At 74.7% G+C, this 56153-nt stretch carries 48 protein-coding genes (2 of these 48 cut by a window edge); 21 read left to right on the top strand and 27 right to left on the bottom strand.

What is annotated here, in order from left to right:
• Positions 1–564, bottom strand: the 5' portion of a protein-coding gene (locus M0638_RS10315; protein ID WP_248666897.1) for a DUF6875 domain-containing protein. 165 nt of this gene lie to the left of the window's left edge; the window shows 564 of its 729 coding nt (coding positions 1–564); the start codon lies at positions 562–564; the stop codon falls past the left edge of the window.
• 818 nt (positions 565–1382) lie between these two features.
• Here M0638_RS10315 and M0638_RS10310 point away from each other — a divergent pair.
• The 10 genes from M0638_RS10310 to M0638_RS10265 all read left to right on the top strand — a co-directional run bounded on the left by M0638_RS10310 (position 1383) and on the right by M0638_RS10265 (position 10852).
• Positions 1383–2075, top strand: coding sequence for an urease accessory protein UreH domain-containing protein (locus tag M0638_RS10310; protein WP_248666896.1), 693 nt, complete (start codon positions 1383–1385; stop codon positions 2073–2075).
• 450 nt (positions 2076–2525) lie between these two features.
• Positions 2526–4013, top strand: coding sequence for a cytochrome-c oxidase, cbb3-type subunit I (ccoN, locus tag M0638_RS10305; protein ID WP_248666895.1), 1488 nt, complete (start codon positions 2526–2528; stop codon positions 4011–4013).
• 11 nt (positions 4014–4024) lie between these two features.
• On the top strand, positions 4025–4756 hold the full coding sequence (gene ccoO, locus M0638_RS10300; RefSeq protein ID WP_248666894.1) for a cytochrome-c oxidase, cbb3-type subunit II: 732 nt from the start codon (positions 4025–4027) through the stop codon (positions 4754–4756).
• Positions 4757–4768: 12 nt separating this feature from the next.
• Positions 4769–4936, top strand: coding sequence for a cbb3-type cytochrome oxidase subunit 3 (locus M0638_RS10295; protein ID WP_248666893.1), 168 nt, complete (start codon positions 4769–4771; stop codon positions 4934–4936).
• 13 nt (positions 4937–4949) lie between these two features.
• Positions 4950–5819 carry a cytochrome-c oxidase, cbb3-type subunit III gene (ccoP, locus tag M0638_RS10290; RefSeq protein WP_248666892.1) on the top strand — a complete coding sequence of 290 codons (870 nt, stop codon included), beginning with the start codon at positions 4950–4952 and terminating at the stop codon, positions 5817–5819.
• Positions 5820–5847: 28 nt separating this feature from the next.
• Positions 5848–7362, top strand: a complete 1515-nt coding sequence (gene ccoG / locus M0638_RS10285) for a cytochrome c oxidase accessory protein CcoG (RefSeq protein ID WP_248666891.1) — start codon at positions 5848–5850, stop codon at positions 7360–7362.
• 4 nt (positions 7363–7366) lie between these two features.
• A complete protein-coding gene (locus M0638_RS10280; RefSeq protein ID WP_248666890.1) occupies positions 7367–7906 on the top strand; it encodes a FixH family protein in 540 nt (179 codons plus the stop codon).
• Between the two features lie 329 nt (positions 7907–8235).
• Complete coding sequence (locus M0638_RS10275; RefSeq protein ID WP_248666889.1) at positions 8236–10497, top strand: heavy metal translocating P-type ATPase; 2262 nt, start codon at positions 8236–8238, stop codon at positions 10495–10497.
• Complete coding sequence (gene ccoS, locus M0638_RS10270; RefSeq protein ID WP_248666888.1) at positions 10494–10646, top strand: cbb3-type cytochrome oxidase assembly protein CcoS; 153 nt, start codon at positions 10494–10496, stop codon at positions 10644–10646. Before M0638_RS10275 ends, ccoS begins: the two co-directional genes overlap by 4 nt.
• Positions 10643–10852 (top strand): hypothetical protein, encoded by a 210-nt coding sequence (locus tag M0638_RS10265; RefSeq protein ID WP_248666887.1) that lies wholly within the window; start codon positions 10643–10645, stop codon positions 10850–10852. Before ccoS ends, M0638_RS10265 begins: the two co-directional genes overlap by 4 nt.
• A 123-nt stretch (positions 10853–10975) precedes the next feature.
• On the opposite strand, the gene M0638_RS10260 is transcribed toward M0638_RS10265, so the two are convergent.
• From M0638_RS10260 to M0638_RS10230, 7 genes are all read right to left on the bottom strand, one after another.
• Positions 10976–11959 carry a tripartite tricarboxylate transporter substrate binding protein gene (locus tag M0638_RS10260; RefSeq protein WP_248666886.1) on the bottom strand — a complete coding sequence of 328 codons (984 nt, stop codon included), beginning with the start codon at positions 11957–11959 and terminating at the stop codon, positions 10976–10978.
• 18 nt (positions 11960–11977) lie between these two features.
• Positions 11978–12967: a tripartite tricarboxylate transporter substrate binding protein gene (locus M0638_RS10255; RefSeq protein WP_248666885.1), complete on the bottom strand. Its 990-nt coding sequence runs from the start codon at positions 12965–12967 to the stop codon at positions 11978–11980.
• Positions 12968–13071: 104 nt separating this feature from the next.
• On the bottom strand, positions 13072–13905 hold the full coding sequence (locus M0638_RS10250; protein WP_248666884.1) for an SDR family NAD(P)-dependent oxidoreductase: 834 nt from the start codon (positions 13903–13905) through the stop codon (positions 13072–13074).
• Between the two features lie 25 nt (positions 13906–13930).
• Complete coding sequence (locus tag M0638_RS10245) at positions 13931–15472, bottom strand: acyl-CoA synthetase (RefSeq protein WP_248666883.1); 1542 nt, start codon at positions 15470–15472, stop codon at positions 13931–13933.
• A 7-nt stretch (positions 15473–15479) separates the two neighbouring features.
• Positions 15480–16457 carry a Bug family tripartite tricarboxylate transporter substrate binding protein gene (locus M0638_RS10240; protein ID WP_248666882.1) on the bottom strand — a complete coding sequence of 326 codons (978 nt, stop codon included), beginning with the start codon at positions 16455–16457 and terminating at the stop codon, positions 15480–15482.
• Positions 16458–16727: 270 nt separating this feature from the next.
• Complete coding sequence (locus M0638_RS10235) at positions 16728–17909, bottom strand: acyl-CoA dehydrogenase family protein (RefSeq protein ID WP_248666881.1); 1182 nt, start codon at positions 17907–17909, stop codon at positions 16728–16730.
• A gap of 20 nt (positions 17910–17929) precedes the next feature.
• On the bottom strand, positions 17930–18880 hold the full coding sequence (locus tag M0638_RS10230; RefSeq protein WP_248666880.1) for an NAD(P)H-dependent flavin oxidoreductase: 951 nt from the start codon (positions 18878–18880) through the stop codon (positions 17930–17932).
• A gap of 195 nt (positions 18881–19075) precedes the next feature.
• On the opposite strand from M0638_RS10230, the gene M0638_RS10225 reads away from it, so the two are divergent.
• From M0638_RS10225 to M0638_RS10215, 3 genes are all read left to right on the top strand, one after another.
• Positions 19076–19978 carry an IclR family transcriptional regulator gene (locus M0638_RS10225; RefSeq protein WP_248666879.1) on the top strand — a complete coding sequence of 301 codons (903 nt, stop codon included), beginning with the start codon at positions 19076–19078 and terminating at the stop codon, positions 19976–19978.
• 136 nt (positions 19979–20114) lie between these two features.
• Positions 20115–21650 carry an acetyl-CoA acetyltransferase gene (locus tag M0638_RS10220; protein WP_248666878.1) on the top strand — a complete coding sequence of 512 codons (1536 nt, stop codon included), beginning with the start codon at positions 20115–20117 and terminating at the stop codon, positions 21648–21650.
• A gap of 89 nt (positions 21651–21739) precedes the next feature.
• The gene (locus tag M0638_RS10215) at positions 21740–22543 is read left to right on the top strand and encodes an enoyl-CoA hydratase-related protein (protein ID WP_248666877.1); all 804 of its coding nucleotides are present in this window, start codon (positions 21740–21742) and stop codon (positions 22541–22543) included.
• A gap of 214 nt (positions 22544–22757) precedes the next feature.
• Here M0638_RS10215 and rsmI read toward each other — a convergent pair whose 3' ends face one another.
• Complete coding sequence (rsmI, locus tag M0638_RS10210; protein WP_282571943.1) at positions 22758–23684, bottom strand: 16S rRNA (cytidine(1402)-2'-O)-methyltransferase; 927 nt, start codon at positions 23682–23684, stop codon at positions 22758–22760.
• 149 nt (positions 23685–23833) lie between these two features.
• Here rsmI and M0638_RS10205 point away from each other — a divergent pair, with 149 nt between their 5' ends.
• Both M0638_RS10205 and M0638_RS10200 read left to right on the top strand, forming a co-directional pair.
• Positions 23834–24991, top strand: coding sequence for a penicillin-binding protein activator (locus M0638_RS10205; protein ID WP_408903306.1), 1158 nt, complete (start codon positions 23834–23836; stop codon positions 24989–24991).
• 383 nt (positions 24992–25374) lie between these two features.
• On the top strand, positions 25375–26892 hold the full coding sequence (locus M0638_RS10200; RefSeq protein ID WP_248666875.1) for an ATP-binding protein: 1518 nt from the start codon (positions 25375–25377) through the stop codon (positions 26890–26892).
• A 562-nt stretch (positions 26893–27454) separates the two neighbouring features.
• Here the strand turns inward: M0638_RS10200 and M0638_RS10195 are convergent.
• From M0638_RS10195 to M0638_RS10185, 3 genes are all read right to left on the bottom strand, one after another.
• A complete protein-coding gene (locus M0638_RS10195; RefSeq protein WP_248666874.1) occupies positions 27455–27769 on the bottom strand; it encodes a YdhR family protein in 315 nt (104 codons plus the stop codon).
• A 26-nt stretch (positions 27770–27795) separates the two neighbouring features.
• Complete coding sequence (locus M0638_RS10190) at positions 27796–28965, bottom strand: Rieske 2Fe-2S domain-containing protein (RefSeq protein WP_248666873.1); 1170 nt, start codon at positions 28963–28965, stop codon at positions 27796–27798.
• Positions 28966–29104: 139 nt separating this feature from the next.
• Positions 29105–30043, bottom strand: a complete 939-nt coding sequence (locus M0638_RS10185) for a LysR family transcriptional regulator (protein ID WP_248666872.1) — start codon at positions 30041–30043, stop codon at positions 29105–29107.
• 256 nt (positions 30044–30299) lie between these two features.
• On the opposite strand from M0638_RS10185, the gene M0638_RS10180 reads away from it, so the two are divergent.
• Entirely contained in the window at positions 30300–31664 is a 1365-nt protein-coding gene (locus tag M0638_RS10180; protein ID WP_248666871.1) for an MFS transporter, read from the top strand.
• A 623-nt stretch (positions 31665–32287) separates the two neighbouring features.
• Here M0638_RS10180 and M0638_RS10175 read toward each other — a convergent pair.
• Together M0638_RS10175 and M0638_RS10170 are read right to left on the bottom strand one after the other, a co-directional pair.
• A complete protein-coding gene (locus M0638_RS10175) occupies positions 32288–33751 on the bottom strand; it encodes an outer membrane protein assembly factor BamB family protein (RefSeq protein ID WP_248666870.1) in 1464 nt (487 codons plus the stop codon).
• Positions 33751–34404 (bottom strand): tetratricopeptide repeat protein, encoded by a 654-nt coding sequence (locus M0638_RS10170; RefSeq protein WP_248666869.1) that lies wholly within the window; start codon positions 34402–34404, stop codon positions 33751–33753. Before M0638_RS10170 ends, M0638_RS10175 begins: the two co-directional genes overlap by 1 nt.
• A gap of 80 nt (positions 34405–34484) precedes the next feature.
• On the opposite strand from M0638_RS10170, the gene M0638_RS10165 reads away from it, so the two are divergent.
• Positions 34485–35054 (top strand): hypothetical protein, encoded by a 570-nt coding sequence (locus M0638_RS10165; RefSeq protein WP_248666868.1) that lies wholly within the window; start codon positions 34485–34487, stop codon positions 35052–35054.
• Between the two features lie 70 nt (positions 35055–35124).
• Here the strand turns inward: M0638_RS10165 and M0638_RS10160 are convergent, their stop codons facing one another.
• Positions 35125–35394, bottom strand: coding sequence for an HU family DNA-binding protein (locus M0638_RS10160; RefSeq protein ID WP_248666867.1), 270 nt, complete (start codon positions 35392–35394; stop codon positions 35125–35127).
• 171 nt (positions 35395–35565) lie between these two features.
• Here M0638_RS10160 and pncA point away from each other — a divergent pair, with 171 nt between their 5' ends.
• Entirely contained in the window at positions 35566–36228 is a 663-nt protein-coding gene (gene pncA, locus M0638_RS10155) for a bifunctional nicotinamidase/pyrazinamidase (protein ID WP_248666866.1), read from the top strand.
• Positions 36229–36300: 72 nt separating this feature from the next.
• On the opposite strand, the gene M0638_RS10150 is transcribed toward pncA, so the two are convergent.
• From M0638_RS10150 to M0638_RS10125, 6 genes are all read right to left on the bottom strand, one after another.
• Positions 36301–38808: a hybrid sensor histidine kinase/response regulator gene (locus M0638_RS10150; protein WP_248666865.1), complete on the bottom strand. Its 2508-nt coding sequence runs from the start codon at positions 38806–38808 to the stop codon at positions 36301–36303.
• Positions 38809–39063: 255 nt separating this feature from the next.
• Positions 39064–41040, bottom strand: coding sequence for an excinuclease ABC subunit UvrC (gene uvrC, locus M0638_RS10145; protein WP_345893017.1), 1977 nt, complete (start codon positions 41038–41040; stop codon positions 39064–39066).
• Between the two features lie 616 nt (positions 41041–41656).
• Positions 41657–42049 carry a dihydroneopterin aldolase gene (gene folB / locus M0638_RS10140; protein ID WP_248666864.1) on the bottom strand — a complete coding sequence of 131 codons (393 nt, stop codon included), beginning with the start codon at positions 42047–42049 and terminating at the stop codon, positions 41657–41659.
• 73 nt (positions 42050–42122) lie between these two features.
• Positions 42123–42938 carry an SDR family oxidoreductase gene (locus M0638_RS10135; RefSeq protein WP_248666863.1) on the bottom strand — a complete coding sequence of 272 codons (816 nt, stop codon included), beginning with the start codon at positions 42936–42938 and terminating at the stop codon, positions 42123–42125.
• A gap of 142 nt (positions 42939–43080) precedes the next feature.
• Entirely contained in the window at positions 43081–43902 is an 822-nt protein-coding gene (locus tag M0638_RS10130) for a hypothetical protein (protein WP_248666862.1), read from the bottom strand.
• A gap of 279 nt (positions 43903–44181) precedes the next feature.
• Positions 44182–45603 carry an amidase family protein gene (locus M0638_RS10125; RefSeq protein ID WP_248666861.1) on the bottom strand — a complete coding sequence of 474 codons (1422 nt, stop codon included), beginning with the start codon at positions 45601–45603 and terminating at the stop codon, positions 44182–44184.
• 306 nt (positions 45604–45909) lie between these two features.
• Between M0638_RS10125 and M0638_RS10120 the strand changes: the two genes are divergently transcribed.
• Positions 45910–47091 carry a CaiB/BaiF CoA transferase family protein gene (locus M0638_RS10120; protein ID WP_248666860.1) on the top strand — a complete coding sequence of 394 codons (1182 nt, stop codon included), beginning with the start codon at positions 45910–45912 and terminating at the stop codon, positions 47089–47091.
• A gap of 350 nt (positions 47092–47441) precedes the next feature.
• Here the strand turns inward: M0638_RS10120 and M0638_RS10115 are convergent, their stop codons facing one another.
• The 4 genes from M0638_RS10115 to M0638_RS10100 all read right to left on the bottom strand — a co-directional run bounded on the left by M0638_RS10115 (position 47442) and on the right by M0638_RS10100 (position 53660).
• Positions 47442–48671 (bottom strand): CaiB/BaiF CoA transferase family protein, encoded by a 1230-nt coding sequence (locus M0638_RS10115; protein WP_248666859.1) that lies wholly within the window; start codon positions 48669–48671, stop codon positions 47442–47444.
• A gap of 146 nt (positions 48672–48817) precedes the next feature.
• A complete protein-coding gene (locus M0638_RS10110) occupies positions 48818–49840 on the bottom strand; it encodes a Bug family tripartite tricarboxylate transporter substrate binding protein (protein WP_248666858.1) in 1023 nt (340 codons plus the stop codon).
• 201 nt (positions 49841–50041) lie between these two features.
• Positions 50042–51178 carry a transporter substrate-binding domain-containing protein gene (locus M0638_RS10105; RefSeq protein ID WP_248666857.1) on the bottom strand — a complete coding sequence of 379 codons (1137 nt, stop codon included), beginning with the start codon at positions 51176–51178 and terminating at the stop codon, positions 50042–50044.
• Positions 51179–51617: 439 nt separating this feature from the next.
• Positions 51618–53660 carry a hypothetical protein gene (locus M0638_RS10100; RefSeq protein WP_248666856.1) on the bottom strand — a complete coding sequence of 681 codons (2043 nt, stop codon included), beginning with the start codon at positions 53658–53660 and terminating at the stop codon, positions 51618–51620.
• 289 nt (positions 53661–53949) lie between these two features.
• Here M0638_RS10100 and M0638_RS10095 point away from each other — a divergent pair, with 289 nt between their 5' ends.
• Together M0638_RS10095 and M0638_RS10090 are read left to right on the top strand one after the other, a co-directional pair.
• Positions 53950–54153 carry a hypothetical protein gene (locus M0638_RS10095; RefSeq protein ID WP_248666855.1) on the top strand — a complete coding sequence of 68 codons (204 nt, stop codon included), beginning with the start codon at positions 53950–53952 and terminating at the stop codon, positions 54151–54153.
• Between the two features lie 231 nt (positions 54154–54384).
• Positions 54385–55170 carry a DUF6065 family protein gene (locus M0638_RS10090; RefSeq protein WP_248666854.1) on the top strand — a complete coding sequence of 262 codons (786 nt, stop codon included), beginning with the start codon at positions 54385–54387 and terminating at the stop codon, positions 55168–55170.
• A gap of 102 nt (positions 55171–55272) precedes the next feature.
• Here the strand turns inward: M0638_RS10090 and M0638_RS10085 are convergent, their stop codons facing one another.
• Together M0638_RS10085 and M0638_RS10080 are read right to left on the bottom strand one after the other, a co-directional pair.
• Positions 55273–55719 (bottom strand): hypothetical protein, encoded by a 447-nt coding sequence (locus tag M0638_RS10085; protein WP_248666853.1) that lies wholly within the window; start codon positions 55717–55719, stop codon positions 55273–55275.
• Positions 55720–56005: 286 nt separating this feature from the next.
• Positions 56006–56153: the 3' end of a gamma-glutamyltransferase gene (locus M0638_RS10080; RefSeq protein WP_248666852.1), read on the bottom strand. Its footprint extends 1478 nt past the window's final position; 148 of the gene's 1626 nt are visible here — the last part of the coding sequence; its start codon lies beyond the right edge, outside the window; the stop codon is at positions 56006–56008.

Below are 56153 nucleotides of genomic sequence, written 5' to 3'. Positions count from 1 at the left end.
CTGGTCCAGCAGGAAAACCACGTCGTTCGCCATCATCCGGCGCACCGCGAGGCCGCAGAAGCTGGTGTCGAGCGGCCTGAAGTCGGGGTTGTGCAGCCCGGGGGCGGCGCAGCCCGGGAAGAACTCGCCGATCATCAGCCCGACGGAGACGAAGAACGGCTTCAGCTCCCGCTGGACGCTCTCGACCAGCGGGGCCGCCTCGCTCGTGTCCAGGCCCGTCAGGACGACCAGGATGGCGCGCAGCTTCGCTTCCTCGGGCGTCCCGCCCATCTCGATGACCATGTTCCTGACGCCGTGCATAACCTGCGCGAGGGCGTCGTGGTCCGGCGTGTCGAGGGACAGGGAGGTCAGCAGGATGCTCTGGCGCTGCAGCCCGCCCGCGGCATAGGGACAGACCGAGCCCGATCGGCCGAGTTCCGGGTGCGGTCTGGTCAGGCTGAGGACGTAGTTGGCCGCCTCGCCGAGAGCCTGGAGCTCCCTGGCTTGCGCCGGATCCTCATTGAGACGGATGGCATCCAGGGCAGCGCGTGGGGTGCGAAGCGGCCCGAGCAGTCCAGCGTTCACGTGACTCTCCGGTCGATCAGGAATCTCACTTAGGCGAAAGAAGGCGGAATTTCGAAGGGGCTATCCAAAAAGTAAGATTGCCTTCTTTGTACATGTTCTTAGCTAATTCATACGTGTTGCTGTGCAGCATTGCCATCGAAAAATGGACTGGATTCATTCCATTCTCACGTTTGTGAGCCAATGATCGCCGCGCCGGCGCCCCGCTGGCACCCGGACGCGCGGGATCCCGGCCCGCGACGCAACGCCCGCCCGACGCTTTCCTCCCTGAAATATCTTCGGAATATCTCGACCGACTGCCGCTGCCGCCGTCCCGAAGAATGGAATCGGGCCCTGCCGCCGACGGTCTCCGGACCCGCCCCGACATCGAGGTGGGCCTGGAGGCGATCGCGGAAGATGTTAGCACGAACGAGTTGTGGGAGGCATGCAATGATGCAACCGCTTTCATGCATCGACTCTCGGGCTGGCGGATCGGCCGGCCGGACCGGAAGCGCGCCCTCCCCATGGCAGGACGGAGACGCAACGCAGGGGCCGCAACGCAGGGGCCGCAACGCAACGGGCGCGCGGCGGGATCGTCCTTGACCGAGCGCAATGCCGTCGCCGGCGACGGGCGCTAGAGCCGTTCCGGCCTTCTGGTTTTTCGCGTTTTCCAAGTCGCCGGGCGAGTACACCCAGCCTGGAAATGCTCTAAGCGAACCGCCGGAGGCCCGCGAACGGCGCGGCCGGCCGGGCCGGCCGGGTACCGCTCGCGGGGAAGCCGTCCGGTCGGGGCCCGGGCCGGAAGGCCCCCGAACCGATCGGATCCCGCTCGGGAAGGGAACATGCTGGCCGATTGCCTGCACGATCTGACTGCCCTCGGGACGGGGGGTCTGGCCACGCTCTGCGGCACGCTGTTCCTGGCCGGGCTGGCGGGCGGCGTGACGCATTGCGCCGGGATGTGCGCGCCGTTCGTGCTGGTCCAGTCGGCCGGGCTGGCCGGGGGGCCGGCGTTGCGGCGGCTCGCCGGGGCGGCCCTGCTGCCTTACCACCTGGGCCGCATGCTGGGCTACGGCCTGCTCGGCGCCCTGTCGGGCGGGCTGGCCGGGCTGGCGGCATCCGCCTCCGGGCTGCGCTGGCCGCTGGCCTTCCTGCTGGCGCTCGGCGCGGCGACGATGCTGCTGCGGGCGGCTGGCCTGTCGGGCCTTCCCCTGCCCGTGCCGCGGCTCCCGGTCGCGCGGCTGGCGGCCTGGTCGCGTTCCCTGCACGGCCTGACGCTCGGCCTCATCCTCTCCGCCCTGCCCTGCGGCCTGCTCTACGGCGCGCTGGCGGCGGCGGCGGCCTCGGGCAGCGCCCTGGCGGGGTGGCTGTCGATGCTGTGCTTCGCGCTCGGCACGGCACCGGCGCTGTCGGCGGTCGCCCTGCTCGGCGGCGCCATCGCCCGCCGCCACGGCCAGCGCCTTCGCCTCGTGGGCGTTGCCGTGCTGGTGCTGAATGCCGTCGTGCTGGGCGGGCTGGCGGTGCGCGTCCTGGCCTGACGGCGCGCGGGACCGGCAGGCGGGACTGGCAGGCGGGACTAGCCGCGTGCCGGCCCCCGGCGCCCCCCCGGCGGCCCCGGTGCCGGCGGCGGGCCCCGCGCGGGCACCGGGGCCGGACCGGCGACGCGCCGCGCCCGCGATGGGCACCCGCGGCGGGATGCGCCGGCCCGAAGGTGCCGCCCGCGCGCCCGGCGGGCCGCCATGCCCGGCCGGCATGCTGTGGCCCCGCCGACACGGCCACCCGGGCTTCCGCCCGCCCGCCCCGGCGGCTTGACCCACATCAAGGCCCCGCCGGCGCCGTTCGCGATCCTGGCAGGGCGGAGGCGCGGGATCGTGCCCCGTGCCAGGAGGGGCCGGGCGCCGACGCGGCCGGCCGCCCCTGGCCCTGCTCACGCGCCGGAACGCCCGAGGCTGGCGGCCGGCAGGTCGCTCCAGGGGAGACCAGGGATGATGGACGGCAACGTTGCCGAAAGGCCGGGCGGCGTGGCCGAGGCGAGGCCGGCCGCACCGGAATACGTGGACGGGCCGATCCGGGCCTTCGCCATCGCGACCGTGTTCTGGGGCGTGGTCGGCTTCCTGGTCGGCGTGGTGGCGGCCTCGCAGCTCGCCTGGCCGCAGCTCAACCTCGGCCTCGAATGGACCAGCTTCGGGCGGATCCGGCCGCTGCACACCTCGGCGGTGATCTTCGCCTTCGGCGGCTGCGCGCTGTTCTGCACCACGCTCTACGTGGTGCAGCGCACCTGCCGCGCCCGCCTGTTCGGCGGCGAGCCGATGGGCTGGTTCCTGTTCTGGGGCTACCAGCTCTTCATCCTGCTGGCGGCGAGCGGCTACGTGCTCGGCTACACGCAGGGCCGCGAGTACGCCGAGCCGGAATGGTACACCGACCTGTGGCTGACCCTGGTCTGGGTGATCTACCTCGTCGCCTTCGTCGGCACGGTGATCCGGCGCGAGGAGCCGCACATCTACGTCGCCAACTGGTTCTTCCTCGCCTTCATCATCACCGTGGCGATGCTGCACCTGGGCAACAACATCGCCCTGCCGATCGACCTGCTGCACGCCAAGTCCTACAGCGTGCCCTCGGGCGTGCAGGACGCGATGATCCAGTGGTGGTACGGCCACAACGCGGTGGGCTTCTTCCTGACGGCGGGCTTCCTCGGGATCATGTACTACTTCATCCCGAAGCAGGCCGACCGGCCGATCTACTCCTACCGCCTGTCCATCGTGCACTTCTGGTCGCTGGTCTTCCTCTACATCTGGGCCGGGCCGCACCACCTGCACTACACCGCGCTGCCGGACTGGGCCTCGACCCTCGGCATGGTGTTCAGCATCATGCTGTGGATGCCCTCCTGGGGCGGCGCCATCAACGGGCTGATGACGCTCTCGGGCGCCTGGGACAAGCTGCGCACCGATCCGGCGCTGCGCTTCTCCGTCGCCGCCGTCGGCTTCTACGCCATGGCCACCTTCGAGGGGCCGGTGATGTCGATCCGGGCGGTGAACTCGCTCTCGCACTACACCGACTGGACCATCGGCCACGTGCATTCCGGCGCGCTGGGCTGGAACGGCTTCATCACCTTCGGCGCGCTGTACTGGCTGATCCCCGTCCTGTGGCAGCGCCGCGCCATGTGGTCGACGCGGCTGATCTCCTGGCACTTCTGGCTCGCGACGCTCGGCATCGTGCTCTACATCACCGCGATGTGGGTGGCGGGCATCATGCAGGGGCTGATGTGGCGCGCCTACGACGCCAACGGCTTCCTCCAGTACAGCTTCGTGGAAGGCGTCGCGGCCATGCACCCCTACTACGTGATCCGCCTGCTGGGCGGCCTGCTCTACCTCGGCGGCGCCCTGCTGATGGCCTTCAACGTCTGGCGCACCATCGCCGCAGCGCCGCAGCCAGCCGCCGCGATGCCGGCGCCGGCCGCCGCCGTCGCGGCCGAGTGAGGGAGGGAGCCATGCTCAAGCGCTTCAGCCACGCCATCATCGAGCGCAACGTCATCCTGCTCGGCGTGCTCACCCTGATCACCGTCTCGATCGGCGGCCTGGTGCAGATCGTGCCGCTCTTCGCGGTGGAGACGACGATCGAGCGCGTCGAGGGGGTGCGCCCCTACACGCCGCTCGAGCTGATGGGCCGCAACATCTACATGCGCGAGGGCTGCTACAACTGCCACAGCCAGATGGTCCGCCCGCTGCGCGACGAGGCCGAGCGCTACGGCCACTACAGCCTCGCCGCCGAGAGCATGTACGACCATCCCTTCCAGTGGGGCTCGAAGCGCACCGGGCCGGACCTCGCCCGCGTCGGCGGCCGCTACTCCGACAGCTGGCACGTGCTGCACCTGCGCGACCCGCGCTCGGTGGTGCCGGAGAGCATCATGCCGGCCTACGGCTTCCTCGACCGGCCGCTGCGCTACGACGACGTCGCCGACCACCTGCGCACGCTGCGCGCGGTGGGCGTGCCCTACACCGAGGCGATGATCGCCAGCGCCGTGGCCGACCTCGAGGCGCAGGCGCGCCCCGAGCGTGACGGCACCGCCTTCGCCGGCCGCTACGGCCGCGCGCGGCAGGCGAATTTCGACGAGGAGGACGGGCCGGTGACCGAGATGGACGCGCTGGTGGCCTACCTGCAGATGCTCGGCACCCTGGTCCGCTTCGGCGACGTGACGCCGGACCGGGTCCGGCAGCAATAGGGGCGCGCCGCCATGGACGGGCTCTACGCTCTCTACCCGCTGCTCAGGACCATCTGGATCGTGTGGTTCTTCGTGCTCTTCGTGGGCATCCTGGCCTGGGCCCTGTGGCCCGGCCGCCGGCAGCGACTGCAGCAACTCGCCGATATCCCGCTGCGCGACGACGCGCGGCCCGGCCGCTGAGGGGGAGGCATCCATGCCGACCAAGATCGAGAAGGACGCCATCACCGGCACCGACACCACCGGGCACGAGTGGGACGGCATCAAGGAGCTGAACACGCCCCTGCCGCGGTGGTGGCTCTACGTCTTCTACGCCACCATCGCCTTCGCCGCGGTGTGGGTGGTGCTCTACCCGGCGCTGCCCATCCCCGGCGCCACCGGCCTGACCGGCTGGACCGCGCGCGGCGCGCTGCGCGAGGAGCTGGCGGCGGGCAGCCAGCAGCAGCAGGCGATGCTGGCGCGCATCCGCGCGGCGACGCCGGCCGAGGTCGCGGCCGATCCGGAGATGCGCGCCTTCGCGCTGGCCGGCGGCCGCGTCGCCTTCGCCAACACCTGCGCCGCCTGCCACGGCGCCGGCGGCCAGGGCGCGGCGGGCGGCTTCCCCAGCCTCGCCGACGACGACTGGCTCTGGGGCGGCAGCCTCGCCGCGATCCACCGCACCATCACCCACGGCGTGCGCGCCGACGACGACAACGACACGCACGCGACGCTGATGCCGCGCTTCCTGGCCGACGGCATGCTGAACGCGGCGCAGGTGGGCGACACGGCGGAGTTCGTGCTCTCCCTCACCGGCCGCGCCGACGACGCGCCGGCGGCGCGGCGCGGCTCCCTGCTGTTCGCGGAGAACTGCGCCTCCTGCCACGGCGACCGCGGCCAGGGCAACCAGGAGATGGGCGCGCCGCGCCTCGACGACCAGGTCTGGCTCTACGGCGGCGACAAGGCCTCGATCGTGCGTTCCATCGCCTATTCCCGGCGCGGCGCCATGCCCGCCTGGGGCGTGCGGCTGGACCCGGCCGTGGTCAACATGCTCGCCGTCTACGTCCACTCGCTGGGCGGCGGCGACTGAGGCGGGGCACGTGACGGAGAAGCCGACGATGAGCCGGATCGATCCGCGGCCGCCGGTGGCGGCCGGCGCGGACGGGCATGACGGGGCGGGCCAGAGCCCGGCGCCGCTCTACGCCACGCGGCAGAAGGTCTACCCGCGCGCCGTGCACGGGCCGGTGCGCCGCGCCAAGTGGGCCGTGCTCGTCGCCTGCCTCGCCCTCTACTACCTCGTGCCCTGGCTGCGCTGGAACCGCGGCCCGGGCATGCCGGACCAGGCGGTGCTGGCCGACATCCGCCAGGCGCGCCTGTTCCTCGGCCCGATCGAGATCCTGCCGCAGGAGGTGTACTTCATCACCGGCCTGCTGATCCTGGGCGCGGTGGGGCTGTTCGCCGTCACCTCGCTCTACGGCCGCGTCTGGTGCGGCTTCACCTGCCCGCAGACGGTATGGACCGACCTGTTCATGTGGGTGGAGCGGCGCATCGAGGGCGACCGCAACGCCCGCATGAAGCTGGACGCGCAGCCCCTCTCGGCCGGCAAGGCGCTGCGCAAGGTGGCCAAGCACGCGGCCTGGCTGCTGATCGCGCTGCTCACCGGCGGCGCCTGGATCATGTACTTCATCGACGCGCCGACGGTGGTGCGGGAGTTCTTCAGCGGCCGCGCCTCGGCCGAGACCTACCTCTTCGTCGGCCTCTTCACCTTCACCACCTACCTGCTGGCCGGCTGGGCGCGCGAGCAGGTCTGCACCTACATGTGCCCCTGGCCGCGCTTCCAGGCGGCGATGCTCGACGAGAACAGCCTCGTCGTCTCCTACCGCGCCTGGCGCGGCGAGCCGCAGGGCAAGCCCTCGCAGCCCGGCGTGGGCGACTGCGTGAACTGCCATGCCTGCGTGCATGTCTGCCCGACCGGCATCGACATCCGCGACGGCCAGCAGCTCGAATGCATCGGCTGCGCGCTCTGCGCCGATGCCTGCGACGACGTGATGCACCGCCTCGGCCGGCCCGGCGGGCTGATCGCCTTCGAGACGCTGGGCAACCTCGCCGCCGCGACCGCCGCGACCGCCGCCCTGCCGCCCGGCGCGGCGCGGCGCGACCCCGGCATGGCGGCGCGCCGGCCGATGCGCGCGATCCGCCCGCGCACCCTGCTCTACGGCGCCGTGATGCTGGTGGTGGCCGCGGCGATGGGCACGGCGCTGCTGCTGCGCGCGGACCAGGACCTCGCCGTGCTGCGCGACCGCGCGCCGGTCTACGTCCGGCTCTCGGATGGCGGCATCCGCAACGGCTACACGCTGAAGCTCGGCAACCGCGGCACGGGCGAGGCGGTGCTGCACCTGGAGCTGGACGCCCCGCCGGGCTTCTTCTTCGTGGTGCAGGACGCCGAGCCGGACACGGAGGGCCGGCCGCTGCTGCCGCTGCAGCGCGACGGCATCGGGCAGTGGCGCGTGCTGGTCACCGCCCCGGCCTGGGTACGGGCGCATGACAGCACCGACATACGCTTCCGGGTGGTGGACGAGGCGGGCCGCACCGCCGCCTCGGCCGCCAGCGTCTTCCTGGGACCGAGGCCCTGACGCCATGCTGCTGCGCTTCACCACCGGCCAGCCCGCCACGCCGCCGGGGCCGCCCTCCGGCCCCGGCGGCAATCCCGGCGGCGGCGCCACCGGCCGGCCACGCCGCTCCGCCTGGATCCCCTGGGTCTTCGTCGGCGCCATGGGGCTGGTGATCGCGGTGAACGGGGCGCTGGTGTACAGCGCGCTCAGCACCTTCACCGGCACCACGGTGGGCCATGCCTACGACCAGGGCCGCGCCTACAACGACGTGCTGGCCGAGCAGCGGCGGCAGGACGCGCTGGGCTGGACGGCGCGGCTGCGGGCGGAGGGCGGCGCGCTGCGCCTCGCCGCCAACGACGCCGCCGGGCCGCTGGCGGCCGGGGCCGGCGGGCGGCTGGTCCGGCCGCTCACCGGCGAGTCGGTGGCGCTGGAATTCGTGCCGGAAGGGGCGGGTGCCTGGCGCGCCGCGCTGCCGGCGCTGGCGCCCGGCCAGTGGGAGGCGCGGCTGGTGCTGCGGCGCGGCGCCGACCATCTCGACCTGCGGCAGCGCGTGTTCCTGCCGTGACGCTGCTCGATCGCCCGCGCCCGGCACCGGCGCCGCCATCGGACGGCCCGCCTGCCGTCCCACCGGCCGCGCCGCCGGTCGCGCGGCCTGCCCCGCCTGCCGTCCCACCGGCCGCGCCGCCGGTCGCGCGGCCTGCCCCGCCGGCTGCCCCGCTGGCCACCCCGCCGGCTGCCCCGCTGGCCGTCCTGGCGGCATCGCCGCCACCCGCCGCCCCGGCGGATGGCGGCACCGGGCCGGTTCCGTGCCGCCATTGCGGCGCACCCGTCCCCGGCGGCAAGGCATCCGGCGCGGCGTTCTGCTGCGCCGGCTGCGAGGGCGCCAACGCGCTGGTGCGCGGCCTCGGGCTGGATGCCGTCTACGCCCGCATGACCGCCGCCGCCGGCACGCTGCGGCCGCAGGGCCCGCCCGCCTTCGCCGCCGCGCCGCTGGCCCGCGATCTCGGCAACGGCGCGCACGAGCTGGAGCTGATGGTCTCCGGCCTGACCTGCGGCGCCTGCGTGTGGCTGCTGGAGCAGGCGCTGGGCAACGAGCCGGACGTCACCCGCGCCCGCGCCAACCTCTCCTCGCGCCGCCTGACGCTGCGCTGGCGCGGTCCTGCGGGGCGCGCCGACGAGTTCGTGCGCCTGATCGCCCGGCTCGGCTTCCGCCCCGCCCCCTGGTCCCCGGCCTGCCTGCGGGCCGAGGAGGATGCCGAGCAGCGCGAGCTGGTGCGGGCGCTGGGCATCGCCGGCTTCGGCGCGATGAACGTCATGCTCGTCTCCGTCGCCGTCTGGGCGGGCAGCGACATGGGCGAGGCGACGCGGGCGCTGATGCACTGGCTGGCGATGCTGTTCGCCCTGCCCACCGTGCTGGTCGCCGGCATGCCCTTCTACAAGGGCGCCTGGCGCGGCCTGCGCGCCGGCCGGCCGACCATGGACCTCGCCGTGTCCCTCGGCGTGCTGCTGACCACGGCGATGAGCGTCTCGGAGACGCTGCGCAACGCCGACTACACCTGGTTCGACGGCGCCACGGCGCTGCTCGCCCTGCTGCTGGTCGGCCGCGTGCTCGACCGCGCCGCGCGCCGCCGCGCCCGCCAGGCGGCGGCCGGGCTGCTGGCGCTGCAGGAGGGCACCGTCACCCGGCTCGAGGCCGACGGCGCCGCGCGCCCGGTGCCGCCCGAGGCTGTGGCCGCCGGCGAGCGCATCCTGGTCGCCGCCGGCGAGACGGTGCGGCTGGACGGCGTGCTGGAGGGGGAGGAGGAGGCGGTGCTCGACCTCGCCGCCACCACCGGCGAGAGCCTGCCGCGCCACTGCCCGCCCGGCGAGGCGGTGCCGGCGGGCGGCGTCAACCTCGGCCAGCCCTTCACGCTGCGCGTCACCGCCGCCGCGAAGGACGGCTCGCTGGCCGCCACGGCGCGGCTGCTGGAGCGGGCCGAGGGCGCGCGCGGCCGCACCGTGGCGCTGGCCGACCGCGCCGCCGGGCTCTACGTGCCGGTGGTGCACGCCGTGTCGCTGGCCACCTTCCTGGGCTGGTGGCTGCTGGGCGGGGTGACGTGGCAGGCGGCGCTGGTGCCGGCGGTCGCGGCGCTGATCATCACCTGCCCCTGCGGCCTCGCCATCGCCGTGCCGGCGGTGCAGGTGGTGGCGGCCGGCGCGCTGTTCCGGCGCGGCGTGCTGCTCGCCTCCCCCGACGCGCTGGAGCGGCTGGCCCAGGCCGACCACGCCGTGCTGGACAAGACCGGCACGCTGACCGAGGGGCGGCCGGAGCTGCTGCCCGGCGGGGCGGCCGCGGCCGACGATCTCGCCCTGGCCGCCTCGCTCGCCGCCGCCTCGCGCCATCCGCTGGCCCGCGCGCTGCGCCGCGCCTGCCCGGACGCGCCGGCGGCGACGGGCGTGCGCGAGCATCCCGGGCTGGGGCTGGAGCGGGACGGGGTGCGGCTCGGCAGCGCCCGCTTCCTCGGCCTCGGCCCAGACGCGGCCGACGGGGCGGCCAGCGGGGCGGCCGATCCGGCGCTGACCCTGTGGCTCGCCCGGCCCGGCCATGCGCCGGTCGCCTTCCGCTTCGCCGACCGGCTGCCGGCGGACACCGCCGCGGTGGTGGCACGGCTCGGCGCGCTGGGGCTGGAGTCCGAGCTGCTTTCCGGCGACGGCGCGCCGGCCGTGCGGGCGGTGGCCGAGGCGAGCGGCATCCGCGACTGGCGCGCCGCGGCCGGCCCGGAAGACAAGGCGGCGCGGATCGCCGCGCTGGTCGCCCTTGGCCGCCGGCCGCTGATGGTGGGGGACGGGGTGAACGATGCGGCGGCCCTGGCGCTCGCCCACGTCTCGGTGGCGCCGGATGGCGCGACCGACCTGGCGCAGACGGCGGCCGACATCGTGCTGCGCGGCGGCCGGCTCGCGGCCCTGCCGGGGGCCATCGCGCTGGCGCGGCGGGCGCGCCGGCTGGCGCGGCAGAACCTGGGCTTCAGCCTCGTCTACAACCTCGTGGCGGTGCCGGTCGCGGTGGCCGGGCTGGCGACGCCGCCGATCGCCGCGGCGGTGATGGCCTCCTCCTCGCTGATCGTCATCCTGAACGCGCTGCGCGCAGGCCACGCGGACGCGGAGGCCATGCCGTGAACGCGCTGATGCTGCTGATCCCGCTCGCCCTGTTCCTGGGCGGGCTGGCGCTGGCCTTCTTCCTCTACACCCTGCGGAGCCGCCAGTACGACGACCTGGACGGCGCCGCCTCCCGCATCCTGTTCGACGACGAAAGGCCGAGACGATGAACGGCGCCTCCACCTTCTTCCTGATCCTTTCCGGACTGCTGGCCCTGGTGGGCTTCAGCGCCGCCGGCTCGGCGGTCGAGCTGGGCCTGTCGCTGTTCGGCTTCCTGCTGCTGGCCTTCGGGCTGGGCTTCGCCTTCTTCACGATCAAGCACCACTACGACATGGCGGAAGCGGCCGCCCGCCGGCGGCACGGGCACGACGCCTGATATCCGCGGCGGCCTGCCGGCACGTCCGAGGCCCTGCCCCGGACTCCATGCCAGGGGAACACCGGGAAGGCCTCCTTCGTGATCCCCTTCCCGCAGGACCGGCCGGGCGATCCCGCCCCCGCATCAGTCCATCCGCAGGCCGAGCCGGCGCACCGCGGCGCTCTCCTCCGCGTAGAGACGCCGCGCGAAATCGGCGTAGCCCTCGCTGTCCATGTAGCGCAGCGGCATGTCGAAGCGGTCGAGCACCGCGACATGGGCGGGATCGAACAGCGCCTCCCGGCAGGCATCGTGCAGCACCCGCACCACGCCCGGGTCGATGCCGCGCGGCCCGACCAGCCCGTAGGGCGAGTCCGCCACGATGTCGATGCCGACCTCGCGCAGCGTCGGCACGTCCGGGAAGCGCTTGCCGCGCTGCTCGCCGAAGGTGACGAGCAGGCGGAACTTCCCCTCCTGCACCAGCGGCGCCCAGCCGGTGGAATCCGCGTTCGCGGTGATCTGGCCGGCGAGCAGCGCCTGGGTGTTGTCGGCGCCGCCGCGGAAGGGCACGTGCACCCACTGGATGCCGTGCTGCGCGGCGATCCGCTCCATGGTGATGTGCAGCGTGCTGCCGACGCCGGGCGTGCCGTAGGTGACCTCGCCCGGATGCGCCTTCGCGTGGGCGACGAATTCCTGCCAGCTCCGCCAGGGCGAATCCGCGCGCACCACCACGCCGAACAGGTAGCCGGTGAGGTGGATGACGTAGGTGAGGTCGTTCAGCGGGTCGAAGCTGGGGCGGCTGGTCATCGCCGGGTAGCGGAAGGCGGTGACCGGCATCTGGCCGATCAGGAAGCCGTCGCCGCGCCCCTCCTTGGCCATCGCCTGCACGCCGAGCGTGCCGGAGGCGCCGGGCTTGTTCTCGATCACCACGGGCTGGCCGAGCCGCTTGCCGGCGAGCTCGGCCAGGACGCGGAACTGCGTGTCGGCGGAGCCGCCGGGCAGCCAGGGCACGATCAGCCGCACCGGCCGGTCCGGGAAGGCGGCGCGGGCGAGGCGCGGCGCCGAGAGGGCGGCCAGCGCGGTCGCGGCCGCGCCGAGCAACGCGCGGCGGGCGGGAAGCTTGCCGGTCATGCGCGTCCCTCCCCGCGCTCAGCCGGCGCGCAGGTTGAGACGGCGCACCAGCGCCTCCTCGTCGCGCGCCTGCTGCGCGATGAATTCGCGGTAGGCGGGGCCGTCGCGCAGGTCGAGCGCCATGTCGTAGCGTTCCAGGATGGCGAGGTGCGCCGGGCTGCGGGCGGCCGTCGTCATCGCCTCCTGCAGTCGGCGCACCACCGCCGGGTCCATCCCGGCCGGGCCGACCACGCCGTAGGGCGAGGTGATCACCAGCCCCTCGTAACCGAGCTCGACCAGGGTCGGCACGTCCGGCCAGCGGCGCACGCGCTGCGCCGTCCAGACGTTCAGCCAGCGCACCTTGCCCTCCTCGGCCAGCCCGCTGGCGCCGGAGCCGCAGGACATGGCCTGGATGTGGCCGCCGAGCAGCGCCGGCAGCCCCTCCGCCTCGCCGCGGAAGGGGACGTGCGTCACGTCGATCCCGGCGCGCTCGGCGATCTGCACGTTGGCGAGGTGCGGCGTGCCGTTGGCGCCGGTGTTGCCCATGTTCATCTCGCCCGGCCGGCGCTTCGCCGCCGCCACGAAGTCGGCCCAGCTCCTCCACGGGCTGTCGGCCGCGACCGCGATGCCGAACATGTAGCCGGTGAGGTGCAGGATCGGCGTGAAGTCCCGCTGCACGTCGAAGGGCAGGGTCTGGAGGAATTGCAGCCGGATGCAGGGGGCGGTGAGCTGCGTCAGCGTGTAGCCGTCCGGCCGCGCGCGCGCGACCTGCGCGGCGCCGAGCGTGCTGCCGGCGCCCGGCTTGTTCTCCACCACCACGGGCTGGCCGAGCACGCGGCCGAGCTGCTCGGAAAAGACGCGCATCTGCGCATCCGTGGTGCCGCCGGCGGGGAAGGGCACGAGCATGGTGATCGGCCGGTTCGGGAAGCCGGCCGCGCCGCCCCCTTGCGCCCGCGCGCCGCCGGCCGCCAGCGCCGCGCCGGCCAGGCCGAGGGCGGCGCGCCGCCCGATGCCGCTGCTACCGCTCATCTTCCGTTCCTCCCCGTTGCACCCATCCTGCCATGCGGGCACGTCCCTGTCCCGCGCGGGAGCGTATCCTGCGGCGGGGCCGGCGGACCGGCCCCGCCGGCCGCCTACGGACGGCCGCCCGCGACCACCAGGGTCTGGCCGGTGACGTAGTTCGATTCCGGGATGCAGAAGAGGTAGACGGAACCCGCCGCCTCCTCCGGGCGGCCGCCGCGGCCGAGCGGGATGGTGGCCTCGGCGTTCTTCAGCGCCTCGGGCCGGACGCCGACCTTGATCTCGCGCCCCTCGATGTCGATCGTGGCGCCGGCGCCGGCCACCGCCTCGGTCAGCCGCGTCATGATCAGGCCGAAGGCGACGGCGTTGACGTTGACCTTGTAGCGCCCCCACTCCTTGGCCAGCGCCCGCGTCATGCCGGAGATGCCGGCCTTGGCGGCGGAGTAGTTGGCCTGGCCCGCATTGCCGAACACGCCGGAGGTGGAGGAGATGTTCACCACCTTGCGGAACACCTCGCGCCCCTCGGCCGCCTCCTTCTTCGCCGCCTCGCGGATGAAGTCGGCGGCCGCGCGCAGGATGCGGAAGGGCGCCGTCATGTGCACGTCGATGATGGCGTACCACTGCTCGTCCGTCATCTTCTGGATGACGTTGTCCCAGGTGTAGCCGGCATTGTTGACGATGATGTCGATGCCGCCGAAATTCTCCAGCGCCGCCTTGACGAAGCGGTCGCCGAAATCGGCCTCGGTCACGCTGCCGTTGCAGGCGACGGCCTGGCCGCCCAGCGCGCGGATCGCGGCCAGGGTCTCCTCGGCCGGCGCCGGGTCGAGGTCGTTGATCACCAGCGCAGCGCCTTCGCGCGCCAGCTTCAGCGCAATCTCGCGCCCGATGCCGCGGCCGGAGCCGGTCACCAGCGCGACCTTGCCCGCGAGCTTGCCTTCGATGGCCATGTGCTTTCCCCTGTCTCGCCGCCCGTCAGGCGGTCGTCTCCGTCCGCCGCGGCAGCGACGCCGCGCGCAGCTCGTTCTTCATCACCTTGCCGACCTTGGAGAGCGGCAGCGCGTCGCGGAACTCCACGGATTTCGGCACCTTGTAGCCGGCGATCAGCGCGCGGCAGTGCGCGCGGATCGCCGCCTCGTCGAGCGCCGCGCCCTCGTGCGGCACCACCACGGCGTGCACCGCCTCGCCCCAGTGCGGGTGCGGCACGCCGATCACGGCGCAGGCGCGCACGCCGGGATGGCTGCCGATCGCGTTCTCCACCTCGGCGGAATAGACGTTCTCGCCGCCGGTGATGATCATGTCCTTGAGCCGGTCGACCACGGTGATGTAGCCGTCCGCGTCCATCCGCGCCGCGTCGCCCGTGTGCAGCCAGCCGTCGCGCAGCGCGGCGCGCGTCTCCTCCGGCCGGTTCCAGTAGCCCAGCATCACGTGCGGGCCGCGCACCAGCACCTCGCCCACCGTGCCGTGCGGCACCGTGTTGCCCTCGGCATCGGCGATGCGCAGCTCGGTGTTGCAGTAGGCGCGGCCGGTGACGCGCAGCCGGTGGCGGTTCTCCGGCAGGTGGTTCTCCGCCGGGTTGAAGGCGGCCACGGCCCAGTTCTCGGTCATGCCGTAGGCCTGCACGAAGCCGATCGCCGGCAGCAGCGCCATGGCGCGGTCGAGCAGCGCCGCCGGGATCGGCGCCGCGCCGTAGGTGAGGCGGCGCAGCGTGCGCAGCCGCTCCGGCCGGAATTCCGGATGCTCCAGCAGCGCCGAGAGCATGGTCGGCACCAGCATCACGTCGGTCACGCCCTCGCGCTCGATCGTTTCCATCAGCGCGACCGCGTCGAAATTCTGCAGGAACACGCCGGTCGAGCCCGCATGCAGCTGCACCAGCATGCCGCCGAAGCCGGCGACGTGGAACAGCGGCGCGGTGTGGAGCTGCACCCGCTCGCGCCCGGTCGGGATGTCGGCGAGCCGCCCGACCAGCGCCGACCACATGTTCCGGTGCGACAGCATCACGCCCTTCGGCCGCCCCGTGGTGCCGCCCGTGTAGAACAGCGAGGCGAGCGCATCCCCGCCCTGGCGCAGATCCTCGGCCGGCGCCGCCGCGCGCAGCAGCGGCTCCAGCGCCGGCACCGCGTCGCCCTCCGCCTCGCCGGTGCGCAGCAGGTGCCGCAGCCCAGGCGTGCGCGCGGCCTCGGCCAGCGCCAGCAGCGAGGGATGCGCCACCATCACCGCCGTCTCGCAATCCTCCAGCGAGAAGGCGATCTCGGCCGGGCTCCAGCGCGTGTTGACCGGGTTGACGACGCCGCCGATCCACCAGGTGCCGAAGGCGAGGTCGAGCCAGTCGTCGGTGTTCGGCGCCAGGATCGCCACGCGGTCGCCCGGCTGCACGCCGAGGCCGCGCAGCACCGTGCCGGCCCGCGCGGCGCGGTCCGCCAGCTCGGCCCAGCTGCGCCGCCGCCCGCCGGAGACCACCGCCACGCGGTCGCGCTGCTGCTGCCGGCCGCGATGCAGGCACTGCGTCAGGTACATGGGCGCGCTATTCCACCGTGATGCCGGTGCGGTTCACGAGATCGACCCAGCGCGCCTTCGCCTCGCGGATCGATTCGCGGAAGCGTTCCGGCGGCTGCCAGTCGATCAGGAAGTCCTGCTCCAGCAGCACGCGGCGCACCTCCGGCCGCTCCACCGCCTCGCGGAACGCCTCGGCCAGCTTCGCGATCACCGGCTGCGGCGTGCGCGCCGGGGCGAGCAGGCCGACGAAGCCGGTCCAGTCGAAGTCGCGCGGATAGCCCAGCTCGATGAAGGTCGGCACGTCCGGCACGGTGGGCACGCGGCGCGGGCCCATCGAGGCGAGGCCGCGCAGCTTCCCCTCGCGGAAATACTGCTTGCAGGAGGTGATGCTGACCAGCGCGCAGTGGATGCGGCCGCTGAGCAGGTCGATCAGCTCCGGCGCCTCGCCGCGATAGCCGACATGCGTCATGCCGAGCTTCTCGAGATCGGAGAAGTACTGCGAGAACACGTGGCCGGTCGAACCCGGCGAGTAGGAGCCGTAGCTGAACGGCGTGCCCGCCGCCTCCGCCGCCCTCGCCTTGGCGATGAATTCGGCCAGCGTCGCCGTGCCCAGCTCCGGCCGCACCGCGAAGACCAGCGGCGTGCCGCCGAGCTGGCCGATCGGCGCGAAATCGGCCTCGGCATCGTAGGGCGAGCGGCGGAACACCACCGGGCTCTGCACCAGGCTGCTGAGGGCGAAGACCAGCGTGTTGCCGTCCGGCGGCGACTTCGCCACGTACTCGGCGCCGATCATGCCGCCGGCGCCGGCACGCGATTCCACCACGAAGGGCTGGCCCAGCCTCTCGGCCATCGACGCGGTGACCAGGCGCGCCCAGACATCGGTGGCGCCGCCCGGCGGATAGGGTACCACCACGCGGATCGGCCGGTCCGGCCACGTGCCCTGCGCCCGCGCGGCCCGGACGGTGACGAGGCCGGCCGCGGCGGCCAGCACGCTCCTGCGGTACATTCCTGTCCTGCTTCCTTCCCTGTGCTTACCAGCGGGGAGGGCTCCGCCCTCCCCGTACCCCTCCGGCCAGGGGCGCCGCCCCTTGGCGATCCCCGCTGGGGGCGAAGCCCCCCGGACCCCCCGTTGGTTTTCGAACCCCGACGGTTCAATCCGCGAGGCCGTTTCCCTGAACGGGGTTTCCAAAGGGGCTTCGCCCTTTGGTGGGAGGGGGTGCGGGGGAGGGCAACGCCCTCCCCTGCCGCCGCGGCGCCCCGATGCCCGTGCGCCGGGCTAGAGGGTCCGCCCGATGATCTCCTTCATGATCTCCGAGCTGCCGCCGTAGATCCGCGCCACGCGCGCATCCGCCCAGGCCCGTCCCACCGCGTACTCGCTCATGAAGCCGTAGCCGCCGTGGACCTGCAGGCACTCGTCGATCAGCCGGTTCTGCAATTCGGAGGAGACGAGCTTGGCGTTCGCCGCCATCTCCACCGAGAGCCCGCCCCTGAGGTGCAGGTCGAGGCAGTAGTCCACGAACACCCGCAGCATGGTCGCCTGCGCGCGCACGTCGGCGAGGCGGAAGCGCGTGTTCTGGAAGTCGAACACCGTGCCGCCGAAGGCCTGGCGCTGCTTGGCGTAGGCCACCGTCTCCTCGAGGATCGCCTCGATCGAGGCGGCCGCGCGCACCGCGATGATCAGCCGCTCCTGCGGCAGGTTGTGGATCAGGTAGCGGAAGCCCTGGCCTTCCTCGCCGAGCCGGTTGGCCACCGGCACGCGCACCTCGTCGAAGAACAGCTCGGCCGTGTCCTGCGCGTGCAGGCCGATCTTCTCCAGGTTGCGCCCCTTGGTGAAGCCGGGCGTGCCCTCCTCGACGCAGATCAGGCTGATGCCCTTGCGCCCCGCCGCCGGGTCGGTCTTGCAGACCACGATGACGAGGCCGGAATTCTGCCCGTTGGTGATGAAGGTCTTGGAGCCGTTGATGACGTAGTGGTCGCCCTCGCGCCGCGCCGTGGTGCGCACCGCCTTGAGGTCGCTGCCCATGCCGGGCTCGGTCATGGCGATGGCGCCGATCGTCTCGCCGCTCGCCATGCGCGGCAGCCAGTCCCGCTTCCGCTCCTCGGTGGCGTAGGCGAGGATGTAGGGCGCCACGATGTCGTTGTGCAGCGGGAAGCCGACGCCCGAGGTGCCGTAGCGGCCGATCTCCTCGATCAGCACGGCGGAGTAGCCGAAATCGGCGCCGGCGCCGCCGTATTCCTCCGGCATGGTCGGGCAGAGCAGGCCCTGCGCGCCGGCGTGCCGCCACACCTCGCGCGGCACGATGCCGTCGCGCTCCCACTGCCGGTGGAAGGGCACGACCTCGCGCTCGAAGAAGCGGCGCACCTGGTCGCGGAACAGCTCGTGCTCCGCGTTCAGCACGGTGCGCGGCGGCAGGTAGCCGGCGCCGGCCTGGGGCGCGGCCGCGGGATTGGTGTCCATGTCGTCCTTCCTCCCGCGGCTCAGGCCGGGACCGTCTCTTGGCGGCGCGCGAAATCCGCCTCGGCCGCGACCGCCTCGCGGTACTCGCGCGCGAGCCGCTCGCAGAGCGCCGCCGTGGCCGGCACGTCCTCGATGGCGCCGACGCCATGCCCGGCCGACCAGATGTTCTTCCACGGCCGGTGCTCGGCATCGACGTGGACGGTCGGCTTGGGCGGCAGGTTCTCGGGGTCGAGCCCGGCGGCGACCAGGCTCTGGCGCAGGAAATTCGCGTTCACGCCGCTGATCGCCGGCGTGTAGATCACGTCCTTCGCCTTCGCCTCCAGCACCATCTCCTTGTAGGTGTCGGAGGCCATGCTCTCCTGCGTCGCGATGAAGCGCGTGCCGATATAGGCGAGGTCCGCCCCCATCAGCCGCGCCGCCGCGATGTGCGCGCCGGTGGTGATGCTGCCCGAGAGCAGCAGCGTGCCCTGGAAGATCTGCCGCAGCTCCGAGAGGAAGGCGAAGGGGCTGAGCAGCCCGGCATGGCCGCCCGCCCCGGCCGAGACGGCGATCAGCCCGTCCACCCCGGCCTCCGCCGCCTTGGCGGCGTGGCGCAGGTTGATCACGTCGTGGAAGACGAGGCCGCCATAGGCGTGCACCGCGTCCACCAGCTCCTTCACCGCGCCGAGCGAGGTGATGACCAGCGGCACCTTCCGCGCCACCGTGGTGGCGAGGTCCCCGTCCAGCCGCTTGTTGGAGCGGTTGACGATCAGGTTCACGCCGTAGGGCGCGTCCTGCGGGCCGAGCCGGCCGGCGATCTCGTCGAGCCAGTCGGCATAGCCCTCGTTGGTCCGCTGGTTCAGCGAGGGGAAGGTGCCGACGATGCCGCCGCGGCAGGTCTCCACCACGAGGTCGGGGTTGGAGACCAGGAACATGGGCGCGGCGACGGCCGGCACGCGCAGCCGGCCGTGGAACGGGGCGGGAATGGGCATGGTCCGTTCAGCCCCGGCCTGGCGCCGCGTGGAAGCGGGCCGCGAGGCGCGCGCGGATTCGGTGCATGACCGGGTCCTTTCCTGTGTTTCCTCTGCCGGGCGATCCTAGGCACTCGTACGTGTTCCGCCTAGCAAAATCATTGGTCCGCCACGCAATGCCGGGCTAGGCTCGTCGTCCAGGCAGGGCGGGGCGGGATGGAAAGCAGGGCCAGCACGGGCGGCAAGCCGGCGAGGCAGGGCGCGGGGGACGACGCCGGCGGCGGGGACGGCGACGCGCGCCGGTCGCGCTCCGCCGTGCGGCTGATCTACGACCACCACGATCTCGGCCCCGCCCACGCCAGGGACCGGAAATTCGTCTGGGCCCTGGCGCGCGGGCTGGAGATCCTGCGCGCCTTCCGCCCCGGCCAGGGCGCCCTCGGCAACAACGAGCTGGCGGCGCTGACCGGGCTGCCCAAGCCGACCGTCTCGCGCCTGACCTACACGCTGACCGAGCTCGGCTATCTCAGCTACGTCCCGCGCCTCGGCCGCTACGAGCCGGCGGCGCCGCTGCTGGCGCTGAGCCATCCGGTGCTGTCCAACCTCGGCCTGCGGCAGGTGGCGCGCGACCACATGCAGGCGCTGGCGAACGCGGCCGGCGCCTCGGTCTCGATCGCCAGCCCCGACCGGATCAGCATGATCTACCTCGACACCTGCCAGGCCAGCTCGCTGACCCGGCTGCGCCTGGAGGTGGGCAGCCGGGTGGAGATGGTGCGCTCCTCGGTCGGCCGCGCCTGGCTCGCGGCGATCGGCGAGCGGGAGCGCGCCCTGCTCTACGAGCGCTTCGCCACCCGCTACCAGGAGGAATGGCCGGCGCTGCGCGACCGCGTGGAGGACGCCATCGCCCAGATCCGCGCACGCGGCTTCTGCCTCGTGGACCGGGAATGGGAGCCGGACGTGCGCGCGGTCGGCGTGCCGCTGGTCTCGCCGGACGGGAGCACGGTGCTGGCGATGAATTGCGGCGCGGGCGGGCTGGTGCTGGACGTGGCGCGGCTGGAGTCGGAGATCGGGCCGCGGCTCGTGCATCTCGGGCGGATCATCGCGCCGGCGCTGGGGCGCTGAGAGCCGTCCGGGTGGCCGGCGGCGGGATGGCGAGGGCTTCCGTGCCGGGAAGGAAAGGCCCGCCGGACCGGCCCGCGGGCCGGTCCGGCGGCAACGGGGGCGACACCCCGGACGCGATCGGGAGGAGAGGATCGGCATGGCAGCGGACGAGGACCGCATCCCCGTCATCATCGGCGTGGGCGAGATCAAGGACCGCCCGGCCGAGCCGCGGGAGGCGCTCGAACCCGCCGCCCTGATGGCCGAGGCGCTGCGCCGCGCCGCCGGCGATGCCGGCGATCCCGGCCTGCTCGACCGGCTCGACAGCCTCGACATCGTCAATTCCGTCTCCTGGCCCTACCCCGACCTGCCGGCGGCGCTGGCCGCGCGGCTCGGCCGCCGCCCGGCGCGGCTGAATTACGGCCCGATCGGCGGCGAGAGCCCGGTGCGCTTCATCCACGAGGCCGCCGGCCGGATCGCGCGCGGCGAGAGCGCGGTCGCGGCCGTGACCGGCGCCGAGGCGGCGCACGCCGTGGCCGCCGCGCGCAAGGCCGGCGTCGCGCTGCCCTGGACCGCGCCCGACCCGACGGCCAGCCGCGTGCGCGACCGCAGCTACCTCCGGCCGCTGGCCCGGCGGCTCGCCGCCTCCGAGCCGACCAACGTCTACCCGTTCTACGAGAACGCCACCGCCGCCGCCTGGGGCCTGACCCCGGCCGAGGCGCTGGCCGAGGATGCCGCCCTCTGGGCCGCCTTCTCGCGCGTCGCGGCGGAGAACCCCGCCGCCTGGATCCGGCGTGGCGCCTCGGCCGAGGAGATCGCGACGCCCTCGCCCGCCAACCGGCCCATCGCCTACCCGTACAACAAGCTGATGGTCGCCAACCCGATGGTGAACCAGGGCGGCGCGGTGCTGCTGGCGAGCCGCGCCGAGGCCCGCCGGCGCGGCATCCCGGAGGATCGGCTGATCCACCTCTGGGGCGGCGCCTCGGCGGTGGAGCCGCGCGACTACCTCGACCGCGACCAGTACGCCGAGAGCCACGCGCAGAACGCCGTGCTCGACGCCTGCGGCCGCATCGCCGCCGAGGAAGGCGCCGACTTCTCGGTGCTGGAGCTGTACAGCTGCTTTCCCTGCGTGCCGCGCATGGCCGCGCGCCGGCTCGGCCTGCCGCCGGACGCGGTGCCGACCACCACGGGCGGCCTCACCTTCTTCGGCGCGCCGCTCAACACCTACATGACGCATGCCGCCTGCGCGATGGTGCGCGCCCTGCGCGAGCGGCCGGAGGCGACCGGGCTGCTCTACGGCCAGGGCGAGTTCGTCACCAAGCACCACGCGGTGGTGCTCGCCGCGCGCCCCGCCGCGCACCCCGCCGCGCACGCGACCGGCATGCCGCGCGTGGCGCGGCCGCACGGCGTGCAGGACGCCGCCGACGCCGCGCGCGGCCCCGTCCCCGCCTTCGCGCCCGAGCCCGCCGGCGACGCCGCGATCGAGACCTTCACCGTGCTGCACGACCGCGACAGCGCGCCGACGCACGGCGTGCTGATCTGCCGCCTCGCCGACGGGCGGCGCACCCTCGCCCGCGTGCCGGGCGCGGAGGCCGGGACCATCGCGCTGCTCAAGCGTCAGGACCGCTCGCCGATCGGACTGCCGGGCCGGCTGCGCCCGGCCGCGGACGGCATCGCCGACTGGCAGCCGGCCTGACCGGCGGGATCGCCACGCCGGCCCGACCGGCAGGATCGCCACGCCGGCCCGACCGGCGGGATCGCCACGAGAGAACGGGGGAACACGCCATGACCGAAACGCCCGACGGCACGCCGCCCAGCGGCCCGGTGCTGCTCGGCCTGCCCGAGCCGCATGTCGCGCTGGTCACGCTCAACCGGCCGGAGGCACGCAACGCCGTCAACGGCGCGCTGGCCGCGGCGCTCGGCGCCATCGTCGAGCGGGTGGAGGCGGACCCGGAGATCCGCGTCGCCATCCTCACCGGCGCCGGCCCGCACGCCTTCTGCGCCGGCGCCGACCTGAAGGAGGTCGCGGCCGGCCGCGTCCACACCCTGCACACCGAGACCGGCGGCTTCGCCGGCTTCGTCCGCGCCCCGCGCGCCAAGCCCTGGATCGCCGCCGCGCAGGGCCACGCCCTGGCCGGCGGGCTGGAGCTGCTGCTCGCCTGCGACATGGCCGTGGCCGCCGATTCCGCCACCTTCGGCCTGCCCGAGGTGAAGCGCAGCCTGGTGGCCGCCGCCGGCGGCGTGTTCCGCCTGCCGCGCGCCCTGCCGCGCGCCGTCGCCCTACGGATGATCGCGACCGGCGAGCCGCTCGCCGCCGCCGAGGCCGAGCGGCACGGGCTGCTCAACCGGGTGGTGCCGGCGGGCGAGGTGCTCGCGGCGGCGCTCGACCTCGCGCGCCGCATCGTCGCCAACGCGCCGATCGCCGTGCGCGAGAGCCTCGCCATCGCCCGCCGCGCCGGGGAGCTGGACGACGAGACGCTCTGGCGCCTCAGCCGCGAGGCCAGCGCCAGGATCCGCGAGACGGAGGATTTCCGGGAAGGGCCGCGCGCCTTCGTGGAGAAGCGGGCGCCACGCTGGGTGGGGCGGTAGAGCGGATCGCCGGCCGGAGCGTTTGCAAGCCGGGCGTACTCAACCGGCGACCCGGAAAATGCGAAAAACCGGAAGGCTGGAGCCGTTCCGGCCTGATACGGTCAGGCTGGAACGGCTCCAGCGGCGACGCCCGGCGGCGTGAATCCGCGCGGAAAACGACGGGATGGAGCGGATCGGCGGCGGGGGCGAGGCGGGGGCGGCGTGCCCCCCGGGATCATCCCTCGCGCATCAGCGCCAGCGCCCGGCCGTAGACCTGCCGGCGCGGCAGCCCCGTCGCCTCCGCCACCGCCGCCGCCGCGTCGCGCAGGCTGAGCCCGCCGTCGAGCGCCGCGCGCAGGCGCGAATCGAGGTCCTCCTCGCCCACCGTCTCCTCGGGCGGCGGCCCCACCACCAGCACCACCTCGCCGAGCGGCGGTGCCTCGGCGTAGCGGGCGGCGAGTTCCGGCAGCGTGCCGCGCACCACCTCCTCGAACCGCTTGGTCAGCTCCCGCGCCAGCGCGGCCGGGCGTTCGCCCAGCCCCTCGGCCAGCGCCGCCAGCGTCTCGGCGACGCGGTGCGGCGCCTCGTAGAGCACCAGCGTCGCGGCCAGCCCCGCGCGCTCGGCCGCCCGCAGCCCGGCGATCTGGCGCGCGCGGGGGCCGGCCCGCGGCGGCAGGAAGCCGAGGAACAGGAAGGGGTGCGGCGGCAGGCCGGACAGGGTCAGCGCCGTGAGCGCCGCGTTGGGGCCTGGCACCGCCGTCACCGGCAGCCCCTCGGCGATGGCGGCGCGCACCAGCCGGTAGCCGGGGTCGGAGACCAGCGGCGTGCCGGCATCCGAGGCGAGCGCCAGCCGGTCGCCCCGCCGCAGCCGCGCCAGCACGCGCGGCAACTGGACGGACTCGTTGTGATCGTGCAGGGGTTGCAGCGCCACCGAAACGCCATGTCGCGCGAGCAGGGCGCCCGTTACCCTGGTGTCCTCGCACAGCACGGCGTCGGCGGTCCGCAGCGCCGTCAGGGCCCGCGGGGAAAGGTCGCCGAGATTGCCGATCGGCGTGGCCACCAGGGTAAGGCCCGGCAGCGATGCCGGCGATTCGGGAGGTTCGCTTGCCAGTTCATCCGCCAGGCCGGATCGGCCCGCCTGCCCTTCCGCCTGCCCCGCCATCGGCGCCGCGCCGGGCCCCGCCCCGTCCGCCGGCGTGCCGCGATCCGGCCGCGCCGCCCCGTCGTCCCGCCCGTCTGCTGTCACGCGCCCTGCTCCCGCTCGTCCTGCTGGTTGTCCCGCTGCTGGCCTGTGCGCCGCAATCCCAGCAGGTGGTCTACATGCCCCGGCAGGGGCAGGCCCTGCCGGCCGAGCAGCCGCTGCCGCCGCGCACCCGGATCGGCCTGCTGCTGCCGCTCTCCGGCGGCAACGCCCCGATCGGGCAGGCGATGCTGAGCGCGGCGCAGCTCGCCCTGTTCGAGCAGGGCGACAACACGCTGGAGCTGGCCCCCTACGACACGCGCGGCACCGGCGCCGGCGCGGCCGAGGCGGCGCGCAGCGCGCTCGCCTCGGGCGCGCGGCTGCTGGTCGGCCCGCTCACCGCGGGCGAGACCGCCGCCGTGGCGCAGACGGCGCGCCCCGCCCAGGTGCCGGTGCTGGCCTTCACCAGCGACAGCGCCCAGGCCGGCGGCACGGTGTGGGTGCTGGGCGTCACCCCGGCGCAGCAGGTGCGCCGGGTGGTCGGCGCCGCCCTGTCGCGCGGCGCCCGCCGCTTCGCGCTGGTGGCGCCGGAGGGCGAATTCGGCCGCCGCCTCGCCGCCGCCATGAACGAGGCGCTGGCCGGGCAGGGGCTGCCGGGCCCGGCCGTCGCCTACTTCCCGCCGCGCGGTGACGCCATGGCGGCGCTGCGCAGCATCGCCGTCCAGGGCGGCGCCACCCCGCCGCCCGCCGCGCCGGCGCCCCCGCCGCCGGGCACCCCCGAGGCCCTGCCGCCCGCCGAGGCGATGCCGGCGCCCGAGCCGGTGCGCGCCAGCTACGACGCCATCCTGATCGCCGAGAGCGGCGAGAAGGCGCGGCGCCTGGCGGCCGGGCTGGCCGAGGCCGGCATCAGCGTGCCGGTGCGCCTCCTCGGCACCGCGCTCTGGGCGACGGATCCCGGCCTCGGCAGCGAGCCGGCGCTGGTCGGCGCCTGGTTCCCGGGGGCGGATCCCGTCGCCCAGTCGCAATTCGACGGGCGCTACCAGGCCGCCTTCGGGGAGCGGGCGCCGCCGCTCGCCGGCATCGCCTACGACGCGACCGGGCTGGCCGTGCGCGCGGCGCGCGGCGGGTCGGTGCGCGACCCGGGCACGGGCGAGCTGTTCCTCGGCGCCGCCGGCCCGCTGCGGCTGCTGCCGGACGGGCGCGCGCAGCGCGGCCTCGCCGTGCTGGAGGTGCAGCCGGGGCAGCCGGTGCTGCTGGAGCCGGCGGCGATGCCGGACGCCGGCTCCTGAGCCATGGCCGTCCGCCGGGCCATCCACTGGGCCATCCGCTGGGGGCCCCGCTGGGCCGCCCACGAGGCTGCCCGCTGCGGCGGGCGGCGCGTTGGACCGGGCGGGGGGAGCCTGCGGGAGCGATGGCGGCGGCATGCCGCGGGCGTCGGGACGGAAGGCAGCATGGTGTCCGGGACGGGATCGGGAAGGATGGCGGGCGGCGTGGCCGCCCCAGGGGACGCCCTGGGGGATGCCCCAGGGGACTCCCCAGGGGACGCTCCGGCGCCCGTGCCGGCCGGGCCGCGTCGCGGGGGGCGGCCACCCCGTCATGCCAGGGCGAGGCAGGACGCACGGCGGCCCGCACGGCGGCCCACACGGCGGCCGGTGCGCAGCGGGGCACGGGCATGGCCCTGCTGCGCCTGACCGCGCTGATCGGCGCGGTGCCGGCCGTGGTGCTGGTGCTGCTGCTCGCCGCCGGGGCGGTGGCGACGGGGCCGGGGCTGCTGGCGCTGTTCGCCTGCCTGGCGGCGGCCCTGCTCCTGGCCGGGCTCCTGCTCGCCGACCTCGCGCGCGTCGACGCGCTGCTGGAGGCCGCGCAGGCGCCGCCGGCCGCCACCCCGCTGCCCCGCCTGCCGGAGCTGGCGCCGCTGGCCGAGGGCGTCGTGCGCCTGGTCCAGGCGCTGCGCGAGGGCAATGCCGCGGCGGCCCGGCTGCGCGGCACCGATGCCGGCATCATCGAGGCCCTGCCCGACCCGCTGCTGGTGCTCGATTCCCGGCGTGCCCTGCTGCGCGCCAACCGCGCCGCGCGGGCGCTGATCGGCGCCGCGCCGCCCGACGCCGATCCGTCCGAGCCGCCCGCGCCCCCTGCCGGCGCCGCCGGCCCGGCGGCCAGGCCGGAGGCCGCGCCGGCGGGACAGGGGGCAGGACCAGGGGAGGGCGGGCCGGGCGCGCGGGGCGCGCCCACCCTCCCTTCCCCGACCGGCCGCGCCACGGGCGAATTGGCGGCGCTGCTGCGCCATCCCGTCCTGGCCGAGGCGGCGGACCGGGTGCTGGCCGACAACACGCCGCAATTCGCCGATCTGGTGCTGCCGGTGCCGGTGGCGCGGGACCTGTCGATGCAGGTCATTCCCCTGGCGCCCGACCGGCCCGACGGCGGCCGCCTGCTGGTGCTGCTGGCCGACCGCACGCGCGAGCGGCTGGTGGAGCGCATGCGCGCCGACTTCGTGGCCAATGCCAGCCACGAGCTGCGCACCCCGCTCGCCTCGCTGCTCGGCTTCATCGAGACGCTGCGCGGCCCGGCCGAGGACGACGCCGAGGCGCGGCATCGCTTCCTCGGCATCATGGCCGGGCAGGCGGAGCGCATGCAGCGGCTGATCGACGACCTGCTCGGCCTCTCGCGCATCGAGCTGACCGAGCACACCCCGCCCGCCGGCACCGCCGACCTCGCCGCCATCATCCGCGCCGAGGCCGAGGCGATGGCGCCGATCCTCGCGCGGCGCGGGGCCCGGCTGCTGCTGGAGCTGGGCGAGGCGCCGCCGGCGGCGCCGGCCGATGCCGGGCAGGTGGCGCAGGTGGTGCGCAACCTGATGGACAACGCGGTGCGGCACGGGCGGGAGGGCGGCACGGTGCGGGTCGCCCTCGCCGCGCAGGCGATCCGGCGCCGGCCCGGCGTGTCGCTCGCGGTGAGCGACGACGGGCCGGGCATCCCGCGCGAGCACATCCCGCGCCTGACCGAGCGCTTCTACCGGGTGGACAGCGGCCGCTCGCGCTCGGCCGGCGGCACCGGACTCGGCCTCGCCATCATCAAGCACATCGTCAACCGCCATCGCGGCCAGCTCGCCATCGAGAGCGAGGCGGGCGCCGGCGCCACCTTCCGGATCTGGCTGCCGACGGGCGGGGAACGCGCCGGGGAGGCGAAGTAGGGCATCCTCGATGCCGGGCGTAGGGGCGCCCGGCGCTCCGGAAGAGGCGCCGGATCACGGGCCGGAGCCGTTCCGGCCTGACCGTCCCAGGCCGGAACGGCTCCGGACGCCGCCGGCACGGCTTCGCGCCGCCCGGCGCATCCCCAGGCCGGGTGGACGCACCGCACGGCTCGACGGCGGAGGCGCGAAGAAGGCCAGGGCGGCTTCCGCCTGGTCATGCCGGGCGCAAGCCGCTCCGGCACCGCCGCCACCGAGCCGATGCCACCGCCGGCGAGATGAACGGGACGGCGCGGGCCAGCGCCGAGCAGTCGGCCTCGGTCGCCGCCGCGGCCGAGGAGCAGTCGATCCCGACGAAGGAGATCGGCCGCGCCGTGACCGAGGCGGCGGCCGGGACGCAGGAGGTCTCGCGCCGCACGACGGGCATGACACGGGGCGCCGAGCGCACCGGCGCCGCCTCACGGCCGTCGCCGTCCGCCGGGCGCCGTCCGCCGGACGCTCCCGGCCTCGCTTACGCGATCGCTCCCAGGGGCGAGTTCCCAGGGGCGCGTTCTCTGGGCGACCCCTATTCCTCCGGAACCGTGACCACGCCGCCGGGATTGTCGGTGATGGCGAAGGTCGTGAAGTACTCGATCTCCGGGTACATGCCGTAGCGCTCCAGGATCCCGGCCAGCCAGGACCCCTGGTAGAATCGCTTGGCCTGCTCGATCGACCGCCACTGGTAGACGCCGCCGGCCGTCCCCGTCTCGTTCCAGATGAACTGCTTGCGGATCAGCCCGTCGGCTTCACCGAAGCCCTTCGAGATGCGGAGGAAATGCGCCCGGCATTCCTCCTTGCCGATGCTGGGCGGCAGTCGGTAGCGAACGATCGCCGTGATCATGCTGCTGGTTCTCCCCGTGCGATGCGTCAGAAGCCGCGATCCGGCCGCTCGCCGGAATAGACCCAGTCCGAGCCGCGCTGCCCCTGCGCGATCGCGGTCAGCTCGCGCTTGAACAGGCGGCGCAGCCGGACGATGCAGATGTCGGAATGCGCGAGTCGCTCCAGGCTGCGGTCCACGATCCGGCCCTGGCCCTGCTGCGCCACCGCGTCCTCGATCACCAGCAGTCGCGGATGGTCGAGCACGTCGGACAGGTCGAGCTTGCCGTCCAGGATGTCCTGAGCCACCTCGTGCGCCGGCCGGGCCGCCGCGCAGCGCGCCTGGAAGGCCTGCTGCGCCGCCTCGTAGGCCGGCATCTCCGCCGGGCTGACCCGCGCGTGCTGCGTCATGAACAGCAGGTGGTTCTCGTCATCCGTCGGCACCAGGGTGATGTAGGTGTCGCGCCAGCCGCCGACGCCCTCCAGCCCGTTGAAGCCGGGGATGATGATCCGCATCGTGTTGGGGAACAGGTAGAGGGTCGAGCGCACCGGCCCGCCGGGGACGCGGCTGCGGCGGATCATGCCGAAGGGCGCGTCCTCCGGCCACAGCTCCGGGAGCTGCTGCTCCCGCCCGAGGTCGCGGTGCGAGCCGCCCGGGCTGTGCACGAAGGCGATGTGCACCTCGTCGGTCTGGTTCTCGTAGGTCTGGAACCAGTTGCACGGGAAGAGGTCGCGGGAATTCTCGATCACCCCCTCCTCGGGAAAGGCCGGGAAGGGCGGGAAGGCGGGCGGCTCGCCCTCGCCGAGATAGGCGTAGACCAGCCCCTGGTGCTCCCGGGTCGGGTAGGCGGGGATCCGGATGCTCGGCGCCGGGCCGCAGGGATTCTCGGCCGGCCGCTCCACGCAGGCGCCGGCGCCGTCGAAGCGCCAGCCATGGTAGAGGCAGCGGATGCTGTCCTGCTCCACCCAGCCGGTCGAGAGCTGGGTGCTGCGATGCGCGCAGCGGAAGCCGACCACCCGGGCCACGCCGTCCTTGCCGCGGAACAGGGTGAAGCGTTCCCCCATGATGTGGATCGGCTTCGCCTTGCCCGGCTTCAGCTCCCTCGAGACGTAGACCGGCTGCCAGAAGCGCCGCAGGAAGATCCCCCCCGGGGTTCCCGGCCCCGCCGAGGTGTAGTCGACATTGCCCAGACGGGCGCCGACCTCGTCCATCTCCGCCATCCCTCATCCCTTGCGATGGACGAAGGCTAGAATCCGCCGGCGCGCCCGGAGAAGCCCGGGACCGCTGCCATTTCCGCAGGCTTTCATAGCCATGCTGATATCAGTCCCCGCCGCCCCCGGCCGGGGCGCGGCGGCCGCGTCAGCCGCTCTCCTCCTGGCCGGCGCAGGCCGTCCGCAGGCAGTTCAGGAACAGCGTCTCCGCCGGCGACAGGCGGCGCGAGCGCAGCCGCGCGACGCAGACCGACCAGCCGGCCGCATCCCCCTCCAGCGGCAGCACCCGGGCGACGCCCAGCTCGGCATCGAACCAGCGGGCGAGCCGCAGCGGCAGCGCCGTCAGCATCCCGGCCTCGCGCACCAGGCTGACGACGTAGTGCAGCTCCAGCGCCTCGACGATGATCGGGGTGCGGCCGGGCGCGTGCAGCAGCAGGTTGCGCTCCACGATGCGGCGGGTGGAGGTCTCGGCGGGGATCATCGCCCAGCGGTCCTCCACCAGGTCCTTCCAGTGCAGGCGCCGCCGCCGGGTGTGCGGGTGCCCGGGCGCCGCGAGCACGCCGATCTGCTCCTGGTACAGCACCTCCACCACCAGCTCCTCGTTGGCGAACTGGCGCACGTCGAGATGGGTGATGACGAGGTTGTAGCGCCCGCGGACGAGGTCCGGGATCAGCCCCTCGGCGAAATTCGCCCGCAGCCTGATCACCAGCTTCGGCGCCTGCTCGTTGGCGAGCTGCACCGCCCGCACCAGCAGCGGCGGCGAGAAGCCGCCCTGGATGCCGATGTCGACGGCGCTGCCGATCCCCTGCGAGAGCGCCTGGAAGTCCGCCTCCGCCCGATCGAGCTGGCCCAGGATCTGCTCGGCATGCCAGATGAGGTTCTGGCCGAGCGGCGTCGGCATGACGCGGCGCGTGGTCCGCTCGAACAGCCGGGCGCCGAGCAGCGCCTCGATCTCGGCCAGCCCGCGCGAGATCGCGGATTGCGAGGTGTGCAGCACCTCGGCGCAGCGGCTTATGCTCAGCTCCCGCGCCAGCGTCTCCAGGAGCCGCAGGTGGCGAATCGTGAGGTTCTGCTTGAAGGTCACCATCGCCGGCGGCGCGTCCCCAACCCGCCAAGGCCGGAATTCATAGCATCGCCGCTATGGATGGATACCAAAAAAGCAAGGGCGCGCCGCTTCTTGCACGACAGGCCGCCCCTATACTCGCGGGGTGCCGGGAAGGGATCCGAAACAGGGCCCGCCGCACGGGGAGAAGGCGGCTCCGCCATCGCCGACGGTGCGCCGCCCGGCGCCGGGCCGCACGCCACCGGCCGCACGGCTTCACGGCATCGTAGAGGGATGGCTGATGGGGACCGCGACGAATGTCGTCGACGTCGAGGCGCTGATCGACCGGCGCATCGGCCGATACCAGATCGGGATCTTCGTGCTCTGCTTCCTGGTCTCGCTGATGGACGGCCTCGACTCCCAGATCACGAGCGTGACCGGGCCGCTCATGGCCCGCGACCTCGGCCTGCCGCCCGCGGCGCTCGGGCCGCTGCTTTCGGCCTCGCAGATCGGGTCGCTGGTCGGTGCCCTCGCCCTCGGCTTCTGCGGCGACCGCTTCGGGCGGCGCCCGACCCTGCTCGCCTGCGGCCTGCTGTTCAGCGTCGCCACGCTCGCCACGGCCATGGCGGAGACGCTGCCGGTGCTGCTGGTCCTGCGCGCCATCACCGGCCTCGGCATCGGCGGCGCCGTGCCCTGCTACCTCGCGCTCGGTGCCGAATTCGCGCCCCGCCGCCATCGCGCGGGCATCGTCGCGCTGATCCTCGGCGCCGTGCCCTGCGGCGGCATCATCGCCGGCCTGATCGGGGCCGGCCTCCTCGGGGATCTGGGCTGGCGCAACGTCTATCTCGGCTGCGGCGTCCTGTCGCTGGGCGTCTGCCTGCTGCTGGCGTGGCGCCTGCCGGAGTCGCCGGGCTTCCTGATCGCGAGCCGGGCCGCGGCAACCCGCATCCGCGCCGTGCTGGCCCCCCTGGCGCCGCCGGGCGTCGTCGCCGAGGCCACGCTGTTCCGCAGCGGCGAGCCGCGGCAGCAGGGCGTGCCGGTGACCCGCCTCTTCGCCGATGGCCGGGCCCCCGTCACCCTGCTGCTCTGGCTCGCCTTCTTCGTGACCTACCTCGTGCTGATCGGCGGACTGGTCTGGACGCCCGGGCTGATGCGCCAGTCCGGCATGTCCGCGGAGGGCGGCGCGCTGGCGCTGATGTTCAACAATGTCGGCGGCATCCTCGGCATCGTCTGCGCCGGCCAGATCATCGACCGCTTCCGCGGCGCCTTCACCCCGCTGATGGTGCTGCTGTTCCTGGGCGGCGCCGCCGCCACCGGCCTGGTCGGCCAGGCCGCACCGAACTTCTGGGGCGTGATCCTCGCCTGCGGCGCGACCGGCCTGTTCATGGCGGCTGGCCTGTCGGGCCTCTACGCCTTCGCCACCCTGCTCTACCCGGCCGAGATGCGCTCGACCGGCCTCGGCTGGGCCTCGGGCTTCGGCCGGGTCGGCGCGGCGGCGGGGCCGCTGCTCGGCGGCACGCTGTTCGCCGCCGGGCAGCCGGCCCGGGTGATCTTCCTGGTCTTCGGCCTGGCCGCGGTGGTGAATGCCGGCGCGATCCTGGCCATCGCCTTCTGCTCGCGGCGGCGGCGGCCGGATCCCGCCGACGGCGCCACGGCCCCGGTCTAGAGCCGATCCAGCGTCCCTGTTTCAGGCGGGATCGGCTCCAGCCTTTTGATTTATCGCATTTTCCGAGCCGCTGAGCGAGGACGCTCAGCTTGAAAATGCTCTAGCCTTGTGATTTTTCGCAGTTTCCGAGCCGCTGAGCGAGGACGCTCAGCTTGAAAATGCTCTAGCCTTGTGATTTTTCGCAGTTTCCGAGCCGCTGAGCGAGGACGCTGAGCTTGAAACTGCTCTAGCCTTTTGATTTTTCGCATTTTCCGAGCCGCTGAGCGAGGGCGCTCAGCTTGAAAATGCTCTAAGCCCGCACCAGTCCCGGACTCGTGCGGGCCGGTGTCGCGGCGGGCTGGTGGGGTGGCCGCGCGCTGGACCGGCGAACCATGCGGGCCCGCACCCGTGCGGACCCGCATGACGTCGCGCCCCGACGATGACCTGAACGGGGCGCATTCGCGCATGGGGCAGGCCGCAGCGCCACGCCCAGCCGGGTGGTCCGCCGGCCCCGATGGGTGCGCTGCGGCGGAACGCCATGCCGCCCGGCGCCAGGGCGTGCCGGTCCGGGCCAGCCCCGGATCGGCGCCTCGCGGGGTTTCCGCCGGTGCGGCGCCCCGCCCGGGGCGCCCCGTCCCCGCTCCCTACCGCAGCGCCACCACCGCGCCGTTCTCGGTCACCAGGTACAGCGTGTCGCCGGCCACGGCGCCGGGCAGCAGCGCGCCACCGGGCACGGTGCGGGTGTCGCCCTCCAGCAGCGTGCCGTCCTGCGGGTTCACCTGCGCGATGTCGCCACGGGCGTTGGTCAGGATCAGCCGCCCCCCGGCCAGCACCGGACCGGACCAGGCGATCGGGTCGCGCTTGCGCTCGACATCCTCGAAGGCGCGGAGCTGGGTGATCCAGCGCACCCCGCCATCGTCGCGCGCGAAGGCGGCGAGCTGCGCGTCGCGGCCGATGGCGAACACCCAGTCGCCCGCCACCCAGACCGGCTCGGTGCCGCCCAGCTCGCGCTCCCAGAGGCGGCGGCCGGAGCGGATGTCGATGGCGATGGTCAGCCCGCCCTCGCCGATGGCATAGGCGCGGCCGCGATCGGCCACCGGCCAGGCGCGGATGCCCGGCACCTCGGCGATGCTCTCCCGCCCGCGCAGCGACAGGGCCTCGGACCAGGAGACGCGGCCGTCGGCGACGCGCAGCCCGATCAGCTCGCCCGAGGGGAAGCCGGCTACCACCGTGTCGCCCTCCACCGCCGGCGCGGGCAGGCCGAGCGGCGCGATGGGCACCGTCAGCGATTCGTGACCCCAGCCGCGCTGCCCGTCGGTCACGGAGAGCGAGTGCAGCTTGCCGTCCACGGTGGGGACGTAGAGCCTGCCGCCGGCCACGGTGGGCGCGCCGCGCGCCGGGGCGCCGAGCGGCACCCGCCAGCGCACGCGGCCATCGGCCGGATCCATCGCCATCGCCTCGGCCATGCCGGTCACGGCGTAGAGCACGCCCGAATCCCAGGCGAGGCCGCCGCCGAGCGCGCCGTCGTCGTCCTCGTCCGGCCGCGTGTCCACGCGCCAGCGGCGGGCGCCGTTGCCGGCATCGAGGGCGGAGATCACGCCGTAGGTGTCCATGGCGAAGACGGTGCCGGCCGCGACGATCGGCGGCGCGGTCAGCCGGCGGCGATAGGCGGAGCCGGTGCCGATGTCGGTGCGCCAGGCGATGCCGGAGATCGGCCCCAGGGCCGGGTGGCCGCCCGCATGGCCCGGCCCGCCGCCGGCCTGAGGCCAGTCCTGGCGCGCCTCGGGCGGCGGCAGGCTGAAGGGCGCGCGGGCGGCGGCGGCGTCGATGCTGATGCCGCGCCCGCCGGTCAGCACCGCCTGGCGGTCGCCGGGCAGCGGCGTCTTGCTGCTGCCGAACACCGAATCGAACAGCTCGCAGCCGCCGAGCAGGCCCGTCGCGCCCCCCAGCAGCGCCGCGCGGCGCGCGATGCCCCCGGCGCCCGGCCGGGCACCCGCCGCGGGAGCACCCGGCCGGGGGCCCGCCAGGGAACCCAACGGGGCGGTGCCCGCCGGCGCGTCGGTCGGGGCATCCGTTGGGGCTTCCGCCCGGATCCAGCGCATCGGCATCAGCCCCCCTCGAGTCCGGACAGCAGCTTGCCGGCGCGGTCTCGCACACCCGCCGGCGCCGTGACATCCCCCGACAGCGCCTGCAGCGTGCGCCGCGCCGACGCCGTGTCGCCGCGGCGGATCGCGACCAGCGCCGCGGCCTCCTGCGCCGAGGCGCGCCAGGGCCCGTCGGCACGGGTCAGCGGCGCGAGGCGCGCTTCCAGCGCCGCCGGATCGCCCGTGTCCAGGCTGTGCACCACCCACATCAGGCTCGCCAGCTCGCGGTAGAGCGGATCGGCGTCGGCATCGCCGGCGAGGCGTTCGTAGAGCGCCAGCGCCGCCTCGTGCTGGCCGGTCTCGTCCTTCAGCGCCGCGGCGCGCAGGCCGGCGAGGATGCGGTAGCCTTCCGTCGCGGTGCCGGCCAGGGTGGCGAAGCGGTCGGCCGCGGCGCGCAGATCGGCACCCTGCGCCTCGGTCTCGCGCGTGGCGGCCAGGAAGGCCTCCGCGCCCGCCTCGGCACCCTGCGTCCGCCGGCCCTGCCAGACCTGCCAGCCGGCCAGGCCGGCCAGGACCAGCAGGAGCAGCGCCAGCACCGCCCAGCCGTAGCGGCGCAGAATGCGCTTCGCGCGCTCGGCGCGCAGATCCTCCTCGACCTCGTCGAAGATGTCGGCCAACGGCCCGTCCCCCGAAAAAAGCGGCGGACCATAGCCTCGCCTTGTCGGGGCGTTAAGTCCGCGCGGCCATGCTGTGGCGGATGCGCCACGCCGAGAATGCTTCCAGCCCCCCGCCCCGCCGGAACGACCCGGCCCGGCCCGGCGACCCGGCGCGCGGGCGGCGGGGCGGCCGCCGTCCGATCCTCCTGGCCGGCTGCCGCCGGCTGGACCTTCCGGTCGGCTGCCGCCGGCTGGACCTTCCGGTCGGCTGCCGCCGGCTGGACCTTCTGGCCGGCTGTCGCCGGCTGGGCCTGGCCAGCCTGCTGCTGCTGGCGCTGGCAGGGTGCGACGGCGCGGCCCTGATCGGCTACGGCGCGGTGGAGGTCGCCTCGGTCGCCATCACCGGCCACGCCGTCGGGGACCTCGTGGTGTCCGGCATCAGCGGACGGGACTGCTCGGTGGTGCGGCTGGACCGCGGCGAAAGCTATTGCCGCCCGCCGGAGCCGCCGCCGGCGCCGCCGCCCTTCTGCACGCGCAGCCTGGGCTCGGTGGACTGCTGGCGGGTGCCGCCCTACGCGACGCCCGCCTATCGCGGCGTCGCGGACGGGCCGGCGACGTTGAACGCCGAGCAGGAACGGCAGCGGACCAGGCGCTGGCCGGGGCTGTTCTAGGGCGCCCGTGCCGGCGCGGCGGCCCGTTCCGGCCCGGGGCGCAGACCGCTTTCCTTCAGACCGCCTGCTCTCAGACCGCCTTCTTCAGGTTCGGCGAGGCCTTGAAGCGGACGGTCTTGCCCGCCTTGACCTTCACCGGCTCGCCGGTGCGCGGGTTGAGCGCCTTGCGCGCCTTGGTCTTGCGCACGGTGAAGGTGCCGAAGCTCGGCAGGGTGAAGCCGCCGGTGGTCTTGAGTTCCTTGACGATCGCCGCGATCAGGTCGCCGGCGGCCTGGTTGGCGGTGACGCCGGTGCAGTCGGTGGATTCCTGAATGATCTGCGAGATGAAGGCCTTCGACATGAACCCCGAAATCCCCTGATTCAGCCTTCACGCCGCGCGAGCGTGCGCGGCCTTCAAGGCGACGACAACGCTTTACAGGCCGACCGCCCGGCCTGCTAGATGTCTTGGGCGATCACGTCGCCGCCAGCAGGAGCGCCGCGGATGTCTCGGCGCGGCAACGAGGACGGCGCCATGAATCGAATCCCGTTAGATCCGGACAGCGATCTTCTCGGCGTGATCGACGTGCAGCCGGACTTCATGCCGGGCGGCGCGTTGCCCGTCGCCGACGGCGATGCCGTCCTGCCGGTGATCGGCCGGCTGCTGTCGGGCCCGTTCCGGCACGCCTTCGCGACGCAGGACTGGCACCCGGCCGACCATCTTTCCTTTGCCAGCCAGCATCCCGGCAGAGCGCCCTACGAGTCGGTGGCGCTGCCCTACGGCGCGCAGACCCTCTGGCCCGACCATTGCGTGCAGGGCGGCGCCGGCGCCGCCCTGCATGCCGGGCTCGACCAGGCCCGCATCGAGGCGGTGATACGCAAGGGCTTCCGCCGGCCGATCGACAGCTACTCGGCCTTCTTCGAGAACGACCGGCGCACGCCGACCGGCCTCGACGGCTACCTGCGCGAGCGCGGCGCCCGCCGCCTGTTCCTGGCCGGCCTCGCCACGGATTTCTGCGTCGCCTACTCGGCCGAGGACGCGGCGCGGCTCGGCTACGCGGTGACGGTGGTGGAGGATGCCTGCCGCGCCATCGCGCTGCCGCTGCCGGATGGCGGCGACACGCTGACGGCTGCCTGGGCGAGGCTCGCGGCGCTCGGCGTGCAGCGCGTGCGCAGCGACGCGCTCGTGCCCGGCTGATCCGCGCCGCCTCGCCCGGGGCGGCGCCGGGCGCTCCGGCCGGGCCCGGAGCGGGGCGCGCGGCCGTGCCGGTCACGCCCGCAGCATCTGCCGGATGCGGCCGATCAGCGTGGCCAGCGCGAAGGGCTTGGTCATGACCTGCATCCCCGGCCCCAGCGGGTCGTTGCCGATCGCCGCCTTCTCCGCGTAGCCGGTGACGAACAGGACGCGCAGCCCGGCGCGCGACACGCGGGCGGCATCCGCGAACTGGCGGCCGTTCATGCCGCCGGGCAGGCCGACATCGGTCACCAGCAGGTCGACCGGCGTTCCGGACCGCAGGAGGCGCAGCCCCGACGCGGCGTCCCCCGCCTCCAGCACGACGTAGCCGTGCTCGCGCAGCGCCTCGACCAGCAGCGTCCGCACCATGGCCTCGTCGTCCACCACCAGCACGGTCTCGCCGCCACCCGCCGCCGGCGCGTCCTCCGGGGGCGCCTCCGCCGCCACCGCCTCGCCCGTGTGGCGCGGCAGGTAGAGGCGCACCGTGGTGCCCCGGCCCGGCTCGGAGCAGAGCCGCACCTGCCCGCCGCTCTGGCGCGCGAAGCCGTAGATCATGGACAGGCCGAGGCCGGTGCCGAGGCCCAGCGGCTTGGTGGTGAAGAAGGGGTCGAAGGCGCGCGCGGCCACCTCGGGCGTCATGCCCGTGCCGCTGTCGGAGACGCAGAGGACGACGTAGCAGCCCGGCGCCATGTCGCGCCGCGCCGCCTCGGCCGGGCTGTCGAGGCACAGGTTCGCCGTCCCGATCGTCAGCCGGCCGCCCTCCGGCATCGCGTCGCGGGCGTTGACGGCGAGGTTGAGCAGCGCGTTCTCGAGCTGGTTCGCGTCGCACAGCGCGGGCCAGAGATCCCCGGCCGCCGCCACCTCGACCGTGACGGCGGGCCCCACGCTGCGCCGGATCAGCTCCTCCATGCCGGCGACCAGCCGGTTCACGTCGGTGGGGCGGGGGTCCAGGGTCTGGCGGCGGGCGAAGGCGAGCAGGCGATGGGTCAGCGAGGCGGCGCGCTCCGTCGCCGCCTGCGCCGCCGCGATGTAGCGCGGCAGGTCTTCGGTCCGCCCTTGCGCGAGGCGGGCCCGCATGCGCTCCAGGCTGCCGCCGATGCCGGTCAGCAGGTTGTTGAAGTCGTGCGCGATGCCGCCGGTGAGCTGGCCCACCGCCTCCATCTTCTGCGCCTGGCGCAGCGTCTCCTCGGCGGCCTGCAGCGCGCCGGTGCGTTCGCGCACCTTGTCCTCCAGCGCCTCGGCGGCCAGGCGCGCCTCGGTGACGTCGATGCCGACGCCGGTGTAGCCGGCGAAATTGCCCGCGCCGTCGAGGCGCGGCGCCGCCTCGCAGCACATCCAGCGCAGCGCGCCGTGCCGGTCGCGCACCCGCAGCTCCGACCGGAACGGGGCGCGCGACGCGGCCGCGGCCGCCAGCCCTTCCAGGAAGGGCGCCGTGTCCTCCTCGTGCATCACGCGGCGCCAGCCCTCGTTCAGCATCGCCTCGGTCGGCAGGCCGAACACGGTCTCGTGGCGGCGGTTGGCGAAGATGAGGCGGCCGCGCGGGTCGGTGGCCCAGATCAGGGCCGGGGCGCTGTCGGCCATCAGCCGGAAGCGCCGCTCGCTCTCCCGCAGCGCCGCCTCGGCGCCGCGGCGCGCGCTGACGTCGATCAGCACGCCCGGGAAGCGGTCGGGCCTGCCCTGCGCATCCAGCTCGCAATGGCCGCTGGCCTCGACCCAGAGCCAGTCGTCGCCGGACCGGCGCAGCCGGTACTCGGCGCGGTACGGGCCGCCCTCGCGCAGCACCCGGGCGATCCGGGCCTGCACCCCGGCGCGGTCGTCGGGGTGGATCGCGGCGGTGAAGGCCTCGATCGGCATGCCCCGCGTCACCGTCTCCGGATCGAGCGAGAAGCTGCGGGCGAAGCGGGCATCGGCGGTGACGCGGTTCTCCGGGATCTCCCAGATCCAGGTGCCGATCACCGTCTCCGCGTCGAAGGCGGCCTGCAGCCGGGCGGTGGCGTCGCGCAGCGCCGCCTCGGTCAGCAGGCGCTGGCGCTCGGCCAGCACCTGGCGCGTCGTCTCCTCCACCACGGCGAGCACCCCGGCCGGGCGGTGCGACTCGTCCAGCACGGGGCTGTAGGCGAGGTTCAGCCAGACCTCGCGCGAGCCGTCGTCGCGGCGCACCACCAGCCGCTCGTTGCGCAGCCGCAGGGGGCGGCCGTCCATCCCGGCCTCGATGACGCGGCGGCTGATCGCGGCGGTTTCCGGCCAGCCTTCGCAGACGGGCAGGCCGAGCATGCCCGGATGCCGGATGCCGGCCACCTCGGCGTAGCCGTCGTTGTAGAGCAGGACGCCGTCCGGCCCCCAGAACAGGGCCATCGGCGCCGTGGCGTGCAGCACCATGTGCAGCGCCGTGCGCAGGCAGGGCGGCCAGTCCTCGCAGACGCCGAGTCCGGTGGCGGACCAGTCGAAGCCGCGGATCAGCGCGCCCATCCGGCCGCCGCCGGCCGGGAAGACCGGCGGCACGCCGGCGGGGGACGGGGCGAGGGGTGGTCCTGCGACGCTCATCCGGCGGCCCGTCCGGGCCTTCCGGCCGTCTCCCGGGCCGCCATTCCTGCCGCCTCTCGGGCCAGGTCGGGTCGCATCCTGCGACGGGGTGCGGTGACGCCCTGCATTGCCTCCTCGCTTGCGTAACCGCCACGGTGCCGACCGGCCCGGTGCCGACCGACGGACGTGCCATTCATCGCCCGCAGCAACGTCGCGTGCCCCGGTTGGTGCCGAAGGCGCCTCGCAAAACGCCGACACGGGTCGGAGAGGCCCGGTTCAGCCCGCGTTGCCGGGGTGGAAGTGCTCGTGGATGCGCCTCGCCATGCCGGGGCCGATACCCGGGCAGTTGCCGAGATCCTCCAGCCCCGCGTTGCGCACGCCGCGCGCCGAGCCGAAATGGTTCAGCAGGCGGCGCTTGATGGCGCTGCCGACGCCCGGGATGTCGTCCAGCTCGCTCTTCGTCAACGCCTTCGACCGGCCCGCGCGGTGGGTGGTGATGGCGAAGCGGTGCGCCTCGTCGCGCAGCCGTTGCAGGTAGTAGAGCACCGGGTCGCGCGGCGGGAGCTGGATCGGCGGCAGGCCGGTGCGGTGGAACCATTCGCGGCCGGCGTCGCGGTCCGGCCCCTTGGCGACGGCGACGAGCGGGATGTCGTCCACGCCCAGCTCGGCCAGCACCTCGCGCGCGGCGGAGAGCTGGCCGGCGCCGCCGTCGATCAGCACGAGGTCGGGCCAGGTGCCGCTCTCGCGCTCCGGGTCCTCCTTCAGCGCGCGGCCGAAGCGCCGCTCGAACACCTCGCGCATCATGGCGAAGTCGTCGCCGCCTCGCGGCGCGGAGATGGGGCCGCCTCGCGGCGCGGAGATGGGGCCGCCTCGCGGCGCGGAGGTGGGACCGCCTCGCGGCGCGGAGGCGGGGCCACCGCGTGGCGTGGAGATGCCGTCCGCCTGCGGCGCGGGGTCGCCAGGCTTCCGACCCTCGCCCCTGATCGAGAATTTGCGGTAGGCCTGCTTCATGAAGCCGGCGGGGCCGCCCACCACCATCACGCCGTAGGGGTTGGCGCCCTGGATGTGGCTGTTGTCGTAGACCTCGATCCGCTCGGGCGTGCCGGGCAGGTCGAAGAGCTGCGCGACGCCCTCCAGCAGCCGGGTCTGCGCCGTGCCCTCCGCCAGCTTGCGCTCCAGCGCCTCGCGGGCATTGGTCTCGGCGTGCTCCAGCGCGGCGCGCTTGTCGCCGCGCTGCGGGCGGTGCACCTCCACCTTGCGGCCGGCCTTGAGCGTCAGCGCCTCGGCGATCAGCGCGGCCTCGGGCAGCTCGTGGTTCACCAGCACCAGCGGCGGCGGCGGCAGGTCGTCGTAGAGCTGGGCGAGGAAGGCGGAGAGCACCTCCTCGGGCGGCATGTCGGCCTTGGCATGGCTCGGGAAGAAGGCCCGGTTGCCGTTGTTGCGGCCGCCGCGGAAGAAGAAGACCTGCACGCAGGACTGGCCGGCGAGCTGGTGCAGCGCCACCACGTCGGCATTGCCCACACCCTCCATGTTGATGCGGTCGCGGCCCTGGACGTGGGTCAGGCCGCGGATGCGGTCGCGGATCGCGGCGGCGCGCTCGAATTCCAGCGCCTCGGCCGCCTCCTCCATCTCGCGCGCCAGGCGCTTCTGGATCGAGGGCGTGCCGCCGGAGAGGAATTCCTTGGCCTCGCGCACCAGCTCGGCATAGCCCTCCTGGCTGATGCGGCCGACGCAGGGGGCCGAGCAGCGGCGGATCTGATAGAGCAGGCAGGGCCGGTCGCGGCTGCTGAACACGCTGTCGCGGCAGGAGCGGAGCAGGAAGACGCGCTGGAGCGCCGTCAGCGTCTGGTTCACCGCCCAGGCCGAGGCGAAGGGGCCCCAGTAGCTGGCGCCCTTCTTCCGCTCGCCGCGATGCTTGCCGATCTGCGGGTAGGGATGCTCCTCGCCCAGCACCAGCCACGGGTACGACTTGTCGTCGCGCAGGACGATGTTGTAGCGCGGCCGCAGCCGCTTGATGAGGTTGGCCTCGAGCAGCAGCGCCTCGGCCTCGCTGGCCGTGGTGACGATCTCGAGCTGGCGCGTCTCGTGCACCATGCGCCGCAGCCGCTCGGGCAGGCGGGCGATCTGGGTGTAGGCGTAGACCCGCCGGCGCAGCGAGCGCGCCTTGCCGACGTAGAGCGCCTGCCCCTCCGCATCCAGCATCCGGTACACGCCGGGCGAGAGCGGCATGGTGGCCAGGGCATGCTCGATCACCCGCACCCCTTCCAGCAGGGCGGGCGCGTCGGCGGGTGGAGGAATGGCGGGATCGGCCGGGCCGGACGCCGGGGCGCCACCGGGTACGGCGCCAGGGGCGTCACCGGGGATGCCACGGGGGATACCGCGGGGGATGCCGCGGGGGATGTCACCGGCGGCGTCGCCGGGGTCCGGTCCGGCCGCCTCCCGGTCCACGACTTCTCCGGTCAGGTCGCTGTCGGCAGGGGATTCCGGTTCTGGCATGGGGTCGGGATATGCGATGCGAGGCCGCCGTCTCCAAGACACCGGCTTGTCCACCGACGCTGTGGAAAACCCTGTGGAGCAACGGGTGGGAACTGCCGGGAAATGGCGGTGAAGCGCCAGTTACACTAAGATGACCACAAATTGGGCACAGAGCCAACCCATTGATATCTTTGGCTTTGCTTGTAACCCTCTACAGTTCTCAATGGTTTGCGCGCGGCCTGCGTCCTCGGCCGCGCCATGATCGGGCCGGTGGAAAAACCGTGGAGAGTCCCGCGCGGCGAAGGCGGGAAGACGGGTGCGAGGCGGATCCTGCACGACGGCACCGTCGCCGCTCCGCACGGCGGCGGACCAGGGCGGAGAGGCCGGGGGCCGGTCAGGCCCGCCGCCGCTCCACCACCACCCCGACCGCCGCGACGTCGGGGAAGGCATCCGGCTTCTCGACGCTGACACGCGCCCGCACCACGCGCGGATCGGCCAGGGCGGCGGCGGCGATGCGCTCGGCCAGCGTCTCCACCAGCAGCACGTGCCCGGCCGCCGCCGTGGCGCGCACGCCGCGCACCAGGCGCTCGTAATCCACCACGCGGGCGAAGTCGTCCTCGCCGACCCGGTCGGGCGCCTCCGCGTCCTGCACGGCCAGCTCGATGCCGATCACCACGCGCTGCGGCATCGCCTTCTCGCGCGCGTAGATCCCGAGGCGCGCCTGCACCTCCAGCCCGCGCACGAAGACGAGTCGCAGGCCGCGATCGGCATCCGGGGCGTAGCTCACGCGGCGCCCCCCGGCGCGGGCCGCCGGGACGGGGGCCTGGGCAGGCCCGCGGCGGGGCGCGCCGGCACGCGCGCTATTCCGCCACCGCGCCGTCGGGCGCGGCGCGGCGCGTGGGCGACCATTGCAGGTGCTGGCCGCCGTCGAGCGCGATCATCTGCCCGGTCATCGCCGGCAGGGAGAGGATGGCCAGCACGGCGCGGGCGATCTCGTCGGGCGAGGTGCCGCGCGCCAGCGGGGTGGTGGCGCATTGCTGGGCGAACTGTTCCGCCGACTGGCGCAGGCTGGGCAGGGCGGGGCCGGGACCGATGCCGTTGACCCGGATGCGCGGCGCCAGGGCCAGGGCGAATTGCTGCGTCAGCGCCCAGAGCGCCGCCTTGGAGACGGTGTAGGAGAGGAAGTGCGGCGTCAGCGACCAGACGCGCTGGTCGATCAGGTTGACGACGCAGCCCTCGGCGCCCTCGGGCAGGGCGCGCGCGAATTCCTGGGTCAGCACGAAGGGGGCACGCAGGTTGGGCTCGATGTGCCGGTCCCAGCTCTCGCGCGTCGCGTCCTGCCACTCGTCGCGCTCGAAGGTGCTGGCGTTGTTGACCAGCACCCCGACCGGGCCGAGGCCGCGCGCGGCCAGCGGCAGCAGCGGCGCCACCTCCGCCTCGCGGGCGAGGTCGGCGCGCAGCAGCATGGCGCGGCGACCGCGGTCGCGGATGGCGGCGGCGGTGTCCTCCGCCTCGGCGACGGAATGGGCGTGGTGCAGGGCGATGTCGAAGCCGGCATCGGCCAGGGCGAGCGCGATGGCGCGCCCGACCCGGCGCGCGGCGCCGGTCACCAGCGCGACGCGCGGGATGGCCGGGGGGATGGTGCCGCGCGGGGTGGGTTCGGAATGCGTCGCCATGTCGGGGAGGCTGCCATGGCGACGGCCGGCGCGTCCATCCGCCGGCCGGCGGGCGCTTCCGGCGGGCAGGGCGCCGGCCGGGGCCGCCGCCCTGCCCTAACCTGCCGTGCCGCGCCCCGGCCCCTCGGCGCCGGGGCCCGGCTCAGAAGCCGTCGTCGTCCGGCTCGGCGGGGTCGCAGGGCTGGATGGAGAACCAGACCGGCTCGGCGCTGCGGGCGGCGGCGCGCAGGAAGGGCCGGCTGGCGGCGAGAAGCTCGTCGAGCGAGCGGAAGCGGGCGGTGGACTCGTCGCCCTCCGGGCTGCGCATCACCAGCGCGAAGGCGGCCCTGAGGCCGCCGGCCGCCGAGCCGCCACGCGGCGGCGCGGCCGCCTCGCGGGCGGCACGGCCGGCGGGCGGCGCCTTCGGGGCGGCGGGTGCGCGGAGAGGTGCGGGCGCGGTGGCAGGGACGGGGCGGCCAATGGTGCGATCGGTGGTGCGATCGGTGGTGCGGTCGGTGGCAGGGTCGGCGGCCGGGGCGGGGCGCGGCTCGGCGGCCGGGGCCGCGAACAGGTCGGCGATCGGCGGCGCCTCGGGCGCGGGCGCCGCGTGACCGGCCGGAGTCGGCGGCGGCAGCATGGAGTGGGCCGGGGGACGGGCCGGCGAGTGGGCCGGCGGTACCATGTCGGGCGCCGTGACCAGGAGGTCCGGTGCCGTGCCGGCCGCGGCCTCGTCCGTCCCCTCCCCTTCCTCCTCCCTCGCCCGCTCCGGCGCGCCGCGCCCGCGGCCGGGCGTCGGCGGCGCCGTGCCGGCATCCACCGCCGGCTCCGTGCTCCCCGGCGCGTCCAGGCGCCGCTGCCTGGCGAGGATGGCGTAGACGTTGGCCGGCGAGCAGCCGAATTGGGTCGCCACCTCGGCCACCTTGCGGCCCTCGACGTCCACGAGTTGCCGGATCCTCGGGTGTTCCGAGCGGGCGATCCTGGTCATGCGGCCTCCACGAACCGATCCGCGATGCCGACGGGCCGGCAGTGCCGCGCGGCCGGCGCGGCATCGCCGGCATCCGAACAAAATGCGAACCCTGGATGCCAGAACCGGCCGTGCCACGCCAGCCCGAAACGCCGGCCCGAACGCCGGCCCAGACGATGGCACGCAGAGCATTCGCACGCTGAGCGTCCTCGCTCAGCGGCTCGGAAATACGCCGGATCGAAGGCTGGCGCCGTCTCGTCCCGATACTGTCGGGCCGGAACGGCGCCAGCCGCGGCCGGTTCAGCCCGGCCCGGGTGGCGATGCGTTCCGCGGCTCGGCCAGCGGCAGCGCCGCCGCCCGCTCGATCACCCGCGCGGCGCGGAAGGCGAGGTCGTCGCGGTGGATCGCGGCCGCCACCTGCACGGCGCGCGGCATGCCGTCGTCGTCGAGCCCGACCGGCACGCCGATGGCGGGCTGGCCGGTTAGGCCGAAGGCGAAGGTCCAGGGCGCCCAGTCGCGCCACAGCGCCTCGGCGGGGCGGAGGGTCGGCTGGTCGGCGGCGAAGGCGGCGGTCGGGGTGGCGGCGGTCAGCACCAGGTCGTGGCGCTGGTGGAAGCGGGCCATGGCGTGCGCCGCCTCCAGCCGCAGCGCCTCGGCGGCCACGTAGTCGATGGCGCGCATGGCGCCCTGCCGCTCGGCCAGCTCGACGAGGCCGGCATCCAGCAGGGCGCGCTTCTCCGCCGGGATGCCGGCCACGAGCCGCGCCAGCGCCGCGCCCCAGAGATGGCCGAACAGGGTGTGCATGTCCGGCAGGCCGGGATCGGCCTCCTCCACCTCGGCGCCGGATTCGGCGAGCAGCCGCGCGGCCGCCGCCAGCGCCGCCGCCCCGTCCGCGTCCAGCGGCGCCTCGAAGCCGAAGCGGCGCACCACGGCGACGCGCAGCCCGGCCACCCCGTCCTCGATGCCGGAAAGCCAGTCGCGCGGCCGATCGGGCAGGCAGAGCGGGTCGCGCAGGTCGTGGCGCGCCATGGCGCCCAGCATCAGCGCCGCGTCACGCACCGAGCGCGTCATCGGCCCGGCGCAGGCGACCGGCGCGAAGGCGCCGTGCGGCCATTGCGGCACCAGCCCGACGCTCGGCTTCATCCCGACCAGCCCGCAGAAGGCGGCCGGGATGCGGAGCGAGCCGCCGGCATCGAGGCCGGCATGCAGCGGCCCGAAGCAGGCCGCCCCCGCCGCCGCCGCGCCCGCGGCGGCGCCGCCGGCGGTGCGGCGCGGGTCCCACGGGTTGCGGGTGATGCCGTGCAGCGGGCAGTCGCCCGGGGTCTTCCAGCCGAATTCGGTGGTGGTGGTCTTGCCGAGGATCACCGCCCCGGCCGCCTTCAGCCCCAGCACCAGCGGCGCGTCCTCGCGCGCGGGCGCGGTCGGGGTGGTGCGGCTGCCGCGGCGCGTCGGGAAGCCGGCGAGGTCGATCAGGTCCTGCACCGTCACCGGCACGCCGTCGAGCGGGCCGAGCGGCCGGCCGGCGCTCCAGCGCGCCTCGCTCTCGCCCGCCGCCTGCAGGGCGCGCGGGTTCATCGCGGCGAAGGCGTTGACCCAGGGGTTGTAGCGCGCCACCCGCTCCAGCACCGCCTGCAGCGCCTCGACCGGCGACAGGGCGCGGCGGGCGTAGTGGGCGAGCAGCGTCTCGGCGCTCATCAGGGCGGGATCGGTGGGCTGGGTCACGCGGTGAGGGACTCCGGCAAAGGCAGGCGCGGCAGGATGGCCGCGTCGGGCGGGGCGGGCCAGAGTAGCAGGCCAGAGTAGCGGGCCAGGGGGGCAGGTCAGGGGACAGCCGCGAGCGCGGCGCCCGAGCCGGCCTGCCTCCCTGTTCAGGCGCCCGGGGCACGATAGGATGACCCCATCCCATCGGCCGGCGGCATCGCCGGCCTCTCGGCTCCCCCGCCGCCTCCGGGGCCAACCGCCCCGGTCCGGCCGCGCACACGATGCCCGTCCCCCACACACGGACGGGCACACAACAGGAAACCGGAAATGCCCGACCCAGGCCCGCTCGCCCGCTTCACCGTCCTCGACCTCACCCGCGTCCGCTCCGGCCCGACCTGCGTGCGCCAGCTCGCCGACTGGGGGGCGAACGTCATCAAGATCGAGGCGCCCTCGGCGGTCGATACGGGCAAGGGGCTGGGTGGCGAGCGGCACGGGCCGGATTTCCAGCACGTCCACCGCAACAAGCGCGGCATCACGCTGAACCTGAAGCATCCCGAGGGCCTCGCCGCCTTCCGCCGGCTCGTCGAGAAGGCCGACGTGGTGGTGGAGAACTACCGCCCCGACGTGAAGGACCGGCTCGGCATCGACTACGAATCGCTCAAAGCGATCAACCCGCGCATCGTGCTCGGCTCGATCTCCGGCTTCGGGCAGGACGGCCCCTATGCGCGCCGCCCGGGCTTCGACCAGATCGCGCAGGGCATGGGCGGGCTGATGAGCGTCACCGGCCTGCCCGGCCAGGGACCGGTGCGCGTCGGCATCCCGGTCGCCGACCTCACCGCCGGCCTCTACACCGCGATCGGCATCCTGGTGGCGCTGCTGGAGCGCGAGGTGACCGGCGTCGGCCGCTGGGTCCACACCAGCCTGCTCGAAGCGATGATCGCGATGATGGACTTCCAGGCCACGCGCTGGACGATGAGGCACGAGGTGCCGGGCCAGGCCGGCAACGACCACCCGACCACCGTGCCCACCGGCCTGTTCCGCACCAGCGACGGGCTGATGAACCTCGCCGGCGGCGGGCAGGAGATGTGGAACCGCATCGTGGCCACGCTCGGCATCGAGGAGGAGGCGAAGGACCCCGACCTCGCCAACGACAAGCTGCGGGCGCAGAACCGCGCCAAGACCAACGCGCTGCTGCAGTCGCGCCTGGAGACCGACACCAGCGCCAACTGGATCGCGCGGCTCAACAAGGCCGGCGTGCCGAGCGGGCCGGTCTACTCCATGGACCAGGTCTTCGCCGACGAGCAGGTGAAGCACCTGCAGATGGAGCTGCCGCTGCACCACCCGAAGCTCGGCGACATCGCGGTGGTGCGGCCGCCGATGCAGATCGCCGGCGCCGCGCCGCAGCGCCGGCCGACGCCGGAGCGCGGCGAGCACACGGCGGAGGTGTTCCGCGAATTCGGCTTCTCCGACCTGGAAGTCGCGGCGCTGCGCGAGGCCGGGGCGGTCTGACCCTTCGCGACGGGGCCTTTTCCAAGGGGGGGCGCTGCCCTCCCGGGCATCCTTCCAGGGAGGGCGCTGCCCTCCCGGGCATCCTTCCAGGGAGGGCGCTGCCCTCCCTGGGCATCCACCCGCCCGGGGAAGGCCTTGCCCTCTCCGGACCATACCCACCAGGGGCTGACGCACCGCGTCCGCAGGTTCCTGGACCTCCGCCGGCGTTTCGCGGCCTCGCCGGTTCAGCCGTCGGGCCTCGAATCCAGGGGGGGGGGTTTCCAAAGGGGCTTCGCCCTTTGGTGGGGTCCAGGGGCAAGGCCCCTGGTGGGAGAGTGCGGAGAGGGCGAGGCCCTCTCTGCGGCCCGGCCCTACGCCCCCCTTACCACCCCCGCCTCCCGCAGCCGCGCCAGCGCCGCCTCGCCCAGCGCGGCGCCGAGGATCTCCGCGTTGTGCTCCCCGAGCCCCGGCGCCGGCCGCGCCAGGATGCCCGGCGTGCCGGAAAGGCGCGGCACCGCGCCGTGCATGGGCAGCCAGCCGCCGGGCATCTCCGCGTCCGGCACCGCCACCAGCGCCTCGCGCTCGGCAACGTAGCGGTCCTCCAGCAGGTCCGCCGCCTCCATGACCGGGCCGATGGTGACGCCGGCGCGGTCGAAGTGCTCCAGCGTCTCGGCCAGGGTCCGCGCCGCGATGAAGCCGCCGACGATCGCGTCCAGCTCCTCGACATGCGCGAGGCGGTCCGGGTTGGCGCGGAATCGGGGATCGTCGATCAGCTCCGCGCGGCCGATCGAGCGGAACAGCTTCTCGGTCATGCCCTGCGTCGAGGCGGAAAGGCACACCCAGCCGCCGTCGCTGGTGCGGTAGGCGTTGCGCGGCGCGGTGTTGGTGGAGCGGCTGCCGGTGCGCGGCTTGCGCACGCCGCTGACGCGGTAGCTCGCCACCTGCGGCTCCATCACGGCGAGCATCGGCTCGAACAGCGAGAGGTCGATCACCTGGCCGCGCCCGTATCCGCCCTCGGCGGCGCGCAGCGCGATCATCGCGGCGGCGGCGCCGTACAGGCCGGCATAGGCGTCGCCCATGAACATGGGCGGCAGCACCGGCTCGCGGTCGGCGAAGCCGTTCACCGCGGCGAAGCCGGAATAGCCCTCGACCAGCGTGCCGAAGCCCGGCTTGTGCCGGTACGGCCCGTCCTGCCCCCAGCCGGAGACGCGCACGATCACGAGGCGCGGGTTGATCGCGAGCAGCGTCTCGGGGGCGAGGCCCATCGCCTCCAGCACGCCGGGGCGGAAGCTCTCGACGAACATGGCGGCATCGCGCGCGAGGTCACGCACCACCTGCTGCCCGGCGGCCGACTTCAGGTCGAGGCAGATGCTCTTCTTGTTGCGGCACCAGGTCTTCCACGCCGTGGCGACGCCGCCGACCTTCCAGGCGCGCAGCGTATCGCCCTCGGGCGGCTCGACCTTCACCACCTCGGCGCCGTGATCGGCCAGCACCTTGGTCAGCATGTTGCCGGCGACGAGGCGCGAGAGATCCACCACGCGCACGCCCTCCAGCGCGCCGCGCGCCTCGGGGTCGAAGGACTTGCGGGCGAGTTCGGTCATGGCGGTCCCTGCGGGCGGCGGAAGGGGCGGGTGACGGCGCGCCGCGTCCGCCGGCATGGCTGCGCGCGCGGCGCTTGCCGATCGGCGGCCGGGCGGGCCGACGGGCAGCGGTCCACGGAAGCGCCGAGGCGTCGGCCGTCGCGGCGTCACTCGATGCGGATGTTGGCGCGCGTCGCCACCTCGCGCCAGCGCGCGACATCGGCCAGCAGCATCCCGTTCCAGGCATCGGCCGGGCGCGGCGCGGGCACGGCGCCCTCGCCGGCGAGGTAGCGCGCGAGCCCCGGATCGGTCAGCGCCTCGTTGGTGGCGGCGTTCAGCGCCTGCCGCACCGGCGCGGGCAGGCCGCGCGGCGCCAGCAGGCCCCACCAGAGGCTGGCCTCGAAGTCGACGCCGCCCTGCCTCGCGGTGGGCGCGTCCGGCGTGCCCTCGGGGCGGCCCTCGTCGGTGTAGCAGATGGCGCGGATGCGGCCGTCGCGCACGAGGCCGGCCACCGAGGCCAGCGTGGTCATGATGAGCTGGACGTTGCCGGCGGCGAGGTCGGTCGCCGCCGGCCCCATGCCGCGATAGGGGATGTGCGTCAGCTCGATGCCCGTGGCGAGGCAGAAGCGCGCCATCGAGAGATGGTTGATGCCGCCCGGGCCGGAGGAGCCGTAGTTGATCCGTCCCGGCCGCTCCTTCGCCAGCCGCACCACGTCCCGCACCGTATGGGCGGGGAAGTCGGGCGCGCCCACCAGCAGCAGCGGCGCGGTGGCGAGCAGCGCCACCGCGTCGAAGTCGCGCGCCGCGTCGTAGGGCGTGCGCTGCACGGCGGCGGAGGTGGCGAAGGAGGAGGAGGTGACCAGCAGCGTGTGGCCGTCGGGCGGGGATTTCGCCACGAAGTCCGTGCCGATGGTGCTGCCGGCGCCGGGCCGGTTCTCGATGACGAAAGGCTGGCCGAAGCGCGCCTGGAGCTTCTCGGCCAGCGGCCGTGCCACCGCGTCGTTGCTGCCGCCGGGCGGGAAGGGCACGACGATGCGCACCGGCCGGTTCGGCCAGGACGCCGCCGTGCCCGCCGCCGTGCCGCCGCCCTCCGCGCCCTGCGCACGGGCCGCGCCGCCCGCCGAGGCCGCCAGGGGCAGGGCGAGGCCGGCGGCGCCGAGCAGCGACCGCCTTGCGATGGGTGCGGGCATGCCGTTTCCTCCCCGGTGCCGTTGCGCCTTCTCCGGCCCATCCTGCCCCGGCGGAACGGGCCGGGCCAGGGGGAGCGGCAGGGGGCCACCGGTCAACGCCGCGGGCGGCCTGGAGAGCGGTTCGCGGCGGGCGCCGGCGGGAAACGGGCGCGGCGTCCGGCCGCCTCGCCCGGCGCGGTGCCTGCCGCCGGGCCTTTTCGCCTACTGGGCCGCCCCGGCACTGCCCTCGCCGCCGTTCGGGCCGAGATAGCGGAACAGCGTGTCCTGCCACCACGGGCTGCGCAGCGTCTCCAGCATCGCGACGTCGAGCCGCGCGCGCAGCGCGTCGTCACCGGGCAGGGCGATGGCGTAGCTCTGGCTGTCGAGGCTGATGCCGAGGAGCTGCAGGCCGGGGAAGTCCTGGTGCAGCATGTAGGCGAGCAGCGGCCGGTCGTAGACGAAGGCGTCGATCCGCCCGTCCCGCAGCGCGCGCAGCCCCTCCGGCGCGTCCGTGAAGCCGCGATGGCCGATCCGCTGCGCGTCGAGGAACTCCACGGTGGAGGAGCCGCTCACGGCGCCCACCCGCACCGAGCGCAGGTCGTTGGCGTTGCGCACCAGCCCCTGCAGGCGCTGCGTGGTCAGCGCCGAGGTGATGCCGGCGATGAACACGGCGATGGTGACCACCGAGGCGACCATCCAGACCGCCGCCAGGATGCGGCCGGGCACGGTCTTCGGCCCGTCGAAGGCGGCGCCGGCCTGGGTCATCGCGACCGCCGACCACCACAGCCCCGCCACCAGCCCGCGCAGCGGCGGGCCGCCATAGGGCTCGTTGTGCCGGCGCTCGAACAGCCAGATCAGCACCCCCACCGTGACGGCGATGCCGAGCAGCGTCAGCACCGCCTGGAGGAAGCCGAAGGAGCCGAAGGCCCGCAGCACCGGCAGCCAGCCCGCCGAGCCGGGCGCCACGGCGACGCCGAGCCCCGTCGCGTAGAAGGGCTGGGTGAAATCCATCGCCTCCCGCCGCGCGGCGGTGACGGTCAGCGCGGAGACCGCCGCATCCACCTGATGGCTGGTGATGGCATCGAGCAGCGCCTGCACCGTGTCGTACTCGACGATCCGGTAACGCAGCCCCAGCCGCTCGGCGACGCGGCGCCACAGGTCGATGCTGATGCCCTGCCAGCCGCCGCCATCGGCATGCATGGCGAAGGGCGCGGCGACCTTCGTGCCGATCACGAGTTCCCGCCCCGGGGCGGGGACCGGCGCCCGGTCGGGGTATGCCTGGGCAAGCGCCGGCCCGGCGGGCAGGAGCAGCAGGGCCAGGAGCGCGGCGATCGCCACCAGTCCACGCGCAGGCACCATCGGCACGCCTCTCCCTGTTCGCGGGGCACCGCGAGAGCCCCGGCCCCTGGTCGCGCCGCCGCCGGGCAACGGAGCCGGCGCCGAAAGGACCCTCGCCGCCGGCGACCCGCCGCTTCTCGCGGAGGTTGGCGAACGGACGGGACAGGCTATCAGAGCGGGGTGCCGCCGGGCACCCATGTGGGCACACATGCGGGCCGGGGAAGAAGGAGCGGCCGCGGCGCGGGGGCGGGAGAGCGGCGCGGCCGGCGGGAAGGGGCTGCATCGCCGTGCCCGGTCCTGCCACCACGGCTGCCGGCGCAAGCCCGCGGCGATACCCGGAGGCCATGCCGGGGCATGGGCCGCGAGAAAGCGCTATAGGGATTTATTCATAGTTGTGGCGTTCATGCCCCGGCCGCCGCCCGATGAAATATTCCAACGCATTGTTTCAGGCCACACGCTCTCAGTCCGGCAGCCCGGCGAGACGCAACCCGCGGGCGTACAGATCCAGGTCCTCGTCGCGCTGCAGCGCCGAGCGCCGAAGCGCCTCCCCGACGCCGAAGCCGGGCTCCAGCGCCAGCAGCCTTTCCCGGACCCGCGCCGCCTCCTCCGGCAGCCCGGCCAGCCCGCACGCCGCGAGATAGCCCTTCAGCGTCGAGCTGAGATTGGGGTTGAGCAGCAGCGCCTGCCGGCCGAGCGCCACCACCCCCGCATGGTCGCCCGAGAGCAGCAGCGGCAGCATCTCGGCGTGCTCGAAGAAGAAGCTGTGCGGGTCGTCGGGCGAGAGCGCGCGGCCGTGGCGGATACGCCGCAGCGCCTCCTCGTGCTCGCCGGCGTAGGAGAGGGCGAAGCCCGAGAACACCCAGGCGAGCGGCAGGTTGGGGTTCTGCACCAGGGCGCGCTGGTGCAGCGCGATCGCCTCGGCGACGCGGTGGCCGAGGAAGGCGTAGACATGGCCGGCGATGGTGGTGGCGCGCGCGTCCAGCGGGTCCAGCATGATGCCGCGCTCGGCCAGCGCGCCGGCCTCGCGCATCGAGCGCGCCGGGTCCGCGGCCCAGCCCTGCCCGACCAGCAGCAGGTGCCAGTAGGCCCACCAGGCATGCGCGGCGCCGCAGGTGGGATCGGCCGCCACCGCGGCGGCGAAGAGCGAGCCGGCCTCGACGTAGCGCTCCCGCCCCTGGTCCAGCCGGTACACGGCGGCGATGGCGCGCAGCAGCAGGCTCCAGGCGCCGCTGCCGGCGAGCCCCGCCTCGGCCCGCCGCGCCTCGTGCAGCAGCAGCTCCGGGTCGAGCTGGGCCGCGGTGGCGGCGGCCACGGCGTCCTGCACCGCGAGCGGGTCCCCGTCCGGCCGGTCGAAGCGGCGGGTCCAGACCACGGCGCCGCCGGCGCGCAGGTCCAGCAGGCGCACGGTGACGCGCAGGCCCGACTCGCTGCGCTGGACCATGCCGGTGAGCAGCAGGTCGAGCCCGAGGCGCATCCAGGCCGGATCGCCCGGCGGCGCCAGGGCCAGCGGCGCCAGGGCCGCGCCGGGCACCAGCGAGATCCAGCGGAAGCGCGACAGCGCGGTGGTGATCTCCTCGGCCAGCCCCTCGCCCAGCCCCTCGTCCTGCCCCGGCTCGCCCGCCGGCCCGCCTGCCGGGCTGCTCCCGGGCAGGCAGCGGAAGGGCAGCACGCCGAGGGTCGGGCGGCCGTCCCGGCCGGCCCGGCCTCCCTCCAGCATGTAGGGTTCGTCGCGCGGCAGCAGGCGGTCGAGCAGCGCGGCGGTCGCGGCGTCCGGGCGGCGGCCGACCTCCTGCAGCGCCACCCGGCAGCGGCGCGCCACCACGGTCGCCGCGTCGCGCTCGCCGCGCCCGAGATGCACGCCGAGCGCCGCGCGCCAGGCCGGCTCCAGACCCGGATCGCGGCCGAGCAGGCGCTCCGCCACGGCGAGCACCGCCTCGGGCGCCTTGCCCTCGCCGGCGGCCATCTCGGCATGGCTGGCAAGGCCGGCGCGCAGCCGGTCCTGCTCGGCCTCGCGCCATTCCTCGAAGGCGGGATCGAGGCCGACGAGGTCGCCGAGCAGCGGCGCGTCCAGCCCGGACGGCAGGACGGGCTGGGCGAAGTCCACCGTGGCGAGGGCCCGCACGTCCACCGCCACCGCCGCCGCGGCGAGGCCGAGATGGTCGCGCTCGGCCAGCAGCAGCCCGCCGCCGAGGCGCGCCAGCGCGCCCTGCAGCTCGTGCACCGCCTGGCGCAGCGAGCCGCGCGCCTGGGCGCGGCCGCGCCGGCTCCAGAGCAGGCCGGTCAGGCGGTCGCGCGGGACGCGGGCGCCCTCGATCGCGAGGATCGCCAGCAGGGCGCGGGCCTTGCGCCCGCGCGGCAGCACGGAACGGCCGGCGGCATCGCGCGCCTGCATCTCGCCGAGCAGGGCGAGATGCAGGCGCGTCTCCTGTCCCTTGGGCGGGGCCGCGCCGAACCGGGCCGAGGTGACGGCGGAACAGGCGATCGAGGCGGGACCGATGTGCATGATTGCACAAAGCATGCAATCCGCCGGAAGCGCTGGCAATCCCTGGTTGAGATTTTTCGCAACGATCCGGCGATTCCGGGATTCAGAGGAAAGTCCTAGATCGAAAGATTGATAGGAAATATATCTTGACGGAGGAACGAAGACCTGACACTCTGTCCAGGTCGGCAGCGAACCGACACCGCCCGCCGGCCCAGCCGGAGCCCGGCACCCGCCCACGCCCCCATCCACGCCCCGTGGCAGCCCCACGGTGCGGTGCCGGGACCAACCCCCCCAGGACAAGGACGACGCCGTGACCCATCCGCTCCCCTCCGTCGCCAAGCCCGCCAGCCTCCCCCGCCCGGCCCAGCCCGCCACCGTGGCCGATCGCGGCCGCATCCGCCTCGGCGGCGGCTTCAAGCCGGCCAAGCGCCCGACGGTGCCGGCGGCGGTGGCCGATCAGGGCCGCATCCGCCTCGGCGGCGGCTTCCGCGCGAACAGCCTGCGTCGCGGCTGAACGACGCCGCCGACAGGCCTCCCACGGATCGCCCGCGCCGCCTGACGGCCCACCGCCCTGCCCGTCGGGCGGCGACGGCACCACCCGTGGGAGGCCGCAAGGCCAGCCGCCGGCCGCCGCCCTACTACCGGCTCCCTACCGGCCGGGGCGGCGCCCCATCCCGCCACGCCCCGTGGTCCGGGCCCGCCGAAGCCGCCCCGCCACGCACCCCGAGGACGCTGGAACCACGCGATGCCCGACCCCGGCCAGCCGCTCGTCACCTTCTTCCGCGCCGTGGAATCGGTGCTGCCGCCGCAGCCCGCCGACCGCTCCGCGGCCGGCACCCTGCCGACCCGCGCGACGCGCTACTGCGACGCGGTGACCAGCGCCGCCGGCTTCGGCTGGCACCTCTTCGCGCCGCTCGACCTCAGCCTGCTGTGGGACGGCGAGGAGATCTTCTGGACCTATGACGAGCTGGACGACTGGCTGCCGCTCTCGGCCGCGCAATTCCCGCATTTCAGCGACCGCTTCGACGCCGCCGCCCCGCCGCATCTGCGCGGCTGCGCGCCGCCCTTCCTGACGGCGCTGCCCGAGCCCGGCGTGGTGCAGGTCTGGACCGGCCTGCTGGCCCGCAGCCAGCCCGGCTGGAGCCTGCTGCTGCGCGCCCCCGCCAACCTGCCGCCACAGGGCGGCTGCGTGCCCTTCGAGGGCATCGTCGAGACCGACCACTGGTTCGGCCCGCTCTTCACCAACCTGCGCCTGACCCGGACCGACTCCCCCGTCCGGCTGCGCGCCGACTACCCGCTGCTGCAGGCCCAGCCCCTGCCGCGCGCCGCCTATCACGAGGAGACGATGCGGCGCATGGCGGTGGTGCCCGACCTCGCCGGCATGGGCGAGGCGGAATGGTCCGAATTCCACGCCAACATCGTGGTGCCGAACCTGGAGCCGGATGCCGTGCCGGGCCGCTACGCCGTGGCCGCGCGCCGCCGACGCCGCGGCGCCTGCCCCTTCAGCGGCGCGGTCGCCGCGGCGTCATGACGCCGGGCGCCTGCCGTGCCGCGCCGCCGCCCCGGCCGGACGGGCGCCGCCCCGCAGCGTCCATCCCCGATCCGGCGCGGCGCGACATCGCTCCCGCCCGGATCAGTCGCTCCAGATCCCGGCCACCCGCCCCGCATCCGCCAGGAAGTCCATCATCCGGCTCGCCGCGGCGTTGCTGGCCACGGTGCTCAGCGTGGCGAGCTGCCACTGCCGCCCGGCGGCGAGCGCGGTGCCGCGCGTGTCTGGCTGGTCCACCATCACCAGCAGCAGCGGCAGGCTCCGGTCATGGCGCGCGACCGTCTCGATCACCTCGCTGATGCGGCGCAGGTCCGACCCGACCTCGGCCACCACCGCCACCGGCCGCAGCACCTGCAGCGCCAGCTCCAGGCCGGCGCCGTTGCGCACCGACTCGATCTCGAGCTGGAGGTAGTCGCAGAACGGCGTCAGGCCGGAGGCCAGCTGGCCGCCATGCTCCATCAGCACCACGCTGCACTCGCGGTCCGCCGAGACGTCGACGAAGATCCCTTCCGCGCCGCAACCGGGTGCCATGCGCCCTTTCATGATGCTGTACATCCTGCCCTGCCCTTCCGAAGCCGGAGCCGCCGCCCGGGGCGGCGCCGTCATCCAGCCGCCATGGGCCGATGCTGCGGCAGATGCGCGGACAGGGCGCGTTAGAAGCGCCGGGCGAAGCGTTGCCGGGCGTCAATAATCGTGAATTCGCATCCGGCGTTAACGGAACGGTGCGCCCTGCCGGCCCCGCTCCGACGGCCGGCGCGGCGCGGGCGGCGCCGCCCGGATGCCGCGCGACCGCCGCGGGCCGGGCCGGCGTGGCGCATCAGGCCTGCGCCAGCCCGGCGCTCCAGGGCGACATCACGTCGCTGATGCCGACGCGCCCGCCATCCGGGGCGAGGCGGATCAGGTTCGGGCAGGCGAAATTGATCGGCAGCACGCCGTGCTCGACCACGTCCACCGGGCCCGCCTCG

Source organism: Roseomonas acroporae (genome assembly GCF_023223525.1).
GTDB classification, from domain to species: domain Bacteria; phylum Pseudomonadota; class Alphaproteobacteria; order Acetobacterales; family Acetobacteraceae; genus Roseomonas_E; species Roseomonas_E acroporae.
This window is presented reverse-complemented; position numbering and strand designations above follow the sequence as displayed.

Excerpts from the sequence above, each read along its gene's own strand:
- M0638_RS10085 (WP_248666853.1), bottom strand. The coding sequence starts at position 55,719 with ATGGCACCCGGTTGCGGCGCGGAAGGGATCTTCGTCGACGTCTCGGCG.
- M0638_RS10260 (WP_248666886.1), bottom strand. The coding sequence starts at position 11,959 with ATGACCGGCAAGCTTCCCGCCCGCCGCGCGTTGCTCGGCGCGGCCGCG.
- M0638_RS10295 (WP_248666893.1), top strand. The coding sequence starts at position 4,769 with ATGGACGGGCTCTACGCTCTCTACCCGCTGCTCAGGACCATCTGGATC.
- M0638_RS10120 (WP_248666860.1), top strand. The coding sequence starts at position 45,910 with ATGCCCGACCCAGGCCCGCTCGCCCGCTTCACCGTCCTCGACCTCACC.
- M0638_RS10090 (WP_248666854.1), top strand. The coding sequence starts at position 54,385 with ATGCCCGACCCCGGCCAGCCGCTCGTCACCTTCTTCCGCGCCGTGGAA.
- M0638_RS10190 (WP_248666873.1), bottom strand. The coding sequence starts at position 28,965 with ATGGCGGAGATGGACGAGGTCGGCGCCCGTCTGGGCAATGTCGACTAC.
- rsmI (WP_282571943.1), bottom strand. The coding sequence starts at position 23,684 with ATGGCGGGGCAGGCGGAAGGGCAGGCGGGCCGATCCGGCCTGGCGGAT.
- ccoN (WP_248666895.1), top strand. The coding sequence starts at position 2,526 with ATGGACGGCAACGTTGCCGAAAGGCCGGGCGGCGTGGCCGAGGCGAGG.
- M0638_RS10255 (WP_248666885.1), bottom strand. The coding sequence starts at position 12,967 with ATGAGCGGTAGCAGCGGCATCGGGCGGCGCGCCGCCCTCGGCCTGGCC.
- M0638_RS10175 (WP_248666870.1), bottom strand. The coding sequence starts at position 33,751 with ATGCCGATGCGCTGGATCCGGGCGGAAGCCCCAACGGATGCCCCGACC.
- ccoO (WP_248666894.1), top strand. The coding sequence starts at position 4,025 with ATGCTCAAGCGCTTCAGCCACGCCATCATCGAGCGCAACGTCATCCTG.
- M0638_RS10215 (WP_248666877.1), top strand. The coding sequence starts at position 21,740 with ATGACCGAAACGCCCGACGGCACGCCGCCCAGCGGCCCGGTGCTGCTC.
- M0638_RS10280 (WP_248666890.1), top strand. The coding sequence starts at position 7,367 with ATGCTGCTGCGCTTCACCACCGGCCAGCCCGCCACGCCGCCGGGGCCG.
- M0638_RS10165 (WP_248666868.1), top strand. The coding sequence starts at position 34,485 with ATGCGCCACGCCGAGAATGCTTCCAGCCCCCCGCCCCGCCGGAACGAC.
- M0638_RS10150 (WP_248666865.1), bottom strand. The coding sequence starts at position 38,808 with ATGAGCGTCGCAGGACCACCCCTCGCCCCGTCCCCCGCCGGCGTGCCG.
- M0638_RS10160 (WP_248666867.1), bottom strand. The coding sequence starts at position 35,394 with ATGTCGAAGGCCTTCATCTCGCAGATCATTCAGGAATCCACCGACTGC.
- ccoG (WP_248666891.1), top strand. The coding sequence starts at position 5,848 with ATGAGCCGGATCGATCCGCGGCCGCCGGTGGCGGCCGGCGCGGACGGG.
- ccoP (WP_248666892.1), top strand. The coding sequence starts at position 4,950 with ATGCCGACCAAGATCGAGAAGGACGCCATCACCGGCACCGACACCACC.
- M0638_RS10220 (WP_248666878.1), top strand. The coding sequence starts at position 20,115 with ATGGCAGCGGACGAGGACCGCATCCCCGTCATCATCGGCGTGGGCGAG.
- M0638_RS10265 (WP_248666887.1), top strand. The coding sequence starts at position 10,643 with ATGAACGGCGCCTCCACCTTCTTCCTGATCCTTTCCGGACTGCTGGCC.
- M0638_RS10310 (WP_248666896.1), top strand. The coding sequence starts at position 1,383 with ATGCTGGCCGATTGCCTGCACGATCTGACTGCCCTCGGGACGGGGGGT.
- M0638_RS10200 (WP_248666875.1), top strand. The coding sequence starts at position 25,375 with ATGGCCCTGCTGCGCCTGACCGCGCTGATCGGCGCGGTGCCGGCCGTG.
- M0638_RS10180 (WP_248666871.1), top strand. The coding sequence starts at position 30,300 with ATGGGGACCGCGACGAATGTCGTCGACGTCGAGGCGCTGATCGACCGG.
- M0638_RS10100 (WP_248666856.1), bottom strand. The coding sequence starts at position 53,660 with ATGCACATCGGTCCCGCCTCGATCGCCTGTTCCGCCGTCACCTCGGCC.
- M0638_RS10235 (WP_248666881.1), bottom strand. The coding sequence starts at position 17,909 with ATGGACACCAATCCCGCGGCCGCGCCCCAGGCCGGCGCCGGCTACCTG.
- M0638_RS10195 (WP_248666874.1), bottom strand. The coding sequence starts at position 27,769 with ATGATCACGGCGATCGTTCGCTACCGACTGCCGCCCAGCATCGGCAAG.
- M0638_RS10245 (WP_248666883.1), bottom strand. The coding sequence starts at position 15,472 with ATGTACCTGACGCAGTGCCTGCATCGCGGCCGGCAGCAGCAGCGCGAC.
- M0638_RS10135 (WP_248666863.1), bottom strand. The coding sequence starts at position 42,938 with ATGGCGACGCATTCCGAACCCACCCCGCGCGGCACCATCCCCCCGGCC.
- M0638_RS10225 (WP_248666879.1), top strand. The coding sequence starts at position 19,076 with ATGGAAAGCAGGGCCAGCACGGGCGGCAAGCCGGCGAGGCAGGGCGCG.
- pncA (WP_248666866.1), top strand. The coding sequence starts at position 35,566 with ATGAATCGAATCCCGTTAGATCCGGACAGCGATCTTCTCGGCGTGATC.
- M0638_RS10110 (WP_248666858.1), bottom strand. The coding sequence starts at position 49,840 with ATGCCCGCACCCATCGCAAGGCGGTCGCTGCTCGGCGCCGCCGGCCTC.
- M0638_RS10130 (WP_248666862.1), bottom strand. The coding sequence starts at position 43,902 with ATGACCAGGATCGCCCGCTCGGAACACCCGAGGATCCGGCAACTCGTG.
- M0638_RS10115 (WP_248666859.1), bottom strand. The coding sequence starts at position 48,671 with ATGACCGAACTCGCCCGCAAGTCCTTCGACCCCGAGGCGCGCGGCGCG.
- M0638_RS10105 (WP_248666857.1), bottom strand. The coding sequence starts at position 51,178 with ATGGTGCCTGCGCGTGGACTGGTGGCGATCGCCGCGCTCCTGGCCCTG.
- M0638_RS10240 (WP_248666882.1), bottom strand. The coding sequence starts at position 16,457 with ATGTACCGCAGGAGCGTGCTGGCCGCCGCGGCCGGCCTCGTCACCGTC.
- M0638_RS10230 (WP_248666880.1), bottom strand. The coding sequence starts at position 18,880 with ATGCCCATTCCCGCCCCGTTCCACGGCCGGCTGCGCGTGCCGGCCGTC.
- M0638_RS10250 (WP_248666884.1), bottom strand. The coding sequence starts at position 13,905 with ATGGCCATCGAAGGCAAGCTCGCGGGCAAGGTCGCGCTGGTGACCGGC.
- M0638_RS10185 (WP_248666872.1), bottom strand. The coding sequence starts at position 30,043 with ATGGTGACCTTCAAGCAGAACCTCACGATTCGCCACCTGCGGCTCCTG.